Annotated in this window: 39 protein-coding genes (2 of these 39 cut by a window edge); 26 read left to right on the plus strand and 13 right to left on the minus strand. The window is 39.0% G+C overall.

What is annotated here, in order from left to right:
- Nucleotides 1-1,030, plus strand: the final stretch of a protein-coding gene (locus GSQ74_RS14980) for an alpha-galactosidase (protein ID WP_158994654.1). It extends 1,184 nt beyond the left edge of the window; the window shows 1,030 of its 2,214 coding nt (coding positions 1,185-2,214); its start codon lies beyond the left edge, outside the window; its stop codon occupies nt 1,028-1,030.
- A 30-nt stretch (nt 1,031-1,060) separates the two neighbouring features.
- Nucleotides 1,061-3,112: an alpha-galactosidase gene (locus GSQ74_RS14985; protein WP_158994656.1), complete on the plus strand. Its 2,052-nt coding sequence runs from the start codon at nt 1,061-1,063 to the stop codon at nt 3,110-3,112.
- A 172-nt stretch (nt 3,113-3,284) separates the two neighbouring features.
- On the opposite strand, the gene GSQ74_RS14990 is transcribed toward GSQ74_RS14985, so the two are convergent.
- On the minus strand, nt 3,285-4,055 hold the full coding sequence (locus tag GSQ74_RS14990; RefSeq protein WP_158994658.1) for a DeoR/GlpR family DNA-binding transcription regulator: 771 nt from the start codon (nt 4,053-4,055) through the stop codon (nt 3,285-3,287).
- 297 nt (nt 4,056-4,352) lie between these two features.
- Here GSQ74_RS14990 and GSQ74_RS14995 point away from each other — a divergent pair, with 297 nt between their 5' ends.
- From GSQ74_RS14995 to GSQ74_RS15010, 4 genes are read left to right on the plus strand one after another with little or no spacing between them, the layout of a single operon-like run.
- Nucleotides 4,353-5,945 carry a glycerol-3-phosphate dehydrogenase/oxidase gene (locus GSQ74_RS14995; protein WP_158994660.1) on the plus strand — a complete coding sequence of 531 codons (1,593 nt, stop codon included), beginning with the start codon at nt 4,353-4,355 and terminating at the stop codon, nt 5,943-5,945.
- Nucleotides 5,946-5,988: 43 nt separating this feature from the next.
- A complete protein-coding gene (gene glpK, locus GSQ74_RS15000) occupies nt 5,989-7,503 on the plus strand; it encodes a glycerol kinase GlpK (RefSeq protein WP_158994662.1) in 1,515 nt (504 codons plus the stop codon).
- 24 nt (nt 7,504-7,527) lie between these two features.
- Nucleotides 7,528-8,259 carry an MIP/aquaporin family protein gene (locus GSQ74_RS15005; protein WP_158994664.1) on the plus strand — a complete coding sequence of 244 codons (732 nt, stop codon included), beginning with the start codon at nt 7,528-7,530 and terminating at the stop codon, nt 8,257-8,259.
- Nucleotides 8,260-8,276: 17 nt separating this feature from the next.
- Nucleotides 8,277-9,053 carry a hypothetical protein gene (locus tag GSQ74_RS15010; protein ID WP_158994666.1) on the plus strand — a complete coding sequence of 259 codons (777 nt, stop codon included), beginning with the start codon at nt 8,277-8,279 and terminating at the stop codon, nt 9,051-9,053.
- Nucleotides 9,054-9,422: 369 nt separating this feature from the next.
- Here GSQ74_RS15010 and GSQ74_RS15015 read toward each other — a convergent pair whose 3' ends face one another.
- From GSQ74_RS15015 to GSQ74_RS15035, 5 genes are all read right to left on the minus strand, one after another.
- Entirely contained in the window at nt 9,423-11,981 is a 2,559-nt protein-coding gene (locus tag GSQ74_RS15015) for a phosphocholine-specific phospholipase C (RefSeq protein ID WP_158994668.1), read from the minus strand.
- Between the two features lie 45 nt (nt 11,982-12,026).
- Nucleotides 12,027-13,151, minus strand: coding sequence for a TIGR03364 family FAD-dependent oxidoreductase (locus GSQ74_RS15020; RefSeq protein ID WP_158994670.1), 1,125 nt, complete (start codon nt 13,149-13,151; stop codon nt 12,027-12,029).
- Nucleotides 13,148-14,449, minus strand: a complete 1,302-nt coding sequence (locus tag GSQ74_RS15025; protein WP_158994672.1) for a DUF5690 family protein — start codon at nt 14,447-14,449, stop codon at nt 13,148-13,150. The genes GSQ74_RS15020 and GSQ74_RS15025 overlap by 4 nt, the downstream gene beginning before the upstream one ends.
- A gap of 11 nt (nt 14,450-14,460) precedes the next feature.
- Nucleotides 14,461-15,144, minus strand: a complete 684-nt coding sequence (locus GSQ74_RS15030) for an HAD-IA family hydrolase (RefSeq protein ID WP_158994674.1) — start codon at nt 15,142-15,144, stop codon at nt 14,461-14,463.
- 115 nt (nt 15,145-15,259) lie between these two features.
- Nucleotides 15,260-15,838, minus strand: a complete 579-nt coding sequence (locus GSQ74_RS15035; RefSeq protein WP_158994676.1) for a helix-turn-helix domain-containing protein — start codon at nt 15,836-15,838, stop codon at nt 15,260-15,262.
- Between the two features lie 151 nt (nt 15,839-15,989).
- On the opposite strand from GSQ74_RS15035, the gene GSQ74_RS15040 reads away from it, so the two are divergent.
- From GSQ74_RS15040 to GSQ74_RS15050, 3 genes are all read left to right on the plus strand, one after another.
- A complete protein-coding gene (locus GSQ74_RS15040) occupies nt 15,990-16,565 on the plus strand; it encodes a phosphonate degradation HD-domain oxygenase (protein ID WP_158994678.1) in 576 nt (191 codons plus the stop codon).
- A 186-nt stretch (nt 16,566-16,751) separates the two neighbouring features.
- Entirely contained in the window at nt 16,752-20,036 is a 3,285-nt protein-coding gene (locus tag GSQ74_RS15045; RefSeq protein WP_158994680.1) for a SusC/RagA family TonB-linked outer membrane protein, read from the plus strand.
- 20 nt (nt 20,037-20,056) lie between these two features.
- Nucleotides 20,057-21,721, plus strand: coding sequence for a SusD/RagB family nutrient-binding outer membrane lipoprotein (locus GSQ74_RS15050; protein ID WP_158994682.1), 1,665 nt, complete (start codon nt 20,057-20,059; stop codon nt 21,719-21,721).
- Between the two features lie 287 nt (nt 21,722-22,008).
- Here the strand turns inward: GSQ74_RS15050 and GSQ74_RS15055 are convergent, their stop codons facing one another.
- The 7 genes from GSQ74_RS15055 to GSQ74_RS15085 form a co-directional block, all read right to left on the minus strand.
- Nucleotides 22,009-22,533, minus strand: coding sequence for a hypothetical protein (locus GSQ74_RS15055; RefSeq protein WP_158994684.1), 525 nt, complete (start codon nt 22,531-22,533; stop codon nt 22,009-22,011).
- Nucleotides 22,534-22,546: 13 nt separating this feature from the next.
- On the minus strand, nt 22,547-24,769 hold the full coding sequence (locus GSQ74_RS15060; RefSeq protein ID WP_158994686.1) for a peptidase domain-containing ABC transporter: 2,223 nt from the start codon (nt 24,767-24,769) through the stop codon (nt 22,547-22,549).
- 108 nt (nt 24,770-24,877) lie between these two features.
- A complete protein-coding gene (locus tag GSQ74_RS15065; protein WP_158994688.1) occupies nt 24,878-25,090 on the minus strand; it encodes a hypothetical protein in 213 nt (70 codons plus the stop codon).
- Nucleotides 25,091-25,151: 61 nt separating this feature from the next.
- A complete protein-coding gene (locus GSQ74_RS15070) occupies nt 25,152-26,744 on the minus strand; it encodes a vitamin K epoxide reductase family protein (protein ID WP_158994690.1) in 1,593 nt (530 codons plus the stop codon).
- Between the two features lie 42 nt (nt 26,745-26,786).
- Nucleotides 26,787-28,412 carry a DUF6734 family protein gene (locus GSQ74_RS15075; RefSeq protein WP_158994692.1) on the minus strand — a complete coding sequence of 542 codons (1,626 nt, stop codon included), beginning with the start codon at nt 28,410-28,412 and terminating at the stop codon, nt 26,787-26,789.
- Between the two features lie 126 nt (nt 28,413-28,538).
- Nucleotides 28,539-28,763: a hypothetical protein gene (locus GSQ74_RS15080; protein ID WP_158994694.1), complete on the minus strand. Its 225-nt coding sequence runs from the start codon at nt 28,761-28,763 to the stop codon at nt 28,539-28,541.
- A 99-nt stretch (nt 28,764-28,862) separates the two neighbouring features.
- Complete coding sequence (locus GSQ74_RS15085) at nt 28,863-29,105, minus strand: hypothetical protein (RefSeq protein ID WP_158994696.1); 243 nt, start codon at nt 29,103-29,105, stop codon at nt 28,863-28,865.
- 845 nt (nt 29,106-29,950) lie between these two features.
- Between GSQ74_RS15085 and GSQ74_RS15090 the strand changes: the two genes are divergently transcribed.
- The 17 genes from GSQ74_RS15090 to GSQ74_RS15170 all read left to right on the plus strand — a co-directional run.
- Nucleotides 29,951-30,529, plus strand: coding sequence for an RNA polymerase sigma factor (locus GSQ74_RS15090; RefSeq protein WP_158994698.1), 579 nt, complete (start codon nt 29,951-29,953; stop codon nt 30,527-30,529).
- A 91-nt stretch (nt 30,530-30,620) separates the two neighbouring features.
- Nucleotides 30,621-31,835, plus strand: a complete 1,215-nt coding sequence (locus tag GSQ74_RS15095; RefSeq protein WP_158994700.1) for a FecR family protein — start codon at nt 30,621-30,623, stop codon at nt 31,833-31,835.
- A 210-nt stretch (nt 31,836-32,045) separates the two neighbouring features.
- Nucleotides 32,046-35,384 (plus strand): TonB-dependent receptor, encoded by a 3,339-nt coding sequence (locus GSQ74_RS15100; protein ID WP_158994702.1) that lies wholly within the window; start codon nt 32,046-32,048, stop codon nt 35,382-35,384.
- Between the two features lie 24 nt (nt 35,385-35,408).
- Nucleotides 35,409-37,058, plus strand: a complete 1,650-nt coding sequence (locus tag GSQ74_RS15105; RefSeq protein WP_158994704.1) for a RagB/SusD family nutrient uptake outer membrane protein — start codon at nt 35,409-35,411, stop codon at nt 37,056-37,058.
- 21 nt (nt 37,059-37,079) lie between these two features.
- A complete protein-coding gene (locus GSQ74_RS15110) occupies nt 37,080-38,234 on the plus strand; it encodes a SusE domain-containing protein (protein WP_158994706.1) in 1,155 nt (384 codons plus the stop codon).
- Nucleotides 38,235-38,286: 52 nt separating this feature from the next.
- Nucleotides 38,287-39,459, plus strand: coding sequence for a glycoside hydrolase family 76 protein (locus GSQ74_RS15115; RefSeq protein WP_158994708.1), 1,173 nt, complete (start codon nt 38,287-38,289; stop codon nt 39,457-39,459).
- A gap of 50 nt (nt 39,460-39,509) precedes the next feature.
- A complete protein-coding gene (locus GSQ74_RS15120; protein WP_174236932.1) occupies nt 39,510-41,636 on the plus strand; it encodes a GH92 family glycosyl hydrolase in 2,127 nt (708 codons plus the stop codon).
- Between the two features lie 219 nt (nt 41,637-41,855).
- Nucleotides 41,856-42,599, plus strand: a complete 744-nt coding sequence (locus tag GSQ74_RS15125; RefSeq protein ID WP_158994710.1) for a DeoR/GlpR family DNA-binding transcription regulator — start codon at nt 41,856-41,858, stop codon at nt 42,597-42,599.
- 540 nt (nt 42,600-43,139) lie between these two features.
- A complete protein-coding gene (locus tag GSQ74_RS15130; RefSeq protein ID WP_158994712.1) occupies nt 43,140-44,195 on the plus strand; it encodes a glycosyl hydrolase family 18 protein in 1,056 nt (351 codons plus the stop codon).
- Between the two features lie 294 nt (nt 44,196-44,489).
- Entirely contained in the window at nt 44,490-45,680 is a 1,191-nt protein-coding gene (locus GSQ74_RS15135) for an anhydro-N-acetylmuramic acid kinase (protein ID WP_158994714.1), read from the plus strand.
- A 33-nt stretch (nt 45,681-45,713) separates the two neighbouring features.
- A complete protein-coding gene (locus tag GSQ74_RS15140; protein WP_158994716.1) occupies nt 45,714-48,716 on the plus strand; it encodes a SusC/RagA family TonB-linked outer membrane protein in 3,003 nt (1,000 codons plus the stop codon).
- Between the two features lie 18 nt (nt 48,717-48,734).
- Nucleotides 48,735-50,045, plus strand: a complete 1,311-nt coding sequence (locus GSQ74_RS15145) for a RagB/SusD family nutrient uptake outer membrane protein (protein WP_158994718.1) — start codon at nt 48,735-48,737, stop codon at nt 50,043-50,045.
- A 51-nt stretch (nt 50,046-50,096) separates the two neighbouring features.
- A complete protein-coding gene (locus GSQ74_RS15150) occupies nt 50,097-51,890 on the plus strand; it encodes a serine hydrolase (RefSeq protein WP_158994720.1) in 1,794 nt (597 codons plus the stop codon).
- 125 nt (nt 51,891-52,015) lie between these two features.
- Nucleotides 52,016-52,822 carry an N-acetylmuramic acid 6-phosphate etherase gene (gene murQ / locus GSQ74_RS15155; RefSeq protein WP_158994722.1) on the plus strand — a complete coding sequence of 269 codons (807 nt, stop codon included), beginning with the start codon at nt 52,016-52,018 and terminating at the stop codon, nt 52,820-52,822.
- Nucleotides 52,823-52,913: 91 nt separating this feature from the next.
- Nucleotides 52,914-54,041 carry a dipeptide epimerase gene (locus tag GSQ74_RS15160; protein ID WP_158994724.1) on the plus strand — a complete coding sequence of 376 codons (1,128 nt, stop codon included), beginning with the start codon at nt 52,914-52,916 and terminating at the stop codon, nt 54,039-54,041.
- Nucleotides 54,042-54,276: 235 nt separating this feature from the next.
- Complete coding sequence (locus GSQ74_RS15165) at nt 54,277-55,779, plus strand: sodium:solute symporter (RefSeq protein WP_158994726.1); 1,503 nt, start codon at nt 54,277-54,279, stop codon at nt 55,777-55,779.
- 41 nt (nt 55,780-55,820) lie between these two features.
- Nucleotides 55,821-57,671, plus strand: partial view of an FAD-binding and (Fe-S)-binding domain-containing protein gene (locus GSQ74_RS15170; RefSeq protein ID WP_158994728.1) — the 5' portion only. It continues 1,089 nt past the right edge of the window; only the first 1,851 of its 2,940 coding nucleotides appear in the window; the start codon lies at nt 55,821-55,823; its stop codon lies beyond the right edge, outside the window.

Raw genomic sequence — 57,671 nt, forward strand, 5'->3', positions numbered from 1 at the left:
CGCTGCGATTGCAAGGGAAGCTCAAAGTGATGGTGTAAAGTTTGGCGTTTGGATAGAGCCAGAAATGGTTAACCCTAAAAGTGATCTGTATGCCAAACACCCGGATTGGGTGATTAAGCAGCCGAAAAGAGAAGAGTATTATTTACGTAATCAGTTGGTGTTGGACCTGAGTAATGCACAGGTACAGGATTTTGTATATCATGTAATAGATTCTTTATTTATTAAAGACCCGGCGATGGCTTATATTAAATGGGATTGTAATTCGGTGATCTATAATGCTTATTCCGTCCATCTTCATCAAAATCAATCCCAGTTTTATGTAGAGTATGTAAGGGGGCTATATAAAGTGCTGCAAAGGATTAGGGCAAAGTATCCGGATGTGCCAATGATGTTATGCTCAGGCGGTGGTGGCCGGGTAGACTATGGTGCATTGCAATATTTTACTGAATTTTGGCCGAGTGATAATACTGATCCGGTTGAGCGGATATTTATGCAATGGGAATATTCCTATTTTTACCCTGCTATAGCAAGCGCAAACCACGTAACCGATTGGGGAAAACAGCCACTTAAATTTCGTGTGGATGTAGCCATGATGGGTAAACTGGGTTTTGACATTGTTATTGATAAACTAAGCGGTAATGATCTGAAATTTTGCCAAAATGCAGTTTCTACCTACAATGATATTAAGCCTATCATCTGGCAGGGCAACCAATACCGCTTATCAGACCCACGTACGGAAAGTGTAGCTTCGCTGATGTATGTAAATGCTGATAGGTCATCAGCAGTTATGCTAAATTACCTGGTCAATTACCGGTATGACGAAGGAAGTAAACGACCTATCCGGTTGAAGGGACTGGACAGCGCTAAAAAATATAAAATAACTGAGATTAACCTTTATCCCACATCTACATCTGTAATAAATAGTACAAGTGTTTATTCCGGTGATTTTTTGAGCACGGTCGGGTTTAATCCTGTTGTTAATTCAGACAGAACCAGTGTGGTGCTTAAAATTGATGCGGTAAAGGAGTAAAAAGTTCAGTCAATATTAAAATAGCTTACTATGTTTTTAAAACGATTTTTCCCAACCATGGCTATCTGCGTATTCGCAACGCAGGTGTTTGCAGGTATCGGTCATAAACAGTCTGCATCTGTGCCATCATCGGGCATCGTCAGTATCGGCTATGGTAGCCATGAGGTTATCCGCTATTCGCTGCAAACCGGCACGCTGGCAGTGTACCACCAGGGCAAACCGGTAATGTATAACATAGAGGCTATAGTAAAGGCGAACAACAAAACCTACTCCTCAAAAGATTATACCGAACGTAAATGTAGTTCATGGGACATCTCAGATGGTTTCGGAAAAGGTAAGAAGTATATGATCACGATGCGTAGTCCTGGTTTGCCGGTGATGACGCAGATATTCTATACTTATGCTGGTCGTGATTATTTCCTCACCAGTGTGTGGCTTGCTGGTAAAAAACTGTCCAGCAATTACATGGCACCGCTGCAGGGAGATTTTGCGCCGCTCACTGGCGATGTGCGCTCGCTTTTTGTGCCTTTTGATAATGATACTTTTATCAGCTACGAGTCCCGCGTGTTTCAGCCGTTGGCCGAGATTACCAGTGCCGAGGTGGGAACCGTTTTTAATAACGGGCAACGTAATGGTTTTGTATGGGGATCGGTGGAGCATGGAGTTTGGAAAACAGGGGTGAGGACGCAAGCTGGAAAGGCTGGCGGACAAATCACAGTATGGGGTGGCTATACCGATGAAAAAGTTAACCGCGATCCGATTGAACATGGCAAAATATCGGGTGATGTGATCAAATCGCCCCAAATATTTGCAGGCTATTTTGCGGATTGGCGCGACGGTATGGAGGATTATGGCAAAGCCAACCGCATTGCCGACCCTCCTTATGTGCATAACTGGACAAAAGCCACACCTGTAGGCTGGAACAGTTGGGGGGTAATGCAGGACAAGCTGACCTATGACAAAGCTGTTAAGGTAGTTGATTTTTTTGCCGACAGCCTGAAAGGTTTCCGATTGGGTGGTACCGCTTTTATCGATCTGGACTCGTATTGGGATCATATGGTAAAAGGGAGCGATTACAGTCAGTTGAAGCAATTTGCCAATTACTGTAAAGCAAAAGGTTTGCAACCTGGGGTTTACTGGGCGCCTTTTACCGACTGGGGCGACAAAGGAGTACCCGGAAGGAAGGTGGAGGGCAGCGACTATACTTATGGCGAATTATGGACAAAGGTAAACAACAGCTATCATGATCTTGACGGCGCGCGCGCCCTTGATCCTACCCATCCCGGCACGCTGCGGCGGATAGATTACTTTACCCGTATATTTAAAGATTGTGGATTTAAGATGATCAAGATCGACTTTTTGGGCCATGCCGCTATTGAAGCCAATCATTTTTACGATCCTACGGTAACCACCGGGATGCAGGCATACCGTAAGGGTATGGAATACCTTGTTAATAAATTAGGGAGTGATATGTTGATCTATGCCGCTATATCGCCAAGTATGGCCACCGGGCGGTACGTAAATAGCCGCCGTATTGCGTGCGATGCTTTTAAAACAATTGAACATACACGATATACCCTCAACAGTGTCACCTATGGCTGGTGGCAAACCCGGCTGTATAACTATATAGATGCCGACCATGTGGTTCTTGACCACCAAAGCGATGGTGAAAACCGGGCGCGGTTCCTGTCATCTATCATAACCGGAACTTTTATAACTGGTGATGATTTTTCTGAGTATGGTCAATGGTCGGTTAAAGCCAGGCAATGGTATCAGGATCCGGCCTTTCTGGCAATCGTAAAAAATGGCAAGGCTTTTATGCCGCTGGAAGGAAATATCGAAAAAGGGGCTTCCAATGGATTTTATCGGAAGATAGGTAATGCGCTTTACCTGGCACTTTTTAATTACGATCAAACCCCACTGAATCTTAAGGTAGATTTTAACCGCATAGGCCTATCTCCCAATCGCTCTTATGAGGTAACTAACCTCTTTACTCAAAAAAGCACAAAATATTCACAAGCTGTCAATGAACAATTAGGCGGGGCGGACGCTGTTCTGCTAAAGATTACTACAGCACACTAAAGCTGTTCACGAATGTTGTTTTAACTGATTAACATATTCAGTCAGAGTCTAATTTTATTTAGGAATGTGACTAAACCTTATGCTGATATTGATGGAAAATTTAAGGAGGTGGGGTTCACAATTGCCCGATCTTTTGATTTGAATAATGCAATTAGTGCGAAGGTTGGTTTTCCTATTTTTCTACCAGGGTAACATTAACGCCCTTATCTTCCAATAGCTTAATTGTGGATGGCGCTATACCGTTATCGGTTATAATATGTTGAATTTGTTCCAATCCGCATATTTTGCCCAGTCCGCGTTTGCCAAATTTTGAACTATCAGCCAGTACAACCGTAATTTGTGCCGCATCTATCATTTTCTGATTCAGGCGGGCCTCCATCAGGCTCGTAGTAGTAAGGCCCATTTCCAGGTCAATCCCATCTACCCCTAAAAAAAGCATGCTGCATGATACATCTGCCAGAATCTGCTCGGCATAAGGGCCCATAACCGATGATGAGTTTTGCCTTAACTGACCGCCAAGCTGCAATACATCTACATGCAGGTGACTGGATAATTCGAGTGCAACGTTCAGTGCCGAGGTAATTACCGTAAGGTGTTTCTCCGGGTTGATTGACCTTGCTAATGCCAGCATGGTGGTTCCCGATGCAATAATAATAGAATCGTTATGCCCGATCATTTTTGCAGCCGCCTTGGCTATCAGGTGTTTTTCATCGGCATGAAGCTGCTCTTTTTCGGCAACAGGTTTATCGTTTATATATGGGTTGGTTTTTGAGCCCCCGCCATGGGTGCGGAACAACAGGTTTTTATCTTCCAGCAATTTCAGGTCCTTACGAATGGTTACGTGCGAAACGTTCATTTCTTTGCTAAGGTCCTGCACATTGACAAAACCTGCATCCTGTAATTTTTTTAAAATATACTGATGTCTTTCGGTAATACTTTTCATGTGCTGCTGTAAAACGTGTTGTTGTTAATCCAAAAATACGAATAAGCCCAGTCTTTTCGACATATTTTTTTAAATAGATAAAAAAACGAAACTAAAAAAATGTTTCATATTATTATTTATTTGTTATGAAAGGTTTGTTTTAATTAAAATAATGAAACAAAATAGATTTTTTTATAAATTTTTAACAAAAATAGCTTTCTTTATATTTCGATATTGTTTCTTTATCTTTCGTTTTATAGATTTGATTGATCAAAACGAAATGATTGTTTCGTTTCGACTAAATATTTGAAAAAGATCATGGTAGCAATCGAAAGAAATAAAATAGTAGCTGCAATAGGCGATGCAGATAAAGTGTGGGATGTAATTGTTATTGGCGGTGGTGCCACCGGGCTAGGTACCGCGGTTGATGCTGCATCGCGCGGGTACCATACCCTTTTATTGGAACAGGCCGATTTTGCCAAAGGCACCTCAAGCCGTAGCACCAAGCTGGTACATGGCGGGGTGCGTTACCTTGCACAAGGCGATATTGCGCTGGTTAGAGAAGCCTTATATGAAAGAGGCCTGTTGCTTAAAAATGCGGCTCACCTGGTAAAAAACGAATCGTTTATTATCCCTAATTATGAATGGTGGGGTGGTGCTTTTTACACGATAGGCTTAACCATATATGATCTGTTGGCTGGAAAACTGGGTTTTGGCCGTGCCAAACATATCTCAAAAAAACAGGTGATCAGCAGGCTGGCTACTATCCAGCAAAAAAGTTTATATGGTGGGGTAGTTTACCACGATGGCCAGTTTGATGATGCCCGCCTTGCTGTAAACCTTGCCCAAACAGCTTTAGAGCAGGGGGCAACGGTACTTAACTATTTTAAGGTGGTTAACCTTCTTAAAAACAGTAATGGTAAAATTAGTGGCGTTACTACAACTGATATAGAGACCGGAATTAGCTATACGCTAAAAGGCAAAACCATCATTAATGCCACGGGGGTTTTTGTTGATGAAATTTTAAACATGGACAAGCCCGAAAGAAAGCCAATGGTGAGGCCAAGCCAGGGTGTGCACATAGTGCTTAATAGGTCTTTTATGCCTGGTGAAGATGCATTGATGATCCCTAAAACAGATGATGGCCGTGTGCTTTTCGCTGTTCCATGGCATGATAAGCTGGTGGTTGGTACTACCGATACCCCTATTGATGAACACAGCCTTGAACCAAAGGCATTGCCCGAAGAAATAGATTTTATTATGCGTACTGCTGCCAAATATTTAACTAAGGCACCTAACCGAAAAGATGTGTTGAGTGTATTTGCAGGTTTGCGCCCGCTGGCGGCTCCTGAAGATGGATCATCAAAAACCAAAGAAATTTCCCGCAGCCATAAACTGATTGTTTCTGATTCAGGGCTGATCACTATAACCGGGGGTAAATGGACAACCTACCGCCGCATGGGCGAGGATACCGTAGATAAAGCCATTGAAGTTGGCGGCCTAACCCCTTATTCAAATAAAACTAAAACATTGCAGATACATGGCAGTAAAACAGACGTTGACCGTAACGACCATTTATATGTTTACGGCAGCGACGAAGTGGCGCTACTTGCCTTAGGAAATGAAAACCCCGAATGGAAGGAAAAACTGCACCCACGCATGCCATACATAAAAGCCGAAGTAATATGGGGCGTAAGATATGAAATGGCCCGTAAGGTAGAAGATATTTTAGCCAGAAGGGTACGTGCCCTGTTTTTAGACGCCCGTGCTGCAATTGATATGGCGCCGGTAGTGGCTGGCCTGATGGCTATCGAACTGCATAAAGACGAAGCCTGGAAAGAAGAGCAGGTAAGCACCTTTATAAAAATGGCTCAGACCTATTTGTTAGAGCCATACCAACCAACAACCTGAACTAAACCTATTATATATTAAACCACGAATAAACGTTAAAATTATGGAAGAGTACATTTTAGCCCTCGATCAAGGCACCACAAGTAGCCGGGCCATTATTTTTGATCACGATGGAAAAATAAGATCTGTTGTGCAAAAGGAGTTTAAACAGATTTTCCCGCAATCCGGATGGGTTGAGCATGACCCGAATGAGATCTGGTCGACCCAGGCAGGGGTAGCCGCTGAAGCAACCGTTAAGATGGGAATTAACGGTACCAACATAAAAGCGATAGGCATCACCAATCAGCGCGAAACAACTATTGTTTGGGACAGAAATACCGGCGAGCCGGTTTATAACGCTATTGTTTGGCAAGACAGGCGCACCGCAGCTTTCTGCGATCAGTTAAAAAAAGATGGAAAAGAGGCTATGGTACGCTCCAAAACGGGGCTGGTAATTGATTCCTATTTTTCGGGAACAAAAATAAAGTGGATACTGGATAATGTAAAAGGCGCGCGCGATAGAGCAAATGCCGGTGAACTGGCCTTTGGAACCGTAGATAGCTGGCTGGTATGGAAATTTACCAGGGGCGCGGTACACGTTACCGATGTGACCAATGCGAGCCGTACCATGCTTTTTAACATCCGTACACAACAATGGGATGATGAATTACTGGCTATGCTTGATGTTCCGAAAAGCATGTTGCCTGAAGTAAAGCAATCGAGCGAAATTTACGGCGAAACAGCCACTACTATATTTGCCTCAAAAATACCAATAGCGGGTATAGCCGGCGATCAGTCTGCCGCGCTTTTTGGCCAAATGTGCATTGAAAAAGCCATGGTTAAAAATACCTACGGCACAGGTTGTTTTATGTTGATGAACATAGGTGATGAGTTTATTGAATCAAAAAATAACCTGCTAACTACTATTGCCTGGAAAATTAACGGAAAGATTCAGTATGCTTTTGAGGGAAGCATATTTATAGGCGGCGCTGTTGTACAATGGCTACGCGATGGTTTGGGTATTATCAAATCGTCATCAGAAGTTGAAGCTTTAGCCTTAAGCGTGCCGGATACGCAGGGGGTATATTTTGTACCGGCTTTTGCTGGTCTGGGCGCTCCCTATTGGAAACCGGATGTACGGGGAACTATTGTAGGTTTAAGCAGGGGGACCACATCGGGCCATATTGCCCGTGCGGCAACAGAGTCCATCGCTTACCAAACCATGGATGTTTTAAAGGCAATGGAAGCCGATGCGGGGATGGAAATAAAAGAATTGAGGGTTGATGGCGGCGCAACAGCAAATGACCTGTTGATGCAATTTCAATCAAACTTGCTTAACTGTAAGGTGATAAGGCCTGTTATAGTTGAAACTACGGCCCTGGGCGCGGCTTACCTGGCCGGGCTGGCAGTTGGATACTGGAAAAATGTTGAGGAGATTCAGCAGCTTTGGAAATCAGAAAAGGAATTTATTCCTAAAGAGGATCTGCCAAATATTAAAAAGGGAATCCTTGGATGGAAAAAAGCCATCCACGCTGCACAATCCTGGTGTGACGAAATTCCGGAAGAAGAATTGGTTTAGTGTTCAACTTTTAATTTTATTGAGATGTCTCCATTTATTGCAGAATTAATTGGCACTATGCTAATGATACTCTTAGGCGATGGCGTAGTAGCCAACGTAGTTTTGAAAGATACCAAAGGAAGTAACAGCGGCTGGATAGTTATTACCACCGCCTGGGGTTTGGCAGTTTTTGTAGGGGTTACAGTTGCCGGCCCTTATAGCGGTGCGCATTTAAACCCGGCCATAACCATAGGCTTGGCCATTGCAGGCAAATTTGCCTGGGCACAGGTATTGCCATATATAATTGCTCAGTTTTTAGGTGCTTTTATGGGCGCATTTTTAGTGTGGATAATGTATTATGATCATTTTAAACGCACTAATGACCCCGCTTCTATTTTGGCGGTTTTTTGTACCGGCCCGGCAGTTCGCAATTATATATCAAATATATCCAGCGAAATCATCGGCGCCTTTGTACTCATATTTACCGTTTTTTATATTACTGGGGCCGAGATAACACCAACTAAAACACCCATAGGGCTGGGTTCAGTTGGGGCGTTGCCGGTAGCTTTATTGGTATGGGTAATAGGATTATCATTAGGTGGTACAACCGGCTATGCTATTAACCCCGCGCGCGATTTGGGTCCGCGCATTATTCATGCCCTTTTACCAATGAAAAATAAAGGAGGTAGTGACTGGGCCTATTCGTGGATCCCTATTATAGGGCCACTTATTGGGGTAACCATAGCCGCTGTACTCTATCTCCAAATCCATGGATAAATAAAAAAAGAAACATCATGAAAAATATAAGGAAAGTTAGTCTATTGGCTATACTGGGGCTATGCCTTTGTCTTCATAGCTGGGCCCAGGATACTACAGCACGAAAAAAAGACACATTAAACGTTAAAAAGTATAACCCTTTTGATATTAATTTACAGGTACGTAACTTGTATATATGGCGTGGTTTCAGGGTTTCAAACAGCCCAATTGCCGATGCAGACTTCCATTACAGTACCCGCGACGGCAACTTTGCTGTTGGCCTTTGGGGCGGTGAAAGCTTTGACGGTGTGTACCGGGAGTTTGATTACTATGTAAGCTATAAAACATCGGGTTTTAACTTTTCGGTTTGGGATATTAATAATTTCACCAATTACCCCAATGCCAACCTGTTTAATTATAACCCGGCAAGCACCTCGCATTTTATTGATGTAACGGCGGGTTACCAGTTTGGCAATTCGTTCCCGTTAAGTATTAACTGGAGCACTATTGTGCAGGGGCGTGATACCTACACCAAAAGCAATGGCCAACTAGCCAATGCTTACTCCAATTATGTGGTGCTTGATTACCGCATCTGGAAGGAAGGCACTTCTGATCTGCATATTTTTGCCGGCGGTGGTTTTGCTTTTGGCCGTGACGAGAATTTTTATGGTTCGAAGCCTAATATTGTAAATACCGGGCTAACGCTTAATAAAGATTTAAAGATATTTAGCTATCATTTACCGCTCGCGGCTACAGCAATGGTTAGCCCTGAACATAAATATGGGGCTTTGCAACTTGTGTTCAATGTATTTTAGCTAGGAAACTTTAGCCAAGGTTCGAACCTTTTTTATGAAACGTGACATAAGTAATTGGTAGTAAATTGTGATAAGGATAAAAGAGAGCTAGATACTTTATATCTAGCTCTTTAAAATTAGCTGTAGGGGAAGAACCTCGAACCTTAGAGATTTGAAACGATTAGTGAACTTTTAGGTTTTTAAATTTTACCGGACAGTAATAGTTTGCAAGTTCATGGATCACTATGCTTGTAGATTGCATCTGCATTAAAAAAGCCACTCTACTTTCGTAAAGCGGCTTAGTAGCCCGTCGGAGAAACTTCTCGAACCTCTTTTAGTCGATTTACTGCTTTTGGCCGCGTCTTAAATTTAATTATACATTTTAATAATTTAGATAACTCTTCCCATAAACGGGTCGCTGTAAGTTGATTTGCCATTTTCAACCCGGCCCGCGTATCTTTTTTCAAATGATTCATGACCTGCAACTTTTATACTGAAGTCATACCAGTTAAAGTTTTTTTTCAGGTTCAAAACTATTTTTTCTTCACCTGAAGAAGGAATCAACTTGATAATAGCACTGCTTTTATAAGCATTATCATGTATTTCAACTTGCTGTGGTTTACCAGTCTTATTAACTAATGTTAAAAGTACATTGCCTGTTAGCTTGTTACTGGTAAGTTCATGCTGATACTCAACATGTATTTTTACCGCGGGATCGTTGGCATTACCTTTAAATTCACGATAAAAACCATTTGGCCCGTAAACTTTTAAATGGTAATGTTCATCAGCAAACTCATTAAGTGGCCAGGTATCGGCAAGCCTATCGCCGGCAGTTAAGCCATATGCCCAGGTACGAACGTTGCCGAATGTAGGTTTATCAGTATTTGCCTGTAGGTATTTGCCCGGGGCATACACGTTAAAAGGCGCACCTGTGGCTCGGCTGCCAAAAGCTTTATTCCCGGCCTTAAAATTTATTTCAAACGATTTTTTATCAGCATTTAATTCACCGTCAGCATATAGTTCATAGGGTAAAGCGCATGATGGTTTTATGCCTTTTTCCTGCTGCGGCATATACGGCGAAGAAACAGGGCTATGATTAATCTGTGTTATCTCCTCGGTGGTTAGTAATTTATAATCCGATGGCAGTTTTTTAAACTTAGCATTGGTTATATTTTCAACAAACGCGTCTTTTTTTACAAACTCTGGCTTTTCAATTTCGCTGCCATTATATGGCCTAAATACCGATGTAAGGTTCCCGCATATAGTCCTTCTCCAATCGCTTATGTTAGGCTCAATAACCTTCTTGCCTGTTTTTTTGCTTAAAAAATCTTCAAGGAATTGCAAGGTAGAAGTGTGGTCAAAAACCTCAGAATTCACCCAACCACCTTTACTCCACGGCGAGGCGATAACCATAGGTACCCGGAACCCCAATCCGATAGAGCTTTCGCGATCATATTTCTCCGGGAAATCTTTTCTTTCGTTTTCCTGGTCAACAGTTACAAATTCTACTCGGGTATCAATTCCATTGGATACTAAACCTGTTCCTTTTTTATGGGAATGCGGTGCTACAAAAGGTGGTACATGGTCAAAATAGCCATCGTTTTCATCGTAAGTAAGTATAAATATGGTCTTTTTCCAAACTTCAGGATCCTTGGTAAGGATACCCATCACTTCAGATACATACCAGGCACCATACCAAGCCGAGGCAGGGTGGTCACTAAAGTTTTCGGGCGCGGTAACCCATGATACAGTTGGCAATTTGCCATTATTTACATCATCCCTAAATTGGTATAAAACATCGCCTTTAGGTATTTGTACCTCGCGTTCTGTTCCGTTATCATCATACTTTAAAGTAATTAAGGTATGGTAGTCAGGATCGTTTTTATTAGTATCAAATGCTTTTAAATGAATGCTTTTTGCTCTCTCAGATAGGTTTGCGAACTCATCGGGTTTAGCGCTTGCTTTTTCTTTCTTAAAACCATCCAAGTATTGCTTCATCTCTTTCAACTGGATCTTGTAGTGGTCAATATGTGCATCATTCGGAGGTAAAGCGTCAATTTTCTTTTGCAGATCCTCGATCATTACAGGCAACTGAACTAAGCGCTTATCTAAAGCTTCAATATGTTTTTGGTGCAACCGGATATTGTATTGCTCAAAAAACTCTAATGGGTTATCCTGGAAGTTGGATAGCCAGGGGTCCTGTTCACCCTCAAAGCCTACGTCAATACTCATTTCATTTTGGTAGCATTTCCATGATATGCCGTGGTCCTCTAAACGTTCCGGGAAAGTAGTCCATTTTAAAGTGCCATAATCCATATCATCGTTCCACACATTTGCCCGTGAATTTTCATTTTGCTCTTCCCTTATGGTTCCCGTCCAATAAAAAAGCCTGTTAGGATTGGTACCTGTTAAAGCCGAGCAAAAGTTCTGATCGCAAACAGTAAATGCATCAGCGAGTGAGTAATAGAAAGGAATATCTGATCGGTTATGATAGCCTAATGTTAAAGGCATATCGCTGTACTCTTTAATACTATTCTTTTTTTGAATCAGCCACTGGTCAAATTTGCCATCATTACGGGAGTTTACCTGGTTAGCCCATGAGTGCGGTAACGAACTCATCCACGTAGCTTTTGTGTTATTGATATCCAGGTGAAAGGGGGCATAAGTTTCGCCTTTTTCGTTGGACTGCAACCAAACTTTATTTCCATTTGGCAGATCAATAGCACGGGGATCATTAAAACCCCTAACGCCTTTTAAAGTGCCGTAGCAATGGTCAAAAGAGCGGTTCTCCTGCATCAGGATAACAATATGCTCTGCGTCCAGATAAGTGCTGCCTTCGGGTGCATTTATAGCTAATGCTTTTTGTATAGAGGCCGGTAACATGCCAACAGCACTTGCCGCGCCGGTAAGTAATGCTGCTTTTTTCAGGAAATCTCTTCTGTTATCCATTGCTGATATTTAAAAAATGGGAATTTAATAAGATTTAATATCTTTTTATCTGGAGCCGATAAACTGTTCGCATAAACCAAACGACAAGGTCATGCCGTTACCGCCTACGCCATTAATAACAGTTACACCCGGTTCAATTTCTTTTATCAATTCTGTTTCACCATTCATCATTTTAGGGTAGATGCCATGCCATGATTGAAGCAGTGTCCAGTCCTTGAAGCTAGCGAAGGTGTGTAAGTAGTCTGTTATCAGAGTATTAATAAATTGTTTGTCAAAAGGATCATGTACCAGGCCATATTCATGCGAATCACCGATTGTCAGTTCGCCACTGCCATTTTGTGAAACCATAACATGTATACCCCACTTTAAATAAGTAGCATATTGCTCTTCATAGCGTTTGCGTAAAGCAGGCAAAGACGCGGCTGCTTGAAAACCGGGGTAATGTATCATGGATAAACCGCCGCATAATGATGGACCAATTCTCCATTCATCAGGCTGGGTTACTAAACGCATCATTTGCAGTTTGCATTTAGATATATCAAGGCTTAAAAATAATTCAGGATAAAGTGTTTCAAAATCCGCACCACTGCAAACAAAAATCTCATCTGCCTCCCATACCCTCTTCCCTGATAATACTTTTGGATAGCTAATGTCGCTGATGGCTGTATTCCAGTGAAATTCCACATCATATTTTGCCGCAAGATATTTTGCTACTTGCCCTACCGCCACTCTTGATTCTACGATCATTTCTTCCGCGCTCCACAAAGCACCTTTTAAACCATCCGGGTTAATAGCGGCCGATTTAAGCATAGCCCCCTGCGGATTAAGCAAACTGCAGTCACGGTATAGATGATTTACTTCAACATACTCTTTTATTACCTGCAATTCATCATCATGATAGGCGAGGTGTAAAGAGCCTACCTCATTATGCCATATGTTAGCTTCTGTACATATTTCTTTCCATATACTACGCGATAGCATTGCCCTATCAAATAACGGGCCTGTTGCCTGTCCAATGGGCCAAATCATTCCGAAATTACGGATCGATGCGCCTACAGCCTGTTCGTTGCGCTCAAACACGGTTACTTTATAACCACGTATAGCTAATGCCCTTGCTGTTGCCAGGCCCACAATGCCAGCACCGATAATTATTGCCGATTTTTGTTTCATAATATTGAAATATCAACGTTTTTGTATCCGTATTTTTGTTTACGGGCAATATGTAAAAAGTAAAGAAGGGACAGAATTGCACATGCACCACCTACAATAGCTACGGTCATTACGCTTTGCTGGAAAAACGTTCCCCAGCTAATATTTGGCCTGCCAATTTCTTTTATCAGTAAAATACTTACGCTGCCTAAATATCCCATAGAGTCAGCAACATAAATTAAAAAACCAACATTGCCTTTGTAGTGATATGATGCCAGCAGGCGCTCAAAAAACACGGCATTATACGGCACATAGCCAAAATATAAACCTAAGCCCGCCAGTGTCATCCACGTCATGGGGTCGATCAGTTTTAAGCTGAATAAAACTGTGCCAACGCCAATAATTATACAACCGCCAATTATCATAAAATGTATAATGCTAAAGGCTTTAAGATTTTGTTTTACAAGGATGAGTAAACTCATGGCAACTAATACCACTACCGAAATTATAGAATCGATCTGGGTAAATATGGCGTTGTTTTTAACGCCAAGGCTTGCCCATATTTCCACTTCAAAATTGTCTCTCACATCCCGCATGATAGTTAGCAAAACGTATATAATCAATGTTAAAATTATCCCCGGTAAAAACCGGATAAGAAAATCTTTACGTTCGGCGGCATCCATGGGCAGGCGCTTGGTCCTTAGTTGTATATCATCAGCTGTAGGCGGTGGTATTAATTCAAGGCAAAAAACAAACAGCAGTAATGGCAACACAAATAATGCACCGGTTAAAAATGGCATTTGAAATTCGCTGATGTGAAATGAACTCATTAGGGTACGTGCTATAGTTTTTACAAAGCCGGAAGCAAAAATGAGGCTGATAGACAATACAGCAGCCATAAATTCGGTTGATTTACGTCCTTCAAGATAACTAAAAACAAGCCCCCAAATAAGTCCCAATGGGAATCCATTTATAAATAGAAAAATGATATTGTATGGTGCCGGCACTATCGCGAAGCATAATAACGCCAGCCAGGCAATGCCTATTAATACCAATATACTTTTTGCCCGCTGGCCCGGTTTTAATTCCGCTATAAACTTTATTCCATAAAACTTACTTAAGGTGTAGCCTATTATTTGTGCAATTACCAGCCAAACTTTATAGTCGATATGAAAATATTGTTGCCCGGTAAATGTTCCGGCTGCATATGCTTTGCGAAAAGCATACATGCAGGTATAAGCGCCAAATGATGATAATGCAGCTAATACCGATACCAACCCATAAGGCCACCTGGTAACTTTCGCGCGCAGTTTTTCCATGTTTACGAGGATTATTCGTTAATAATGGTTAGCACTTCAGCTATATCATCAATAATATGGGTAGGCTGGTAGGGCTCGAGCGCTTCGCGGGTAAAGCTGCCTGTTGTTACTCCAATAACATATTTACAACCTGCATTTCTGCCTTCATTTATATCAACCTCGGTATCGCCAACCTTTGCAACTTCGCTACTATCAGTAATGCCGAACTCCTTCATCATTTTTTGGATCATGTACGGGTGTGGGCGGCCGCTCTCTACTTCGTCTGATGCAATAAGGTAATCGATAAGGCCTTTTTCCTGCCAATGCAACCGGTTAATAATAGTATCGGCAATAGCACGGGTAAAGCCAGTGTTAAGGCCAACTTTAATGCCTTGTTCATGTAGTTTTTTAAAAGTTTCTTCGGTGTGAGGAAAAACTTGTATCTCGGCCGAGTCCCTGTAAAACGATATCATGTGTTTAACAAAATCGCCGTGGATCTCATTGATCAGTTCTTCGGTTATTTTGCTTTGGTCCGGCGCGCTTTTTAATAGTATTTGTATGGCTTCAATTTTTTTGTAACCCATTACAAGAGCAACTTCATTAATTGGAACTTCGTAGCCATGATTCTTAAGCGTTTCTCTAAAAGCGTTCATAACACCAATTTCATCCTGAATTGTGGTGCCGGCAATATCAAAAACAACTAGTTTTATCGACATAATAAATTTAATAAATGTTCAGCAATACTAAACTTAGTTTATTAAAAATAAACTAAGTTAATATTAATAAACTATTAATATTATCAATGCAAATCAGGATAGAGAAAGCGTTGGGCTATTTTTTCTCTTCGAAAAAGTAGATCACCAAGATAGAAGCGGTTTCGGTGCCTAGGTTTTTTGGTGTATGTGGTAGCCTGCCGTCAAATAAAAGAGAGTCACCCTTTGAGAGATTGATGACCTGATCATCGAAATGGTAAGCGATTTCGCCGGATAATATATATTTATACTCAAATGCTTCAGTTTCTACCATTGGCCTGCTGGCATCAGGTTCAAGTTCAAGTATTACTATATCTACTGTGGACTGGGTAATAAACTGAGTAAACACGCGCTGGTAATGGAAGCCTGTGGCGTGTTCTTTTTCAAAATGCTCATATTCATTTTTCCGTTTTACTAATATAACCGACTGTTTGCTTTTGTTGTGTATATCCTTGAAAAAGACGTTCAAGTCTATATCAAGCGCTTTTATAATATCAATCAGCACAATAAGCGATGGTACAGTCCGACTGTTTTCTATTTGTGATATAAGCCCCTTACTTACATTGGCGCGTACTGCAAGTTCCTGCACGGTTATGTTTTTTTCGCGGCGTTTTTCTTTAATGTGGTTGCTTATCTGTATAATAATATCTTCTTCCATTATCGTATTATATGTTGCAAAGTAAATATTAGTTTTTTTGTACAAATATCTTATTTGTTAATAAATGTTAAACCATGTGTTGTTTTAATTAATGATGAAAATTTAACAATTAGCTAATTTGAATGCGCTTTTTTTGCTAAAATTCATTTCTATGCAACCGTCATCTAGTTTAGTCAGAGTAAACAAAATCTTTTCCCTGTATGAAAAATATGGCGATGAAGATTATATAGGCGAGCCCGTTTCGCAATTAGAGCATATGTCGCAGGCTGCTGCGCTAGCGCAAGCCGAGGGATATGATGACGAAGTAATATTGGCAGCATTTTTTCATGATATAGGCCATTTATGCGCAACAGATGGAGAAGCAGAAAGTATGGATGGCATGGGTAATGTTGATCATGAAAAACTAGGGGCAGATTATTTACTGCATTTTGGTTTTTCTGAAAGATTAGCATCTCTTGTAAAGAGCCATGTTGTGGCTAAACGCTATTTGACCTACAAATATCCAGAGTACTATAATAAATTGTCCCAGGCAAGTAAAACAACACTTGAGTTTCAAGGTGGTGTGATGAGTGCAGATGAAGCTATTGCTTTTGAGGCAAATCCTGATGCAGAACTAACTATTAAGTTAAGATTGTGGGATGACGCGGCTAAAGAAATGAATATACCGGTAAATAATATCCCATATTTAAAGTCGTTAGCTATCAATCATTTAGATAGCAATAATTAGCCTTTTTTTAATCAATAATAACTTATTGTAAGCCATTTGTAACGCTCCTGTTACCATAGTTCTATCGGCTTAACATCTTCTACATATAATCTTTAAGATAGGATAATATAAACTTAGTTTACTAATAATAAACAAAGTTTAGTATTGCTGCATGAATTATCCTTCTTCAAAATTAAAATTTAGCAGATGAAACAAAGTTACAAACTATTGCGAGCCGTTTTTACGGTGGTGTTATTCTGTATTACCCCATCACTCCTGTGGGCGCAAACAAAAATTTCGGGTACAGTAACCGACGATACCAAACAGCCCTTACCCGGCGTGACTGTAAAAGTAGCAGGTACTATTAAAGCCAGCACTACCGACGTTAACGGGCACTATTTATTATCAGCCAGCAAAGGGCAAAAACTATCCTTCACTTTTGTTGGCTTTGACAAGCAAGAGATTGTAGTTGGCGATGAACCTGTTATAGATGTTAACCTTAAAGGGAGCAGTAAAACATTAAATGAGGTGGTAGTAACCGCCCTGGGCGTTAAAAAAGAAGTGCGCCGGATAGGTTATGCTACGCAAACTGTACAAGGCAGCGATCTTACAACCGCGCGCGACCCTAACCCTATTACCGGCTTAACGGGTAAAGTCGCAGGTTTATCCGTAGGGGCATCGGCAGAATTACTTGGCGTGCCTAGTGTTTTAATGAGAGGAGATGCTGTTACGCTATATGTAATTGACGGTTTTCCGATCAATACGGATACGTTTAACCTTAGTCCCGATGATATTGAAACAATCACTGTATTAAAAGGACCCGCCGCAGCGGCTTTATATGGTAGCCGTGCGCAAAATGGTGCCATATTAATCACCACCAAAAAAGGTGATAAGAACAAGAAAGGCTTTACTGTTGAATTGAACAGTAGCACTGAAATAAATAAAGGTTTCCTTACTTTCCCTAAAACACAACACTCATACGGCCCGGGCGAAAACGAGTTTTACGAGTTTGTTGATGGTAAAGGTGGTGCACCGGGTGGTGTAGATAGTGATTATGATATCTGGGGCCCATATTTTGCAGGTCAGCTCATCCCACAATTTGATAGTCCTGTTGTTAATGGGGTCCGTCAAGGGACACCGTGGACGGCCCGCGGAGCTAACAATCTTTCTGATTTCCTGCAAACAGGTTTTCAAACCAACAATCAAGTTGCTTTATCAGCCAATGGTGATAATTACACAACCCGGTTTTCATTCTCACAGCAACATCAGCAAAGTTATATTCCTGACGAATACCTGGATATTGCTAATGTTAATCTATATGCTTCTTTTAATCCGAGCAAACGTTTTAAAATTGAAGCGAACGTTGATTACAATAGGCAAAGTACTGATAACTATCCCGATGTTACTTATGGCCCTAACAGCTTAATATACAATTTAGCTATTTGGACAGGGGCTGACTGGAGTGTTAATCAGCCAATAATTAAAGCTGTATGGCAGCCGGGCAAAGTAGGTGTACAATCAGAGTTTGAGGAATATACCAGGTATCAAAACCCATACTTCATGGTACAGGATTGGACACGCGGCCACTATAAAAATGATTTTGATGGATACTTATCAGGAAACTTTAAAATTGATGATCATCTTAATGTTACTTTAAAAAGCGCTATCGATACCTATAACTTATTACATACTGAAGATATGCCTTATTCTGCCCACCCCTATGGTCGTGAAGGCAATATGGGTGATTATCGTGAAGATCGCCGCGATTTGTTTGATAACAATACAGAGGCTTTATTAAACTACGATTATACCGTTAAAAAGTTCCTTAACCTGTCGGGTTTGGTAGGTGGGAACTTTCGCGATTTTTCTTACAACTCAAGCTGGGTATCAACCAACTATTTAAATGTACCCGGTGTTTATGCATTCAGTAACTCCGAGAACGCACTACAAGCCACAAGCTTTAGCTCGAATATGATGGTAGCGAGTGCTTTTTATTCATTAGATGCAAGCTTCGGTAAATACGCGACTATTTCGAGCACTGGCCGCGTTGACAAAACATCAGCATTCCAGGTGCCAACTACTTATTACTACCCAAGTTTATCTTTAGCGTCAGTAGTTTCTGATTATATTGAAATGCCGAAGTTTATTACTTTCCTAAAAGTAAGGGCATCCTATTCAAATGTACGTGCCGACGAAACAAGCCCAACCATAGGCCCTGCACCATTTAGCTCAATAACAGCTTTTGGAGGCAGCACTGGGCCGTCACTATATGACAATCCACTCGATTACGGCGCTACATATCTGTCGCCATACAATGGGCCAAACTATGCGCTAAATCCATCTTATTCTACAAGTAAACCTTACAATAACCAAACAGCGGGTTATTCCACTACCTCACTATATCAGTCAAATATTCAAACATCAACCCGTGTTAATTATGAAGAAGGATTTGATGCTAAATTTTTGCAAAACCGTTTAGGGTTAAGTGCAACAGCATTTCAATACATTGATGGACCTCAAATTTTAGCAAACCCTGTAGCAACTTCAACCGGTTACACAACTGAATATCTGAATGCTTTAAAAACCAGGAAAACCGGTCAGGAAATTTCTTTAAACGGTATACCGGTTAAGTCTACAGATTTTACCTGGAGTGTATTGGTTAACTGGTCGCGCTACCAGCAGTATTTTGAAAAGCTGCCTCCTGGGCAAACCTCATATGCTTACAACGGTGGATATGTAAGCGTTGGCGATCGTACAGATGAATTTTTTGGTACCGCATTTGTTCGCACTGCATCCGGCCAAATTATTAATAATGCCAACGGCACACCAATGGTTAATCCGGTAAATCAACTTTTGGGAAATGCTAATGCTGATTACAGCTGGACAATTGCCAATAACTTTACTTATAAGCAGTTCAATTTTGGTTTTCAGTTTGATGGGTCAGTTGGTGGGCATATGATAGATTATATGCACCTGAAAACTACTGTTGGTGGTTCAAATGCGATAACTGCTGAAGGTGCAATTGGTGCGGCGCGCTATCAGGACTGGTTAAACTATGGAAAAGCGGGCTATAATGGTACATATGTTGGCCCCGGGGTAGTAATATCTAACGGTGTTGCTCCTAATTACGATTCAAAAACAGGGCAAATACTTAATTACGGTAGTTTGCAGTTTGCACCAAACACGCAAACGGCGTTTATCCAGGGGTATGTTAGCTCATATTACAATGTTGATGAAGCTAACCTGATGAGTAAAAGCTATGCAGAACTTCGTGAGGTAACATTTGGCTATTCATTTCCCAAAAAATGGTTGGAGAAATCTTTCATATCTACAGCCTCAGCTTCTATATACGGTCGTAATTTATTATACTTCTATGCTAACAAGGAGTTTGAAGACGTGGATCTAAACCAATATAATGGCACTTCGGGTCAGTCTGTACTACAATCACCTACCATACGTAGCTATGGCATTAACTTCAAATTAACATTTTAATCAAAAGAGGATAAATGATCATGAAAAAGATATTAATAATTTATTTTCTGCCGGTAATAATCTTGCTGGCAGTAAGCAGCTGCAAAAAAAGTTTTATCGATGATACTACCAATAACAATTTACCCAACAGTGTATCTGCATCTTTGCTTTTAACAGGGGTACTAACCAATATGGTTGATTTGCCCGATGGTGCTTACAGCAGTAGTACACAAAGCAGTATGGTATATCCCAATGCATCAAATAAAGATGAAATATGGGGGCAGTATTACATTTATAACTATGATTATTATGGTAATAATACCTATGATTTTGATTCGGGTGCTGACTACTATTCTACATTAACAAACGTTTTGGCAATGGAAAGTAAAGCAACTGCTTCAGGCGGAGCCGCTGTTAATCCATACGAAGCAATGGGCAAATTTTTCAGAGCGTATTTTTTTAGTAAAATGAGTTTGGAAAGAGGGGATATCCCGATGACACAGGCTTTACAAGGCCTTACCAACCTTACCCCTGCGTATGATACTCAGAAAGCAGTAATGCTGCAATCATTGGCATGGTTAGAAAGTGCTAATTCTGATCTTACTCAACTAATTGCTAACCCAAGTGTGGGGGGAACTGGTTTAGGGGCAACATTAGGTGGCGATATATTTTATGGAAATAGTTTAACTCAATGGCAAAAAGTAGTAAATGCCTTCAGAATTAGATTGCTGATTGAATTAAGCAAGCAATCTGCTGATCCTGATTTAAATGTTCCGGCTCAATTTGCTTCGATTATTGGCAACCCTACTAAATATCCGTTAATGCAAAGCGCTACAGATAACCTTCAGTATACATTTATCTCAACAATTAACACTAATTACTATCCGCAATACCCTGATATTTTTGGTCAGAGTGGTTCAAGGCAAAACATGTCTCAAACTTATGTTGGCCTGCTTGATTTATTGCAGGATCCGAGGATTTTTGCTGTTGCAGAACCTTCACGTTACCAGGTTGATACATTGCATCAAAGCCCTACAGCATTTTCATCATTTGCAGGTGCAGATCCGGGATTAGATTTGGGTACAATGTATAGCAATGCAGGGCTGCAACGCTACTCATTTATCAATAGGAAACGGTATTACTCAACTTATACAGGAGAGCCAAGCATACAAATTGGTTACCCGGAGCTAATGTTTAATATTGCTGAAGGTATTAACCGCGGTTGGGCAAGTGGTAATGCCGAAACTTATTACATAGCAGGTATACAAGCCTCAATGGCATCTTACAGCATCCCGACTACCGGAACATATACTGCGTATTTTTATCATCCAGCGGCAAGCTCAACAACTGGTGTTGCCGATTTAACAAATTATGATACTTACAACATAAATGTTAACTGGAGTACTTATTATGCCCAGCTTAATGTACAATATGCAAGTGGCGCACTCGGGTTAAAACAAATTTTGCAGCAAAAGTATATTGCATTATTCCGTCACTCGGGCTTAGAAGCATATTTTAACTATCGTAGAACAGGGGTGCCTAATTTTACAACAGGGCCTGGTACTGATAATGGGCAGCGGATTGCTACAAGATTTCTTTATCCTTTAAGTGACAGAACCGGAAATACCGCAAATTACGAAAAGGCTTTAGTCAGCCAATACGGTGGTAACGATGATATAAACGGGGTTATGTGGCTCCTTAAATAAATTTATCGGTTGATTGTTTTTAACAAAAGCGGGGTTTAGCTCCAGTTATGGTCGGAAGATTTTTTCTTCCGACTTTTTTGTTTCGAAAGCTAGTCGGTTGTATTTGGTTTCATCTTATTTGTTAATTATCTTAATTTCTGATAATCAATAATATAATATTTAGGGGCCGCTGATTGCAAAGTTGTCTATGACTAGAGTTTTACATCGAACTAATAGAATAACTAAGCAATCCGCGTTTTTTACTTAACATAATATCGGATTTTTAATAAAGCTGAGCTGGCTAACTCCTATCTTTCAATTCCTTTTAACAAGTTATAGTAAAAGACTTCCAACACATTTTGATTAACTTTCATCGAAATCCGCAGGGATTTGTTTCTTGTAGCTAAATCAATTTCTTTTTGGTTTTGAATCATTACATGGCTAACTTTTACAATTAGAATTAAGCTATCAATACATTTGGTTTTATCGACACTGTTTATGATGCCCATAAAATTTGAGGAACCTGCATAAAGTAATTTATTTATACCTAATTGCACTGTTTCACCGATAGTAATTCTATTTGGAGTGTTCTTTGAAACCGCCATTTCTAAGTATAATTCATTACTCAAAGGGGTAACGATCTTAGATACTCTTTTTAATGAACACGTGATACCTGCAGTTTCAGGATAGCTAACAAAAGATAGTGCCCAGAAAAGTAGTGTCAAAGCAATCAATACGGTATATAGCGCCCATTTATTGAAAAAACCAGGTTTATTTGTTATTATTTCGATTACTGACCCTGAGCGGTCGGAATTATCTTCATTATATCTCATGGTATTAATTTTTTTAATTACCCAGTTCGAGCTGATTTTTTACTAACATATAATACTTGCCTTTTTTCTCAGTTAAATAATGGTGAGTTCCTTCTTCAACTATTGCACCTTCATCCAATACAATTATTTTGTCGGCATTTTTAACTGTACTTAGTCGGTGGGCAACAATAATTACTGTTTTACCTTTTAGAAATTCGGCAAGGTTTTCTACAATCACCTTTTCATTATTGGCATCCAAAGCATTGGTTGCTTCATCAAAGTAAATGTATTGCGGCGATTTATATATAGCGCGGGCAATAAGCAGGCGTTGCTTTTGCCCCTGGCTTAAGCCTATCCCCATGGCGCCTAATTGTGTATTAAACCCATTCGGTAATAACTGTATAAATGATAGGATGTTGGCGATTGTACAAGCTTCAATAAGTTTTTGGTCTTCTATCGGGTCATCATTAACTACAATATTACGGGCAATGCTATCATTAAAGATGTAGCCATCCTGTAATACCGACCCGCACTGTGTACGCCAAAATGATGGGCTCACATCACGAAAATCAATGTGTTTATAATCATTTTTAGAAGTTTGTAACTGAATATCACCCGAGTAATAATCATAAAATTTCAACAGCAGTTTAAGCAGTGTGGTTTTACCGCTGCCACTTGCCCCAACAATAGCAAGGGTTTGTCCCTTTTGTATATGAAGATCAATATTTTTTAAAACTGGGCTATTACCTGCCCCGGGATAGGTAAACGAAACGTTATTAAATACGATATCCGGATGTGCTGATATTGAATTAACGTAATTGATCTCGTCACTTTCCTCATCCTTCATCTGGTGGATCTCGTTCAATCGTTCCATGCTTATTTGGGCATCCTGCGCGCTTTGCATAAAGCCAATAAACTGATCGATAGGGCCGCTTAACTGGCCAATGATATATTGTATAGCCAGCATTGCACCTAAAGTTAATTTATCTTGTATTACGAGGCTGGCCACTAAAAATATGATGACAATATCCTTGCCCTGGTTTATAAGTATAGCGCCCGCCTGTTGAATTTGATTATAGGAAAGGGTTTTAAAATTTAGTTTAAATATATCTGCCTGTATATTTTCCCATTCCCAACGCTTTGACCTTTCGGCACTGTTTAACTTAATTTGCTGCATACCTTGTACCAGCTGCAATGTAGCGGCGTTTTCTTTTGCCGATATATGAAAAGTTTGATAGTTTATTTTTCTGCGGATGCCTAAAAAGAATTGCACCCATATCACATATAAAACACTGCCAGTTGCAAATACACCGAATAGCACGATATTATAAAACGCCAAGATCACGGCGAAGATCACAAAGTTAAAAACCGAGAACATTGTATTTAAGGCGTTGCCGGTTAAAAATTCCTGGATCTGCTTGTTGTCATTTAAACGTTGCAGGGTATCACCGGTTTGGTGACTGTCAAAATAAGCAATAGGCAGGCGTGTTAGTTTTATCCAAAAATCTGACAGGATAGAGAGGTTTACAATGATTGAAATGTGTAATAATAAGCGGCTTCGTATAAAATCAATTAATGTCCGACTAAAAACAAGCATTAACTGGGCAATTAATATTATGGTAATGAAATGCAGGTTTTTTGTATTGATGCCGGTATCAACAATGCTCTGGGTAAGAAAAGGAAATATTAACTGTAACAGCGAAGTGATAAATAATGCCAAAAACACCTGTGTGATTTGCCAGCGACTTTGCTGCAGATACTGGAATATTAATTTCCAGCTTAGCTTGTTTTCGTCTTCGTCGTTACTGTTATAAAAATCAGCTGATGGGTTTAATACCAGTGCTGTTCCTGCCGGGTTATTGTCTTTTTTGTTGCTTATCCAATGCTTTAAAAATTCTTTTTTTGTAAGGTAGATAATGCCTTTGGAAGGGTCGGCTATTTTTATACGTTCCCATAAACCGAAGAGGTCAGGAAAAGCAACTAATACTACAAAATGATATTGGTCCCAGTGTAAAACGCAGGGCAGGGGCACGGTTTCCAACTCCTCGAAGGTAAGCTGGGTGCCTTTGGATTTAAGCCCGATCTTATCAGCGGCCTCACTCAACCCCAGCATGGAAACCCCCTCTTTACTAAAACCCGCGGTTTGCCTTATACTGCCGGTATTATAGTGCTTGCCATAATATTTTGCCACCATGCGAAGGCAGGTAGGCCCGCAATCCATAGCATTGAGTTGTTTGTAAAAAGTAAATTTACCCACTTATATATTTATTATTGGCTTTGATGCATATATGCTACGATAAAAAAGCATAATCCAACCCCGAAATATAGGATTGGATTAAGGATAGTAATATTGTTACTCCTTTATTTATGCAGGTACTACACAAATAAAAGGTGCACCTACAGGGCACTCGCAAACGGTGTTATTGTTAAATCCGGTACATGCCATACCAATAAAGCCATCGTCGTAACAATATCCGCAAGATTGCGGATAGGGAGTGCTGCCACCTTTAATTTTTTTCATCTGGTCATTGCTTAGCATGCCTTTGATGTCATTGAAATTGATTCTTTTTTTTTCCATTGTTTAAAATTTAAATTGGTTAATTAATCTCCGTTGCGGGAAAGATCATTGTTCTTGATATTTAAAAAATGTGGATCAGATCATCTATCGTGTAAGTATCGGGCAGCAGGTGGCCATTGAAATAAAATGTGGGTGTGTGGTCAATGCCGGCTGACTTACACCAAGTTACCATCTTGGCGAATTCTTCTATTACATGATGCTCAGCAGCGGGATGGGCATTTTTGAACGGTTCAAACTTTAAATCTTTATTAGAGTACCATTCATCCAGTATCTCCTTCATTTGGATGGTGTCGTTTTCCCTATTGAGGGATAAAAAATGCTGTATTACTTCCCGTGTGCGGTCGCCTTCTAAATTTGATGAGTTGAAGATTATCTTAAAATCAACGTCTTCGTTCTTTTCAAGCAGGTGTTCTATTTTGCCATGCGCATCGGCACATGGGCCGCAATATGGGTTACAAACTTTTAACAACCGCTTGTCGGTTTGCTCATCCCGAATGTCAATCCCAATATTATCCCAACCCTCGGGTGCTTTTATTTGCTGTGATAATAATGCATTAAATATATCCGGGTTGTACAATAGCCTTTTGTACGCTGATTCATTCATTTCAGCATTGTTCGACTTAGTTAAAATGGGCTTGAGTGTATACCATGTAAGCGGCGGTAATAGCGGGCTAATCAAAATAGCGCAAATAAGAGTAGGGTTTACAGCCAGTACACTTAAATAATTGATGTGCAATAGAGACCAAATGAGGCCAAGCAAAAGCACACTTTGTATACCGAGGCACATTGGGCACCATTGTTTTACTACCTTGTATTGATAGTAAATACTAAAAGGGATATATAAGGCTGTTGCCAGCCCTGCAAGGCATAAAAGCGGGATCTTTTCTTCAAACAATACCGATGGGGATATTATGAATAGCAGGGAAGAGGCAAAGTAAAAAAAGCCAAGTTCACTCCAGCTTATGCCGATCAATTTGGATGCTTTGCTGCTTAATACGGCATCGCAGTTTGTTTTTGTGCCGCCGGTGCAAATATTTTTGATGAATGTGTTTGATTTATCAATATCATAAGCCAATAGTAAGGTGGTGATAGTAAGGCCTATCAGTTGTAAAATAACAAGTGTTGTAGCTGATAAAATTCGTTGGGTAGTAAATACCGAATTATAAAGTAGGCAGATAAGCAATATCGCCCCGCCGAAAATCAGCGCCTGTTTTTTTGTTTTTTTAACATCTTCTGCCTTTTTGTTTTTTTCATATTCCCATTCCCTGCTTTTTTCATCGGGTTGGGCCAGGAATATAACGCCATCCCAATCCTTTAAAAAAATGGCTTTAGTGGTTTTCATTTTTTTATCGCTCAGGTATCTGACGTCCTCATCGGTAAATTTAGTTACGGTAACAAAATCTTTTCCTGTTGATTGGTTATTCATAAAAGCAATAAATGGTACAGGCATTTCATGCAGCTGTTCTTTGTTAATTCTAAAGGCGCTGTTTTCTACTTTAAACTTATCGAACGTATTGCTCAGGCTGAACAGGCTCGGGTAGTAGGAGTTCTGTTTTAAAGTTTTAGTAAATGTACTTCCGGTAACAGGTATGTTTAGCTGCTTTAAATAATATGCTGCTATTTGGGCCAGGTTGGTATCAAAACTTAGTGCCATTGGTGCTTTATATAAGGTTTATGAGTTATGTACTATGGTTATTTATTGCGCCGTTTGGTTACCTGCAACTTTAATAGTTTTTGAATGTATTGCTGATTTTATTCTGCCTGTAATGAGCAATTCAAATTGGGCTGCCGAATCTTCCAGATCTGCAGGATCAAAATATGACTTTACTTCATTTAATAATTCAATTATGCTGGTGGGGTTTTTAAGGCATTGTAAAATCAATAGGTCCAGGTCATCCGCGTTAACTAATGAATACCCTGTATTATCACACTCGGGTATCACACAGGTATGATTTGCCGAGGGTTCTATATTTAGCGTAGGTTTTACATACTTCTCACTAAAAAAACTTTCGTATACTTCATACCAATTATATTTATGCTCTATAATTTCTAACAGGGAGTCGGCTATAAGCTTTGTATTGAAGCCGGTACAGGTGTCTTCAAATATTAGCTGATAATAAGGTGTGTGCTTAATGTCCCTGGCATACAGATATTCCTTTGAATAGCTAATAAACTTGTGATTGAGTATTTCATCAAGCTTCACTTCAAAAGCGTTTATGTCTTGTTTCAGCTCGGCAACGAAACTTTCATCATAAGGCACCCCGGCTGCGTTTAGCACTATAACATAAGCATTGGTTGCTATGTTGCTATTTGTAGCTGTTTGTTTTTCGGGAGCGGAGTTTAAAATATTGTTATGCTCGGGTTTGGTTTTTAATAGCTTGTATCTGTCGGTTAGTAAAGTTTCACAGGTTTCATTTACAAAATGGTAATAATTCTTTCTAAGCGGAATATTCCCTTTTTTAAATAATGAAACTATGCGGTAATAGTATTCCGGGTAATCAAGCTTTAAGCGATTGGCCATTTGTTCGCAACTAACCCGGTCTCTTTTAAAGGTGCCTAATAAGTGCAAATATTGTTTGTTATGTGGCACTTCACAAAATTCACCAAAGCCGGTGTACTGGTTGTCGCCAATAACTTCATCTAACATAACCGATACCTTTTTTTGGTGCTTTTTTACTAAAGCATAAAATAGGTACTGTTCAAAAAAAATATTGAACACATTTACGTCGATATTTGGCAAATGCCCTTCGCTTTTTTTAATAAATTCCAATGATTTTTTGGTGTAATCTTTAAAAAACGGAATATCATGGCCGCCGAAAATACCGGCGTTGTATGCATATATAGGGTTATACTTTTTCCTTGCCTCGATGATCTCAGGCGGAAAATACATTAAAGTTTTTTCCAGCTTTTGAAAATTGGTCTCATAATATTCGGTTGAAACCTCTAAGTTTTGCGAGATCAGTCCGGCGTTTAATAGCTGATCGTCAAATGATTTCCAAATAAATACATCACCGTCAACATGCAGAAAAGGGCGATCCTGACGCGAGTAGGTGTCTATCTTAGGTAAAGCCCATAGTTTAGGATGTATATTGTTGAGTTTGTCCAGATCACATATTAATTCGGTATAAGGCAGCTGTAATGTATCAATCAACATCCTGGCTGATACATTGTCGGCATATAGCGAAACATCCTTGTAATATTTTTTTAATTGTAGGCAACTAAGCGCCCAGCTCATTAAATTATATTCCGGGGCGTACCACCCGGCATTAAATTTAAGCAGGTTATCTTGTGTACAAGCCCATGAAGTTTGAATTATTTTCATAAAATGACCAGTTTGCGTATCTGTATAATGGCAAGATCTTTTCAATAATATTTTTGTTATCTGCCTAAACACAATTGATAAAAGCATCATGTACTTTTATATACATGATGCTTATTAGCAATGTTATTAAAGGCAACCGTTAGTGCCAAATTGTATGTAACCTGTTGCGAAACAAGCACAGGTACTTTCATAGGTGCCACATATGCCCGGTTCGGTGCGGCCGTTATCGAGATTTATAGTACACACAGTACCACACCCGGGGTCTCCTGCGCTGCCGCCTTTAATTGATTTCATTTGATCATTGCTTAACATCCCTTTAATGTTGCTGAAGTTGATTTTTTTCTTTTCCATTTTTTTTAGATTTAGTTAGTTGTTTACCAAAACCACGCCCTGGTAAATGAGGCTGCATGTGTTTATAAAGTACATGATACTTATTGCTTGTTAGCAATGCTATTGAGGGTGACAACCTGTTTGTGTTCCAAATTGCTGATAGCCAGGCGAAACGGATGAAAAACAAGCGCATTGGTTGTCCCAGGTACCGCATACTCCTCCTGTTTGTCCACCGCCGTTGAGATATACAGTACACGATGTACCACACCCAGGATCACCGGCGCTGCCGCCTTTAATTGATTTCATTTGATCTTTGCTTAACATCCCTTTGATGTCGCTGAAATTGATTTTCTTCTTTTCCATTTTTTAATTTTATTTGATTATTCACCAAAACCACGCCTTGGTAAATCAGGCTTCATGTGTTTTTAAAGTGCATGCTCCTTTACTCCCGCGAGAAGTGTTTTTAATACTGAAATGAGGCGTGTTATTTGTTGAGGTAAATAATGTAAACAGGATAAAAGCTAAACTTTATTACGCATTGGAAACGCGCAGCTTAGCATATACCATGGCTACAAAGGTTTGGCCTCTAATAAGTTATTATTGGAATTTTTCATACATTAAAATTAGGCTCAGTAAGAATCTGAATTGGTAACAGATCTCATACTCAAAGGAAGGTATGGAGATTTATACTATCAATACTTTTAAAGTTGAATATAGAAAATTTAGGAATATTTTATATTTTAACTTGTTGTATGTCAGTTGTTTGTTAACGTATTTTGAGAAGTTAAATATTGATATAATTTTTAAAGCGGTTGTCTTCGATATAAAAAACAAGGGAAATTACATAGGGTGGAATAACATGAAAAATACTTTTTTAAACGATTTTGGATTTTTTTCGATGGCCTAAAGGGAACTGAATACTTAAATCGTTGATTAAAGGATTTAAAGGCATTTTTTTAGAACAATAAGATTTAGCTAAATCTTAATTAAAATATCTAACACTTTTTTGGAGCTTAGTCGATGGTTTTAATTTGCTGATAGTCAAAAAGTCAATCACATACAAAAGAAAATGTTCTTACTTGAACATTTTCTTTTGTAGCCGCAGGGGAAGCTTTTTGAACCGGTTAAAACTAATATTGTGCAGAATACTATTGTATCTAAAATAATACTTACTACATTTATCTAATCAATTATAAATTTTACTAAAAGTGAATAGCGGTCATGTTAGCAGTAGTGACATCCAGCGATTGGTGTTGGGTGATGAGTACGCCTTTACCGTTGTATATGAACTTTATAGCGAAAAGATTTACAGGCTGGCATTTCGGTTTTTAAAGGATAAAGAACAAAGCGAAGAGATAGTACAGGAAACATTTATTAATCTTTGGCTAAGTCGCGAAAAGCTTGATCCTGATGGCAACTTGTGGCTTTACCTGTATGTTATTTCAAAACGATTATCATTAAATGCATTAAGAGAGGTTGGCAAATCGTCAAATTTGGTTGAAAATCTTTTACATCAAATAAGTGAGCTGCAAAATATCACCGAAGAGAAAATACTTGCACATGATTTGGAACTTTATGCTGAAAAGCTGATTGATAAACTGCCCAAACAACAACTTGTTTTTAAATTAAGCCGGGTAGACGGCCTTTCTCACAAAGAAATTGCCCAGCAACTTCACATATCGCCTAATACGGTAAAAAATCACATGGTTGATGCTTTAAAGACCTTGAAAGCTCAGCTTAAATATTCTGATTTTTTGTACCTCGCAGTCCTATTTATCCATTTTTAATTTTTTTTTATTTAGGGTAGTCCTACCCCCGTAGTTTTGGTGTTCTATAATTATAAACCACCCATCCGGGAATATTATAGACCAATAAAATATGGAAAAAGCAAAGCTTCAACGCTTATTGCATCAGTATTTAGATAATTCTATATCTGAAAAAGATTGTATCGAGCTACTAAATTATTTAGATAAAGCCGATATGCAAGAAATTTCAGATGAGGTTAATTTAGATATTACCGATTTGGATAAAGGGCCGGTTTTCAGTGGAGAGCAGGCGCAAGACATCTTAAACCGCATTCAGGCAGATATCCGTTTTAAAGAATCTGCTCCAATAAAATCATTACATAATCGCAATTTACCTAAACTTTACTTACGGCAGTGGCTTCAAATAGCCGCTGCTGTATTAATATTCTTTTTTGGGGGGAGCTTAGTATTCTTGTTGCATAAAAAACATGAAAGCTTTGATAGTAACAAATTAGCCCAGGCACCAAAGTCCATCATTGTTCCCGGCTCAACAAAAGCTTCGTTAATACTTGCTAATGGCAGTGTCGTATACCTTCAGAATGTAAACAATGGTTTATTGGCTAAAACAAACTTTGGTAACGTAGTTAAAACACGTAACGGACAGATTTTATATGATACGAGAGCTAATGTAAAAGCAAATGGTAAACAGGTTGGCTATAATACGCTAACAACACCAAGAGGTGGGGTATACCAGGTTGTTTTGCCGGATGGCACTAACGTATGGCTAAATGCAGCATCGTCAATTACTTACCCGATAGCTTTTACCGGTAATGAGAGGGATGTAAAATTAAATGGAGAAGCCTATTTTGAAGTAGCCAAGAATAAGAAGAAACCGTTTTATGTAAATATTAATGACGTAAGAGTAAGGGTACTGGGAACACATTTTAATATAGCGGCCTACAATGATGATGAAAATATTACCACAACCTTATTAGAAGGATCGGTTCAGGTTACGAAAAACAAATCATTGTCATTACTGAAACCTGGCCAGCAAGCCGAAATAAATAACTCTTCTGATAATATTGTAGTATCTGAAGCTAACATTAATAATGCAATAGCCTGGAAAAACGGCTATTTTATATTTGATGATGATGATATAGCCGGTATAATGCGAAAAGTATCGCGGTGGTATGACGTGGATATTGAATACCACGGCACATTTACCGATCAAAAATTTGGCGGTACCTATTATCGTTCAAAGAGCATAGATGAGCTATTACACCACCTTGAGAAAATAAGTAATATAAACTTTTCAATTACAGGAAGGAGGATAATCGTTATGAATTAACTATACGTTTTCTCCTTTAGCGATTGTCTGAAAAAAAAAGAGCCAGAAGCGTTCGTACCGCTCCTGGCCTAAGCCGAGGCTATATCAGATAATCAAAACCAATTGCAGCTAATACAATCAATTAATTAACCTAACATTCAAATGTATAAAAATTTTACTGATTTTATTTGCAGTAAGCAACCTTGCTGCATACATAAACCACTGCTTATAATGAAACTAACATTGGTTTTACTTATTGTAACCATTCTACAAGTATCGGCCACTACATACGCTCAAAAAGTAAGTTTAAATGTTAAAAAAGCTTCACTTGAAGAAGTTTTTGAGCAAATTCAAACACAAACCAGATACGATTTTCTGTATAAAGCAGAAGATCTGAAACTGGCAAAGCCGGTAACGCTGGATCTTAATAATTACTCGTTAAAAGAAGCGCTGGATATTTGTTTCAATAACCAGCCTTTAACTTATATTATTGAGAATACAACTATTCTTATTACCAAAAAGGTCATTCAACCTGTACAGGCAAATGCAGGCAGGGCTATTACCGGTAAGGTTACTGATTCCACAGGTGCCGCATTACCCGGCGTTACCGTGAAAGAAAAAAATACACAAAACGCCGTAGTAACCGACAGGGATGGTAATTACCACATCACAGTAGCCGACAATAACGCTATTCTTGTTTTTAGTTTTGTTGGTTTTAACAGCCGAGAAGTAGCGGTTGGCAGCGATGCCGCTATTAACATCCGTCTCCACGAAAATAACACGAACCTTAACGAGGTTGTTGTTGTTGGTTACGGTACCCAAACCAAAGCTAATATAAATGGCGCCATAAGTACTGTAGGGGCAAAAGATATTGGCGATAAGCCCGTTTTAAATGCTTTTCAGGCATTACAAGGCGAATCTCCCAACCTGATCATACAACAAAATACGCTTGACCCAGGTGCCAATGTTGTAGTTAACATCAGGGGTGTTGGTACAACCGGTAATAATGATCCATTGGTAGTAATTGATGGAATTGTAACACAAGCCAGTACCAGTTTAAATACCATTAACCCTAATGATATTGCAAGTGTTACTATTTTAAAGGATGCAGGTTCGGCAGCCATCTATGGTTCACGTGCTGCAAATGGTGTAATATTAGTTACTACCAAAAGCGGTAAGTTTAACCAAAAGCCTACTGTAAATTATGATGGTAGTTATGGCTTACAGGTACCGGATGTATTGGTACATAAAGTAAGCGCTTCTGATAATGCTTACTATAAAAACGAAGCCCTTGTTAATTCAGGTTTACCACCAGCTTATACACCCGAAAATATACAACAACTTGCTGCAGAAGGTACCGGCACCTGGGATATAAATCATTTGTTATACAACGCTCCGCTTCAATCGCAAAATATAAGTGTTACCGGTGGTGGCGAAACAAACTCATACTTCGTATCGGCAGGTTACCAAAACCAAATGAGTAACATTGTTGGTAACGGAGGTTCGGGTCCAGGTTATGGTTACCAGAAATACAACTTGCGTTTTAACCAAACCAGCGTAATTGGCAAGTTTAAGTTTAATGCCATACTTAATTATACCAAAACCCGCAATAAAACAAATACTTACGGCGATAATAACCTTTTTGCTGATGCTAACCGTGTACCTGCAAACTATAACTTTCAGGATGCGGCCGGCGATTATATTACCAACCCGGTATCATCACAGTATAATGTGCTTGGCGCGTTAAGAGAAGGCGGTTTTGGGCAGTCGGATAACGATGAGATTTTTGGTAATTTAAATGGCACATTAAGTATCACCAAAGACCTGAAATTAACGGCTGTGTTTGGCGGTACGCTGGATAACAATGGGAACTTTTATAATACCAAAGAAGTTGATTTTGTGCCTTCCGGTTCGTACGGTAATGATTTAAACGTTACTGATGGAAACAATAAGTCAGAATTATTCAATACGCAAATTTATGCTAACTACAATAAAACAATTGGCAATCATAACTTTGGGGCTACACTTGGTGTATCAAGCGAAAATTATACCGACAGAGGTTTTCAGATACAAACCAATTTTACTGATCCATTATTGGGAACCCCTACAACAGGTTCAATTGTTGAACCAAGCGGGCCAAACAATACGGGGTCATACAATAGTGTTGATATAGAATCGAATAGTTTGCTATCTGCATTCGGTCGCTTTAACTACGATTATAAACACCGGTACTTTTTAGATTTCGTTTTCCGCGAAGATGCTTCATCAAAATTTGCACCGGGTAAACGCGATGGTTTTTTCCCATCGGTAAATGCAGGGTGGTTGCTAACGGATGAATCGTTTATGCAACAATTTAGAAACACAGTCAACAGCCTTAAATTAAAAGCCTCATATGGTGTATTAGGTAACCAAAACGTTGGTAATTACCAATATCAAACTACTTACTTTAATTACGCTAGTGCTTATGGTTTTAATAATGTTCCGGTTGGTGGCGCGGGTACCAATCAATCTAACCCTGATTTAACATGGGAAAGAGCAGCCACGTTTAATGTTGGTTTAGATTTCAGCTTGTTTAATGATAAGCTTTCAGGCTCATTCAATTACTTTAATAAAGTAACCAGTGATATTTTACAGGTCCCGGTTGATATTCCTTCAATTTATGGAGCAACTCCGGCTGATGAGAATGTAGCTAAAGTTAGGGATGAAGGATGGGAGGCTGAAATAACTTACACTTTAAGAGGCCCGAAGGTAACCCAAAGCTTCAGTGCAAACATTGCTGACGACCAGAATACCTTGTTAAAGCTTACCGGCAACACAACACAGCAAATTGGTAACGAAGATGTGTTTCAACTAATACGTAAAGTAGGTTTGCCTATTACCGAATATTATGGTTATGAAACAAATGGTTTTTATCAAAACCAAGCGCAAATAAACAGTTACCCTAAACCAGTAGGAGCTGTGGTAGGTTTGGGCGATGTAAAGTTCAAAGATTTGAATGGAGATGGTGTAATTAACGCTTCAGATAGAACTGAGCTGGGAAACCCTTTTCCGCGTTATACTTTCGGATTTACTTATAGAATTTCTGTGTCAAATTTCGACATGACCTTATTTATACAAGGCGTAGGCAAAAGAACCGAGTTTTTACGTGGCGAGTTAGTTGAACCTTTCCAGGGTAATTACGGTGCTACACTGTACGAAAATCAAACCGACTTTTGGACACCGGAAAACACAAATGCCAAATACCCGCGCCTGGCTATTTCAGGTTCTGCTTCGCAAGAAAACAATTGGGGTAACGGATCAAACTTGTTTGCATTTAATGCGGCTTATGCCCGGTTGAAAAATGTAAACATTGGTTATACACTACCTAAGCAGGTATTGAAAGTTTTGGGCGTACAAAAACTTAGGGTGTTCCTGATCGGTCAAAACCTGGCAACGCTTACCAAGTTAAAGTTTGTAGACCCTGAAACATCAGAATTTGGTAACAATGTAGATGTGAATTCTACTTCTACCAGTGCCAGGGGATACTTACTTCCTGTATTCTATGGCGGCGGAGTTGATTTAACATTTTAACTATAACATTTAAAAGATATCAATATGAAACTTTTACAAAAGCTCTTCATTGTAATTATTGCGGCAACTGCAGTAGCCGGCTGTAAAAAGCTGAATATAGCACCAACAAATGACTTTTCAAGTTTAACTTTTTGGAAAGTTAATGCCAACGTTTACAATGCGCTATACAATAATTACCATTTAATTTATAATGATGCACTGTATTTTAACCCCGAAGCGGTATCAGACAATGCTTATGCCGCCAGTGGCGATCTTACTTCAATTTCAGCAGGTACAGCTACAGCTACCACGCAAAAATTTGCAAGTGATTGGGGTACTTATTATTCAGCAATCAAATCGTGCAATGAATTTTTAGCAAACATTGGTCAAAATACAACATTACCAAAAGATACCATCACCCGTCTAATAGCCGAAACACGCTTTATACGTGCATTTGAGCACTTTAACTTAACTAAATGGTATGGCGATGTACCGTTGGTAACAAATGATATTACACCGGATGAGGCTAAAGTAATTGCCCGTACGCCTAAAGCTGCCGTTGTTGCTTTTATTTTAAGTGAATTAAATGCTATAATACCAGATCTGCCTTCTAAAGACCAGCTTCCTGCCAGCCAAAATGGACGAATAACTAAAGGCGCAGCCTTAGCCCTTGAAGCAAGGGTATTATTATACCAGGGTAACAGAATGGCAGATGTGGTAACAGTTTGTGAACAGCTTATGAATAACCAATCGGTAAATGGTACCTATGCGTTAAACGCGAGTTATACCGATCTGTTTAGTGACAAAGTAGTTAATAAAACCAACAATGAAACCATATTATCAGTACAGTATGTACCAACGGTAATTACCTGGCAGGATTTTTGGGATTTTGCCCCACTATCAGTAGGGGGCCGTGTAAACTCCATGGCGCCAACACAAGAGTTGGTTGATGATTATGTTATGACGAATGGTGATGGCATTACCGATGCTGGATCAGGTTATGACAGCACCCATCCATATGCCAATCGCGATCCACGCTTAACAGCAACAATTGTTTATGACGGTTATCTATGGGATAGTGAGGGCGGTGCAAATGGCACAACTAAAACTATTTATATAAAACCGGGAAGTGATCCGTCCGATTCACCGACAAATCCTAATGGCCCTGACGAGTATGTTGGCGGTAGGCAAAGTTCTTCGCCTACAGGTTATTACTGGCGTAAATATTTTGACCCGAACGCGCAGGTTAATTATGTTTCGGGCTTAAACCTTCACTTATTCAGGTATGCGGAAATATTGCTTGATTATGCAGAGGCTGAGAATAGCCTGGGGCAGATGAATGCTACGATCTGGAACGGAACCATTGGTGCTTTGCGCGCAAGAGCAGGCTTTACCAGTGCCGCTGCATTAGCTTATCCAGCTACAGGCGATATGACCACCATCATCAGGCGTGAAAGAAGGGCCGAATTGGCTTTGGAAGGTTTAAGAACGGATGACATCAGAAGATGGCAAACCGCGCAAACCGTTATGAATGGTTATGCGCATGGTGCCCAGTTTTCTGGCGATGCAACTACTGATAATGGATTCATCAGGGCGCAAAAGAGGGAGTTTAATTCAGGTAGAGATTACTTATGGCCAATTCCGGCCAACGATGTTAGTCTTGACAAAAATTTAACTCAAAACCCGGGCTATTAAACATATCTAATAAACTAAAAAATGAGAAAGATAATTAAATTAAGCTTGGTTATAACCTTAGCTTTAATAGCATTTACATCTTGTAAAAAAGATACAAAATCACTTGATTTAACGGTGCCGCCGGTAACAACTATATTGGCGCCGGAAGATGGGGCCAGTTATAACTTAAACCCATCAACAGGGCCAAGCATTGTGTTTTCATGGGATGCCGCGCCAACTCCGGATGTTGTACTATATGAGGTAGCATTTGATAAACCAGGTGGCGACTTTAGTAAGCCAGTTTATAAAGTGCTTTCTGATGGTTTGGGGGTAAGTGCTCAGGCAACAATAAGCCAGGCAACATTAAATACAATTGCATCGCTGGCAGGTATAGCTGCATTAGGTACGGGAACACTTAAATGGGCCGTAATTGTTTCAAAAGCTACAAATGCCAGGGTAAGTACGGTAAGTCACACTATTCAACTTTCAAGGCCTGCGGGTTTTGCAGTAATTCCAAACGCGTTGTACCTTACCGGCAGCGCCACCGAACAGGGTACGGATATTACTAAAGCGATCCCGTTCAAAAAAATAGCACCAACAACAGCAGGCGGCGATGTTATTTTTGAGCTTTATACATCGCTAAAACCCGGTACCTACAGTTTGGTTGACAACAATAACGGGACGCCTAACGCATACTCGATAGAGAACAATACCACGGTTGTAGCAGGTGGCACTACCACCGTAACCGGTGCCCAAAATGTGTACAGGCTTACTATTGATTTGGGTAATGCCGCGGCAAAAATAACACAGATCGTTTCTGTTGGATTTTTCTCGGCGCCAAATAATGCGGTTGAATTTACCTTGCCTTATATAGGTAACAGCCAATGGGAAATAGATAACCAAACCATTGTTATCCCGCAAGAATCTTACGGATTAGATAGCAGGTATAAGTATAAATTTACAGAAGCCGACGCTTCAGGAAACCAGTCGGTAGAATGGTTTGGCAGTTTTAATTCAGACAATTCAGACCCATCAACAAGCACGCAGCTTTCTTACTATTATATGTTTTTGGTTGATAACTCACAATTCAATTTTTGCTTCAAGATTGATCCGAGTGCCAATAATAAACCATGTAATGTTAATGTAAACTACAGTACTACTATAACAAATTACACCAATTCCATTACTATACAATAAACATTATAGGGGTTGCAAATTATTGTAACCCCTATAATTTACCCCAATGCTTATGAAAACGAAATACCTTGATAACAGATTAGTGATGATTGTTTTATTTGCTGCTTTTGTGCTAAGTTCCTGTTCAAAAAGCCCGGCTACAACACCGGTTACACCTGTGCCACCGGTTACGCCGCCTGCAACCGTAACTTATAATTATGCATCGCTTAGCGATTCATTACAGGCAAGCACATATAATACATACATCTCGGTTGATCGTAATTATTATATTCAAAATAGTACCGGAACAACTACTTTTAATTATTGGCCACAGGCTCATGTGCTAAATATACTTGAAGATGGCTATTTAAGAACCCAAAACGCATTGTACACCCTGCGTATGAAGGCGCTGCTTACCGGCATCAAAATTGAAAATGGCGGTGCTTATCCAAATGAATTTTATGACGATATGGGCTGGCTGGCTAATGCAAGTATGAGAGGTTATGCTATAACAAGTGATACCGGGTATTTAAATGTTGCCAAAATATTGTATACTGAAATTCAAGGTGCTTCAAACACTATAGCAGGAGGAGGAATTGCATGGCAACGTACCCAGTTATATTATAAAAATACGCCTTCAACCGGTAACGCTATAATTTTAGCTGCCAAAATGTACGAATTACAAGGCAATGCCGCAGACCTTACTTTTGCAAAGAATTTATATTCGTGGGAGAAATCTACGTTGGTAAGCCCGGCAGGAGTAGTGTATGATGGTATCAACCAAAACCAGGACTTGCAGGTAAGTAAGGCCGTGTATACTTATAACCAGGGCTTGTTTATTGGTGCTGCTGTTGAGCTTTATAATGCAACGCAGGATCCCGCTTACATACAGGATGCTATACTTACTGCTAACAATGAGATTGCCGACCCGGATCTTGAATCGAATGGCATACTTAAAAGTGAGGGGCAGGGTGATGGTGGTTTGTTTAAAAGCATAGCGGTAAGATACCTGACAGACCTGGTAGAACTTACCGCTCTTGATGCCGCGAATCGTACTAAATACGCTGCCTTTTTACAAAAGAATGCGCAAACGCTTTATTATAAAGGTATAGGGCGGCCATCATTACTGGCAAGCCCGGATTGGACCTTACAACCATCGGGTAGTATTGATTTAACCACTCAGTTAAGCGGGGTTACCATGATTGAGGCCGCGGCACGGTTAAAAGCCGGGTCATTTATTCAATAATATCTATTTATTTTATTCAAAGTACTGCTTTAAAAAATCAGGATAATATTATGAAAAAGAGTATTGTAGCAGTTGTTTTATTGTTGCTGATAACCACTCATTTACAGGCTCAAAAAGCGCCAGTAAACTATGTAAATCCCTTATTAGGAACTGCAACTTTGTGGGATCCTAAGGATCTGGGTTTTGTACCAACACATCGTACCTGGGGTGCTGAAGTGTTTCCGGGTTCATCGCTTCCCAACGCAATGGTGCAGTTAAGCCCTGTTACCCAGTTTCATAGTGGCTCAGGATATCAATATGAGGGTACGGTAATATATGGGTTTATACATACCAGCAAAGGGCATTGGAATTTATGTAACATCCCTTTAATGCCAGCCACAGGGCAAATTGACGCAGATGATTATAAATCAAAGTTTAGCCATAAAAACGAATCGGCACATCCCGGTTATTACCAGGTTTATTTGGAGCGTTACCATATTAATGTCGAGCTAACATCCACATTGCGGTGCGCTTTTCATAAATATACCTTTAAGCCCGGCGAAAGCAAAAAGTTGATAGCGGACCTGTCATTATCAAATGAAAGAGTAAGGAGTTGGGATATACATCAGGAAAGTGCAAACGTTTTTACCGGCTTTCAGCAAGCAGGCGAAAAAATGTACTTCTACGCTGTAACCAATCATAAAATAAGTAAGATCGATTCACTAAAAAAGGGATCGAGGATAGTACCTGTAGTTAATTTTATTGATGAAAATAAGCCACTTGAAATTCAGATCGGATTTTCATTCGTAAGCATAAAAAACGCGAAAGAAAATTTAGAAAAAGAAATGCTGGGTAAAAGTTTTGACCAGGTTAGAAACGAGGCTACGCAAACATGGAATAACCTGTTGTCAAAAATTTCAGTTACCGGCGGAACAGAACGACAAAAAGGAATATTTTATTCATGCCTGTATCGTTCATTTCTTTGGCCTGCGCTACGTAGCGATGCCAACGGTGATTTTACTGACCTGAGAGGCAAAGTTGTAAATAAAGGCTTTAACTATTACACAGAGCCATCATTATGGGACGATTACAGAAATAAATTAATTTTATTGGGGCTGCTTTCGCCCAAGGTGACCAATGATGTAATTAAATCATTAATTGATAAAGGTGAGATAACAGGCTTTATGCCCACCTTTTTTCATGGTGATCATGCATCAGTTTTTATTACCGGTTCATACCTCAGAGGGTTGCGGGACTATGATGTAAATACAGCCTACAAGTTAATGCTAAAAAATGCAACTGTTGAAGGCACCCGTAAATACGTGGATGAATATAATACCAAAGGCTATATATCTGAGCTTGATGTTGCCAATCCCGTAACCGAAACCGTAACCAAGGCAGCGGTTACAAAAACATTAGAATATGCTTATGATGATTATGCAGTAGCGTTGTTGGCTCAGCAATTAAACGATACAGCTAATTATCGTATGTTGATGAAAAGAACCAAAAACTACAAAAATGTTTTTAACCCTGCAACAGGATTTATGGAAGGGCGACTTGCTAACGGTAATTGGGTGAAAAACTTCAATCCTTATTATCCTTATTACGAATATATGTATCGCGAAGCGAATGCCTGGCAATCGTCTTTTTTTGTTCCGCAGGATGTGCCGGGGTTAATAGGATTATATAAAAGCAAACACGCTTTCGAAACTAAACTGGATTCGCTCTTTACAATTCCATGGAAAGGTTACGAAGCTTATAATATTTCAGGTTTTATCGGGCAGTATTGCCAGGGTAACCAACCTGATCACAGCTATGCTTTTCTGTACTATTTTGTTGGCAAACAGGAAAAATCGCAGGTGTTGCTTGATAGTATTATGAATCATTTTTATGATTTGGGTAAAGAGCATCTATCATATGCAGGGATGGATGATGCGGGCGAAATGTCGTCGTGGTATGTATTTAATGCTATGGGCTTTTATCCTTTCTCTCCTGCCGACCCGAAATATATTGTTTCGGTGCCCTTATTTAATAAGGTAAAAATCCAACTAGATAACGGGAATATCTATACCGTTTCTAAAAAGAATTCTGGCAAAAAAATAACAAACTTATATTATGGCGGTAAGAAAATAGACGGCTATTTTATAACCGATAAAGATTTAAAAAAGGGGGAGCAATTAGTTATAATAACCAATTAATTGTAATATGGTATTGGATATGTAATTTGTTAGATATGCTAATCGTATAAACATCAAAACTAAACCATAATAGAGCAATACCACCCGAATATGGATTTGTAATAATATCTTTGGATGAAAGAGAATCTGTTAAACTGATAGCTTTGTTTTAATATTATACCAATTAATGTATTATTGCGCTAACGTTTTAACCAGCAGGTTCTTATATTCATACTATTTATGTTAAAAGAAGAAAGATTAAATTACATCATTAGTCAAATCAATATCCATAACAAAGTTCTTTCGGCTGACCTGAGCATTCAACTCAATGTTTCTGAGGATACAGTACGCAGAGATCTTATTGAGTTAACGGATAACGGCCAAATTATTAAGGTCCATGGAGGTGCAATTTCAAAATCTTTTCATTCCCCTTTATCTGAGAGGAATGTTTACAAAAAAGATGAAAAAAAGGAAATTGCCCGAAAAGCGATTGAACTTATTGAAGACGGCATGATCGTAATTGTGGGCGGCGGAACAACGATGATTGAATTAGCCCGCCTTATTCCTCCTCGTTTGCATTGTACATTTTTTACGATAAGCCCTATCGTTGCCATTGAGTTGGCTGAAAATCCAAATTTAAACGTCCATTTAATTGCAGGGAAGCTTTCATCCGAGTCTCAAATTATTGTTGGTGCACAAGTTATTCAACAACTTTCAGAAATACAGACAGACCTATGCCTTTTAGGTACCAATAGTGTTTCAATAAAAAACGGTGTGACCGACTCTGACTGGGAGGTTGTTCAAGTTAAAAAAGCAATGATTAAATGTGCGCATGAAACAGCTATTTTAAGTATTGCTGAAAAGTTAGATTCGATTCAAAAAATGAAAGTTTGTAATTTGAACGAATTAAAATACTTAGTGACCGATCTCAACCCAGATGATAAAATACTGAAAGATTATATATCAAAAATTAAAGTTATATAACATTTATTATTGAGTTTAATGCCATGTGTTAAAACTAGTTATAAGCAATATTTAATAGGTATATCTACTAAAAAGTAAATAACTCTTTTCCAATCTTTCATTTGGTCAACCTTGCAACTTATTTCAGACACTTAATAAAATAAGATATTAAGGATCATAACAAGTGTGAACACCTTTCGCATAGAATATTAAGCTAAGATTCGGTATAAAGTGGGTGCAATGTGATCCTTTTTATATAAAATGCGTTTTTTTGCAGTTTTTTTTAAAAAAATGCAAAAAGATGTTGTTTTGTAAAAATAAAGTTGTAGTATTACGTATTGATTACGATATATTGTTTCGTTTGAGTCTGAATAATCGATATAAAATAACCGTAGTGCTGTTTTTTGCGGCAATGTGTTGTTTTTTTAATAATTATCAAATCGGTACTAGTGGGGTTTTACCAGGTAAAATATTGGTGTTATAGAAGTGGGTAACAGCAAAATCAGCGGGGTATTTATGATGGCATTTACACCTGTACTAAATTCAAAATTAACAAGCTATATGAAGAAACAAATTTTTACTACTTTAATTATACTAATCTCAGCTTATAGTTTGCGGGCACAAGTGAAGTCGGAAAATTTGTTTTATATGACTGATAGTCCCGAATCCTTTGAGAGTTTTCGTAATAATGCTGCCCAAATATCTATTGTTTGCCCGCAGGTTTTTTTGATAAGTAAAGAAGGTGTTATATCTGGCACTGTTGATCATAGAGTTTTGGAGATTGCAAAAGCTAACAATGTTAAGGTTATGCCATTAATAGTAAACAGCGGCTTTAATTCTGTACTTCTTCATAACATTGTTTCCAATCCGGAAGCTCGTAAAAGAGCTATCGCGATGATGGTACTCTATGCGCATCAGTTTGGATTGGATGGTTGGCAATTTGATCTGGAAGGAGTAAATATTGAAGACCGGGATAACTTTACAAGTTTTTTTAAAGAAACTGCCGAGGCGTTGCATCATGAGAATCTGCAGCTGTCAGCTGCATTGGTTCATACTATAGAGAATGTGGGCGGCACAACAGCTTATCTTAGTTTTCTATATGAAGATTGGCGTGCGGGTTATTCCTTTAAAGATCTGGCAGAAGCTGGTGATTTTATTTCTATCATGACGTATGATGAGCACACCCATCGTACAACTCCGGGGCCGGTAGCGGGGGTTGACTGGATGGAGCGTATTGTTAAATATTTGCTTGCAGAAGGTGTTCCGCCGGAGAAGCTTTCGCTGGGAATACCTGATTATTCGGTACACTGGTTTACGGATTATACAGAAGAAAAAGGTGGTTTTTCCAACGGAAAGCAAATAGGTTACTCAACGGTGCAGTATTTGCTTGGGAAAAACGATGCCAAGCAAATTTGGAATGACAAGGCCGGTTGTAATTATGCAGTATGGGATAATGATGGTGTTTATGAATATGTATACATTGAAGATGCACAATCATTGAAACCTAAGCTGGATATATTAAAGAAATATAAGCTAAGAGGTATATCTGTATGGGTATTAGGTAGCGAGGACCCGGCCTTTTGGAACACATTAGCTAAAGAGACAAAAAGAAAATAATTATTATAAAAAGGGGGGAATGAAAATAAGCTTTAAATAAAGGAGGAAAAAGCTATTTCGGGGGGGCTTGCTGTTTATGTGGTCTTTTAGGTGTTAGTTTTATTGTTGTTCCTTGCTTTTTGTAAAATGCTTTGTTTGTTTGGCATTAGATGTGCGTTTTTTTGCAGCTATTGTTATTTTTTTGCATAATAATGTTTTAATTTTTGATTTAATAATATATTAGTGTATGTAACTATCTGATAATTGGTTTATTGTGTATGCGTTTATTTGCGGTATTTTATTAATTGTAAATTTATGAACTCAAATATTGAAAAAATTTGTTTAATCGCTAATAAACATTCAAGGCAAATCATTGGCTTAATGTCCGGTACCTCCTTCGATGGTTTAGATATTGCTTTGTGTGAGTTTACAGGAAGCGGTATTAAAACCACCATACAGTTAAAAAAATTTACGACTAAAGACTACTTACCAGAATTTAAGGAAGAGTTAAAATCCATTTTTGCAAAACCAATGGTTGATCTTGAAAAGGTAACCTTGCTTAATTCATTTATAGGTGGTTATTATGCCGAGTTAATAACTGAATGCCTTAGTGAATGGGGTATTAGTTATGCAGACGTTGATTTAATTGCAAGCCATGGCCAAACCATATTTCATTCACCCAAACATCAACGCCCGGCAGATAAATATGGCAATGCAACTTTGCAAATAGGCGATGGGGATCATTTAGCGGTAAAATCAAAAATAATAACGGTAAGTGATTTTAGGCAAAAACATATTGCAGCGGGAGGCGAGGGTGCGCCATTGGCAATTTACGGCGATTATATAATTTTTTCAGATCCGGTAGAAAACCGGATAATGTTAAACATTGGTGGTATTGCAAATTTTACCTATTTACCAGCAAATGGACCGGTGCAATTTTTTTGCACAGATGTTGGCCCTGGTAACACCATTATGGATCAATTTATCCAGGCTAAATTTCCAGGAAAATATTATGATAAAAATGCAGAGATCGGTTCACAAGGTAACGTTAGCGAAGCTTTATTAAATGCTTTGTTTGATCATCGCTTTTTTGATGCAAGCTTCCCTAAAACCACCGGGCCTGAACTGTTTAACCTTAACTTTTTAAATGATGCCATTGTGCGGTCGGCCCAAACTGACTTGTCTTCTAATGATATTGTAGCAACACTTGCCTGTTTTTCTGCCCAGGCTATTATCAGAGCGATATCAGCAACTATACCAAATCAGGATTTTGAAATATATATAAGTGGAGGCGGTATATATAATCCCCTTTTGATCATGTATTTAGAAAAATATTTTTCAAGAAAAATGAGATCAACATCAGATCTAAATATAAATCCGGATGCTAAGGAGGCCGTTTTATTTGCCTTGCTTGCAAATGAAGCTATTGCCGGAGGTACTATATATAATAACAAGTCATCGGGTTTGCCGCTGGTATCAATGGGGAAATTTAGTTTTCCTAATTAATTAAAATGAATTATTTATCAAACTAATTAATATATGAAACAAATCTTACAAAAACTAAAAAATGCAAGAGGTCTGTTGACATTTCTTGCTTTGCTGTGCATTGGGCAGGTGTCCTTTGCACAAAGCCATCAAACCATAAAGGGGGTTATAACAGATACCCGGGACAAGTCACTCATCCCTGGAGCGACGATTAGATTAAGTGGGACAAGCCTTGCAACCGCCTCTGACGTAAAGGGTGAGTTTAGCATTAGTGGAAACATAAAAAGTGGCACTTATTCCTTAGTTATATCCTTTACAGGCTACAAAACTATCACCAAAACTATTACACTTAATGAGGTGCCGGTAACTGTTAATGCAGAATTAACTACTGATGCACTAAATCTTAACGAAGTGGTAGTTACCGGAAATACTGTAGCTACTACAAAGAAGGAGTTAGGTAATGCTATTTCAACTGTAGGTGGGAAAGATCTGGTGCAGGGCCTTGCTACAGGTGTAGATCAGGCGTTAGAAGGGAAGGTTGCAGGTGCGCAAATTTCCCAAAACTCCGGTAACCCCGACGGTGGTATGAGTGTGCATTTAAGGGGCAACAGTACGATTGTTGGTTCAAGCGATCCATTATACATTGTTGACGGGGTGATTGTTAACAATAACTCAGATCAATTGATTGATTTGGGTGGTTATACAGAAAATAGGATTGTTGATATCAACCCGGCTGATATTGACCATGTGGAGATTATTAAAGGTGCCGCCGGCGCTGCCATTTACGGTTCAAGGGCAAGTAATGGTGTTGTACAAATTTTTACAAAAAAAGGTAAATCAGGTAAACCTGTTATTAGTATTTCGACGGATTTTAGGGATAATTCTTTGCGAAAAAAATTAGCTTACAATACCTATCCTTATGCCTTTGCCAACACAAATCCTCTGGATACTACCAGGGTACCCGTGCAACGTTATGATTTGCAAAAACTCATCTTTAGGAATGCTATTGGTACAGAAACCAATATATCTGTTTCCGGTGGCTCAGACAATTCACAGTACTATATTAGCGGGGGATTTTTGGACAATCAAGGTATTGTAAGGGGGACTGATTTTCAAAGAGGAACCGGCCGTGTGCGTATTGATCAGCGATTTAATAATTGGTTGAAATTATCTGTTGGATTCAATTATATTCTAGATGGCAGCCAGCAAATTCCCAATGGTGGTATCAATCAGCAATATGGGGCACTTACAGGATTTATTTTTGGGAACAACGATATCAACCCATATCCAAACCCTGTAACAGGCGTTTATCCCACACTTTCTCCTGCTGGCTTACAACGCACAAATCCATTGGAAGCTATCAATAAATTTGATTTCAATGAAAAAACGAGCCGGTTTATAGGCAATATCAATTTAACCGCAACACCAATTGAGAATCTTTCTATAGCATATACCCTGGGGTATGATAATTCTACAGAATTGGGAACCGGCTATATTCCGATAGGAAATACAACTCCTACCTATAATACAGGTTATTCAAGCAGGGCTGATAATCTTACTTTGTTGCTCAATAATGATCTAAACGTCTCGTATAAAGCTAAGATTAGCTCTTTGTTTGAATCAACAACTGCGGTTGGCGCAACAGCACAAACAGAACGGGGAAATGCAGATGTGGTGACAGGCACACAATTAAGCCCGGTTAGCCAGGTGTCATCAAGCGGTGCTACCATTACAACTTTAGAAACAGAGTCTGTTTTAAATATTGCAGGCTTTTATGCACAAGAAACCCTGGGCTTTGAACATAAGCTATACATAACAGGCGCTTTAAGAAATGATGTTGCTTCTTCTTTCGGTGTCAGCAACAGATGGCAGTATTACCCTAAATTGAGCGGCACTTATTTATTGTCTGAAGAAAATTTCTGGAAGAATTCATCATTAGCATCTATTATTCCTGATCTGAAAATAAGAGCATCATATGGGCAAAACGGTAACTTAACAGCTATTGGCCCTTATGATAGGTTTACTAATTATACAGCTGTTTCTTTACCTGGTCTGCCTGGTGTTGCGGCGCCATCTCAGCTGGGTAATACAAACGTTAAGCCAGAGCGGCAAACAGAAAAGGAAGTGGGCATGGATGCCAGTTTCCTGAATGGCCGATTAGGGTTTGAATTCTCTTATTATGAAAAATATGTAAAGGATCTGCTGTTACCAGTAAACTTACGCCCTTCCACAGGTTACTCAACCCAATATCAAAATATTGGTGATATGACCAATAAGGGTACAGAGTTATTGCTAAGAGGCATCCCGGTAGAAAGCTCAAGTTTTAAATGGGAATCGACCATTATATTTAATACGAACAGAAATGTTGTTACTAATATTCCTGGAGGCTTGGTAACTTTCGCTAATGGATTTGGCGAGGTGGCTGCAGTAAATGGTTATCCACTTGGTGTATTTTACTCAACCTATTTTGCCCGTAAACCTGATGGGGCGCTTTTATTGACTCCTGCAGGATTACCACAAGTCGAAAAATCAGGGCGTGATGCTAACGGACAACCTACAGGATCAACGTTAGATAAAGTTATTGGAGATCCAAACCCGAAATGGACAGGATCATTTACAAATGAATTTTCGGTTGGTAAAAACTTTTCATTCAGAATGCAATGGGATGCATCATACGGCGGTCAGATCTTTGATTTTACCCAACGTGTTGGCGACAGAGATATTTATGGCGGTTTAGCAGGATATATGCCTGAGTTAGAAGGTAAAGTTCCCAAAGGTACATCTGCTGCCCTATATGGTATCATGTCAAACTGGATACAGAACGGATCTTACGCTAAGTTGCGGGAGCTTTCTGCTACCTATAACATAAAGGTGAGCTTTCTCCCCAATGCACTACGTGCTTCTATATATGGAAGAAACCTGCTTTGTATTTCAAAATATCCGGGATGGGATCCTGAAACCAATGCTGCCGGTCAAAGTACTGCTGTACGTGGTTTTGATTTTGTGGAGGTGCCTATACCACGAACAATAGGATGTGGTTTAAGTACAACTTTTTAATAATTAAAATTTAACGTCATGAAAAGAAAAATAAATTATAAATATTTTGTTATCGCGGTGGTTTTAGTGATTTCATCATGTAAGATGGATCAGGTTAACCCTAATGCAGCCTCTGATGCGCAGGTTTTAACTACACGAGAGGGTATAATTGCTTTAAGTGTTGGTTTGAGGCAATATTATTCAACTACCGGCTTAAGCAACACTATGGTTTCTCCCAGTGTAACGGCACGCGAAATGAAGGGCGTTGCCACCTTTAGCAATGTAATAGAATTAGAAGAAGGAGGAGCAAATGTATCTACACCCAATGCGAATGTTTTAGCCTTATGGTCTTCCATGCAAGCCGAAATGGGCATGTGTGAAAACATTATTAACTACGCGCCAAAAGCTTCTGGTTTGGATGCAGGCACACTAAGCGGAATAATGGCACAAGCTTACCTGTTTAAAGCAACAGCCTTAACTGAACTGGCTATGGCTTTTGAAGAGGCTAATTTAAATACCAGCATAACAGCGCCGGTACAATTTGTTCCAAGGGCACAGGTTTTTGCTTATGCAATAAGCCTGCTTGATCTGGGGATTGCTGCGGTTAAAGCTAACCCGATATCTACAACATTTACGACATCAATTGCCGGGCCTGATTTTGATCTGGTAAATTCGCTTTATGCTTATGAGGCAAGGATCAACTTAATAGCAGGCGACAACCAAAAAGCATTGGATAATGCAAACCTGGTTGATTTAACTAAAACGTCAAAATTCGACTATTCAACGTTAAGTCCGAATCCTCTGTATACTGTTTATAACATAACTAAAAGCTATTTTCCAAGAGCTCATTTTGGTCTTGCTGATAGTTTATATTATCCTGGAGATAACCGGCTTAGTTTTTATTTTACCACGCCAAGTAATGTTATTAACGGAGATACTGTTGTAACGTATGCTGGTTTTGGAGCTTCACAAACTACTTCTATCCCGGTATATACGCCGGATGAAATCAGGCTGATCCAGGCAGAAGCAACGCTAAGGTTAAATGGGTCACTTACCACAGCATTAAACTTAATCAATGCCGTAAGGACACAAACATCCGGCGATCCATTTGGCGTAAACGCAGGTTTACCGGCTTATTCAGGGCCTGTAACGTATGCTGGTTTACTTGAAGAGGTTTATAAACAACGTTGTGCGGAGCTATATTGCAGCGGCTTAAAATGGGAAGATACCAGGAGGTTTAACCGGCCGGCCCCACCCGCAAATAGTACAGAGCGTAATCGTATATTTTACCCATATCCTAATCAGGAAAGGATAAATAACCCTAATACACCTGTCGATCCGGCGATTTAATAATTTACCAGGGAAAGGGACACCGCCTCTCCCTGGTAATACTTTTATATTATGAGAAAGTTACTTATTTTATTCTTTGGCTTAACTTATGGCGTTGTGCAGGCACAACACCATCTGGTTAATTTAAAGCAGCTCGAAAGAATTCAGGAAGCCGAAAGAAGCATTACGTTATTAAACAATAGTTCGGGCATTGTTCCTGTATTGAACCTTCCGGGACTCAATATAGCTAGTGTACATTTTAATTATGGTCAGATTGAAGTTTTTGACAGTATTGCAAATAAATATTGGAAAGTAACAGATCTGGATGGCGATACCGTTAAAACCGATTATGGTTTTAATGCCATTCACGATAAACTTAAATTATATAACCTGGTTATTTTTCAGTTATCCGCTTCAACTCATTATAACAGTTCTTTATTGAAGTTTATTAAAGATATAGCATCCACACGAAGTGTTTTGATTGTTTTAACCGGGAATGGGAAAAATTTATCATATTTAAGTGATATTAAATCGCCAATAATCTGGTATAAAGCTGATAACCAATTCGGTGCATCTTTGGCTGCACAACTTGTTTTTGGAGGTACCGGAACATCTAATCGCCTGGCCGAAAATTTTGGTAAGCCCTTTCTTAAAGGGTCAGGTTATACAACAAATAAAATTCGGCTTGGCTATGCTTTGCCCGAAGCGGTATCAGTAAATAGTGAAAACCTGGTAAGAATTGATTCCATTGTTAACGCCGGAATAGCCGCTCATGCAGCACCCGCTGTTGTTATTTTGTTAGCAAAGGATGGGCAGGTGATTTTTAGTAAAGCCTATGGGAAACATACCTATAATGGCAATGATACAACCGGGCTGAACGATATATTTGATATGGCTTCTGTAACTAAAGTTACAGCTACTATGCCTGCCATAATGCACCTATACGATACGCATGCTATTAGTCTTGATTCACCAATAAGCAAGTATGTTGCATTGTTACGAACTATTCCTGATAAAAAGGATATTAAAATTAAGGAAGCATTACTACATGAGGCAGGTTTTACGCCCTATATAAAATTTTACCAGGACTTAAAACCGGCTGATATGAGTACAGATTCGTCAGCAACGTATCCAACTAAAGTTGCCGATCATTATTACCTGCGTGCAAATTATTTTAATGAAGTAATGTGGCCTGTAACACTAGCCTCAAAGGTTGAAACCAGGGGTAAGTTTGTTTACAGTGATTTAAGTATGTATATGATGAAAGAGGTATTTGAAGAGGCCAGTCATCAAAAATTAAATGATTTTGTTCTAAATGAATTGTACTTGCCTTTAGGAATGCAGGCAACAGGATATTTGCCCCGCAACCGTTTCAATAAATCAAGAATTGTACCTACTACTGAAAACGATAACTGGTTTAGAAATATGCTTGTACAGGGATATGTAAATGATCCCGGTTCAGCAATGGCTGGTGGCGTTGAGGGCCATGCCGGTTTATTTGCTAATGCAAATGATTTGGCAATTTATTACCAAATGCTCCTAAACAAAGGCACCTACGGAGGGCATAAATATATTGACAGCACAACAGTAAAAATGTTTACAAGCCGAGAGTCTAAAACAACACAACGTGGGTATGGATTTGATAGGGTTGGTAAACGTGAACCCAATGATTTGCGGTCTGATGAGGCATTTGGCCACAGTGGTTACACAGGGACGTTTGTTTGGGTTGATCCTAAATACAATTTGGTTTATATATGTTTAACTAACAGGGTATATCCGGATGATGGTAAAACGTACGGAAATTCAAAGATAAATATTAGAGCACTTTGCCTGGATGCCTTTTATAAAGCTATTGTAAGCAAGTGATTTATAAATAAGATTTGCTATGAGCATAATTTAAGGGAAGGGACTTTATATTATTAAATGCGTATTTTTGCGTTAATTTTAAAAAACGTGCAAATAATAGCGCTTGGACATGTAATTATAATTTAATGGAATTAACAACAGAGAAAGATTCGGAGTACGAAAATCTTCATGAATTATCATTGGAAGAGATTTTAAACAATATTAATAAAGAAGATCAAAGTGTGCCTTTGGCAGTTAAGAAAAGCATCCCACAACTAGAGGCCTTAGCTAATAGCACTCATGAAAGAATGGCTGCAGGTGGACGCCTGTTTTATATAGGTGCCGGTACAAGCGGTAGGCTTGGTATTGTTGATGCATCCGAATGCCCACCAACGTTTGGCGTTTCTTATGATATGGTGATAGGGATTATTGCGGGTGGCGATAAGGCCATTAGAAGAGCAGTTGAAAATGCTGAGGATGATTTAAACCAGGCGTGGGCAGACTTACAAGATTTTAATGTTAATAGTAAGGATATTGTTGTAGGTATAGCGGCCTCAGGAACTACCCCCTATGTTTTGGGAGGGTTGAAAGCAGCAAATAAACATGGGATAATAACCGGATGTATTGTATGCAACGCAGGTGGCCCGATAGCTAAAGCAGCAAACTTTCCGGTTGAAGTTATTGTAGGGCCGGAGTTTTTAACCGGTTCAACACGCATGAAAGCAGGGACTGCACAAAAGTTAGTCCTTAATATGCTTACCACATCGGTAATGATTCGGCTTGGGAAAGTAAAAGGGAACAAAATGGTTGATATGCAGCTAACCAACAATAAATTACAAAAACGTGGTATTAAGATGATCGTAAAGGAAACCGGACTTGATGAACAAAAAGCCGAAGAGCTTTTAAATAAATATGGAAGCGTACGTAAAGCCATAGATGCGGGTAACCAATAAATCTGCTTTGGTGAAAGCAATAAGGCTTACCGGCTGATGCAGCCAATTGTAAGCGTTGAAGACGAGGTGTTTAGATAAACAAAAAATAAAAATGGATAACAGAAGGAAATTTATTAAAAACTCTGCAATAATTACTGGTTTAGCTGCGGTAGGTGGTACTTATTCAACTGTTTTAGCAGCAAATAGGAATAAAAATTCCGGAAAGTTGATTTTAAGGTATAAGCCTTATACCCTACAGTTAAAACATGTTTTTACCATATCCTCTAATTCACGCACTACAACGCCGGTTGTTCTCACAGAATTGGAATATAACGGCGTTATAGGTTATGGAGAGGCATCAATGCCCCCTTATTTAGGCGAATCACATGAAACAGTGCTTAAATTTTTAGCACAAGTTGATCTGACTAAGTTTGGTGATCCTTTTGATATGGAAGATATTTTAGACTATGTCGACCAGATTGCACCCCACAACCCGGCAGCAAAGGCCTCTGTTGATATTGCCCTGCATGACCTTGTTGGCAAAATAATGAATGAACCCTGGTATAAAATATGGGGATACAATGCCAGTAAAACACCCTACACTTCTTATACTATCGGAATTGATACTCCCGAGGTTGTTCGCCAGAAGGTGAAGGAAGCTGAACCTTATAAAATATTAAAAGTTAAACTGGGAAGGGAAACGGATAAATTAATGATTAACACTATAAGGGAAGTGACTGATAAGCCAATAACTGTAGATGTAAACCAGGGATGGAAAGATAAAAAATTTGCACTGGATATGGCTTTTTGGCTAAAAGAAAAGGGGATCATTTTTGTTGAACAACCGATGCCTAAAGAAATGCTTGATGAAACGGCATGGTTAACAGAACACAGCCCGCTACCAATTATGGCTGACGAAGCGGTTCAGCGGCTTGAGGATGTTTTAAAAGTGCATCAGGTTTATAGCGGGATCAATATAAAACTGATGAAATCTACCGGGATGCGGGAAGCTCATAAAATGCTTGAATTGGCACGGGCTTTAAATATGAAAGTGATGTTAGGTTGTATGACAGAAACATCCTGTGCAATTTCAGCGGCTTCTCAATTAGCGCCTATGGTAGATTGGGCAGATTTGGATGGCTCCTTGCTAATAAGCAATGATGTATACCAGGGAACCCAGGTTATTGATGGCAAAGTTACGCTTCATGATAGGCCCGGCATTGGGATAACTAAGGTTTAATTACACATAAAATATGATTTCACAGCCGAAAAGAAGGTATGCGGTTGTGGGATACAAAACACTATTGTTTAGAGTTAATAGTTGATTGGGTTGTTTAAATCCCCGCAGGAGCGGGGATTTTTTTAAGATATGAAAGAATAATTTTCAATCAGTTAACGAATTAAAAATTGCGGTTTTTTGCCTTTGTTTTAATAATGGCGTAAAAAAAGCATCATGTATTATTTATTTCAGCATTATGTCGCCACTCATACTTCTTTCATTTATTGTCATCTATTTTGCGTTGCTTGTAGGGATTGCCATTGTTACATCAAGGAAATCATCTGACAATGCCGGCTTTTTCCTGGCTAACCGAAATGCTAAATGGTACCTGATATCTTTTGGCATGATCGGGACTGCATTAAGTGGTGTTACATTTATATCAGTACCCGGAAAAGTTGGAGCTGCCAGCGGAGATCAGTTTTCTTACTTTCAGTTTATTTTAGGTAATGCAGTTGGCTTTATATTTATTGCATTGGTTTTACTGCCATTGTATTATAAATTAAAGTTAACATCTATATATAGTTTTATTGAAAAAACACTTGGCTATTGGAGTTATAAAACAGCCGCAGGCATATTTTTAATAAGCAGAACAATAGGCTCAGCGTTCAGGTTATACCTGGTTATTCTTGTCATGCAAAAATTCATATTTGATTTTTATCATGTGCCCTTTGTATTTACAGTTCTTATTTCGTTGATATTAATATGGCTTTACACATTTAAAGGAGGGTTAAAAACGATTATAATCACTGATAGTCTGCAAACTTTTTTTCTAGTATTATCTGTTTTCCTGTCAATCTATTTTATCTGCAAAAGCTTAGATTACACTGCTTTTAAAGCAATTAATGTTATTGCTGATAGCCATTATTCTAAAATTTTCTTCTTTTCAAACTTTGTAAAAAGCAAGTTTTACTTCGCCAAACAATTTGTGGGCGGTATATTTATTACAATAGCAATGGTTGGCCTTGATCAGGATTTGATGCAAAAAAACCTAAGTTGTAAAAACATCCGGGAGGCACAAAAGAACATGTTTAGTTTTGTAGCAGTATTTGTGGTTATTAACCTGTTTTTTTTAGGTGTAGGGGCATTGTTATACCTTTATGCAGCAAAAAATGGTATCACAGTTGCCAAAACAGACTACCTATATCCAACTATTGCGCTAAATTATTTAGGAACTGTGCCTGCAATTATATTTATGCTGGGCTTAACAGCGGCTACTTTTGCAACTACTGATTCGGCGTTGACGGCATTGACAACATCATTTTGTATTGACTTTTTAAACTACAATAAAAAATTAGGAAGGTCTGAAAAAAGCATGGTAAGGATGAGGCACATTACTCATGTGGCATTCTCCTTTTTGATGTTTTTAACAGTTATCATTTTTAATGCTTTGAATAATGACGCGGTAGTTAATGCCATTTTCAAGGTTGCATCTTACACATATGGCCCACTTTTAGGTTTATATTCATTCAGTTTATTTATCCGGAAACGTAAGGTTTATGATCAGCTTGTACCAATTTGTTGCATTGTGTCGCCTGCCGTTTGTTTTTATCTAAGTACACAATCAAAGGTATTATTAGGCGGCTATGTATTTGATAGCGAATTAATTTTAGTTAACGGCTTAATTACATTTTTTCTTTTGCTGGCTTTTAGTAAGAAAAAAGTAAACATTGATACTGTGGTATTAGCAGAACTGGTTTAAGGGGTAGTATTTACCTGCAAATATTAGATACAATAAGTTAAATGGATGTACATTTTCAAGCATTATTAAAATACTTCACCGGTGAAGTATTCTATGATAATTCGGTAAAACATTTGGCGGTTAAAGCGGCCTATGCAACAGATGCTTCAGTGTACCAGGAAATGCCTTTGGCTGTAGCGATGCCAAAAACTACTGAAGATATACAACACCTGATAGTTTTTGCTCAAAAACATACTTTAACAATGGTTCCGCGGGCTGCAGGCACTTCACTGGCCGGGCAGGTAGTTAGCCACGGAATAATTGTAGATATTTCCAAATACATGACATCTATATTGGAAATTAATGCTGAGGAAAAATGGGTAAGAGTTCAACCGGGTGTTATCCGTGATGAACTTAATGTCTATTTAAAACCTTTTGGCTTAATGTTCGGGCCCGAAACTTCAACTTCAAGCAGGGCAATGATTGGGGGGATGATTGGTAATAACTCGTGCGGCTTACATTCAATGATATGGAAAAACACAAGGGACAATCTTTTAGAGGTAAGAGTTCTGCTATCAGATGCCAGTGAAGTTGTGTTTGGTAATTTGGATCAAAAAGAGATACAAAATATACGATCCAAACCAGGCGTGGAAGGCCGTGTTTATGATCAAATCGTAAGTATGCTTGAAAGCGAAATCAATCAATCTATAATATCCGATAATTTCCCTAAGGAAAGTGTTACGCGTCGTAATAGCGGTTATGCATTAGATGCTCTTGTAAATCAACTAAATAATGCCAAACAATTAAACTTATGCAGTTTAATTGCAGGATCAGAGGGTACGCTTTGTTTCGTAACAGAAGCTAAACTAAAACTTATTGATTTGCCTCCCGCGGAAGTAGGAATGGTTGCTATTCATTGCAACTCACTACAGGAAGCCTTAGCGGCTAATCTTGTAGCAGTCCGATCGGGATGTGCTGCTGCTGAATTGGTGGATCATGTTATATTAGAAGAGGCTATCAATAATGCCGGACAAATAAAAAATCGTTTCTTTTTGATAGGGCAACCAAATAGTATACTAATGGTTGAGTTTTTTAGCGATACCAACGCCGGGCTGATTAAAAAATGTAATGATTTAATTGAAGAACTACAATCTAAAAATCTCGGGTATGCCTTTCCTATATTAACCGGTGAAGAAACCAAAAAAGCTTGGGATTTGCGGAAATCCGGGCTTGGTTTGCTCAGAAATTTAAAAGGTGATGTTCAGCCGGTAAATTTAATTGAAGATTGTGCAGTGGCCGTGGATGATTTACCAGCCTATATAAATGATTTAGATCTGTTATTGCGTAAGCACAATATTACTTATTCATTGTACGCACATGCTGGCGATGGGGAGTTGCATGTGGAACCAATGATAAATTTAAAATCGGTTTCCGGAAGGTTACTGTTTAAACAGATTCTTGAAGAAACAGCAACACTTGTAAAAAAGTATAAAGGCTCATTATCAGGAGAGCATGGTGATGGCAGGCTTAGGGGGCAATATATTAGTTATGTGATGGGTAACGAAGTATATGACCTGTTTAAGCAGGTTAAGAATATATTTGACCCTAATGGTGTTTTCAATAAAGGTAAAATTACTGATACGCCTGATATGCTCGAAAGTTTGCGTTATCAGAATGATGAAACGGTTATAAGACAGCCTTCAAAAACTTTTTTTGATTTTTCTGAACAGGAAAACATGTTGCGTTTAACCGAAAAATGCAGTGGTTCGGGAGATTGCCGAAAAACTGAGGTAACAGGGGGGACGATGTGCCCAAGCTATATGGCAACTCGCAACGAAAAAGACACCACCAGGGCAAGGGCTAATATTTTGCGCCAGTACTTAACTAATGAACCTGAAGTTTTAGGGCAAGGT

This window comes from Mucilaginibacter sp. L196 (genome assembly GCF_009765905.1).
Classification (GTDB): domain Bacteria; phylum Bacteroidota; class Bacteroidia; order Sphingobacteriales; family Sphingobacteriaceae; genus Mucilaginibacter.

Excerpts from the sequence above, each read along its gene's own strand:
- GSQ74_RS14985 (WP_158994656.1), top strand. The coding sequence starts at position 1,061 with ATGTTTTTAAAACGATTTTTCCCAACCATGGCTATCTGCGTATTCGCA.
- GSQ74_RS14990 (WP_158994658.1), bottom strand. The coding sequence starts at position 4,055 with ATGAAAAGTATTACCGAAAGACATCAGTATATTTTAAAAAAATTACAG.
- GSQ74_RS14995 (WP_158994660.1), top strand. The coding sequence starts at position 4,353 with ATGGTAGCAATCGAAAGAAATAAAATAGTAGCTGCAATAGGCGATGCA.
- glpK (WP_158994662.1), top strand. The coding sequence starts at position 5,989 with ATGGAAGAGTACATTTTAGCCCTCGATCAAGGCACCACAAGTAGCCGG.
- GSQ74_RS15005 (WP_158994664.1), top strand. The coding sequence starts at position 7,528 with ATGTCTCCATTTATTGCAGAATTAATTGGCACTATGCTAATGATACTC.
- GSQ74_RS15010 (WP_158994666.1), top strand. The coding sequence starts at position 8,277 with ATGAAAAATATAAGGAAAGTTAGTCTATTGGCTATACTGGGGCTATGC.
- GSQ74_RS15015 (WP_158994668.1), bottom strand. The coding sequence starts at position 11,981 with ATGGATAACAGAAGAGATTTCCTGAAAAAAGCAGCATTACTTACCGGC.
- GSQ74_RS15020 (WP_158994670.1), bottom strand. The coding sequence starts at position 13,151 with ATGAAACAAAAATCGGCAATAATTATCGGTGCTGGCATTGTGGGCCTG.
- GSQ74_RS15025 (WP_158994672.1), bottom strand. The coding sequence starts at position 14,449 with ATGGAAAAACTGCGCGCGAAAGTTACCAGGTGGCCTTATGGGTTGGTA.
- GSQ74_RS15030 (WP_158994674.1), bottom strand. The coding sequence starts at position 15,144 with ATGTCGATAAAACTAGTTGTTTTTGATATTGCCGGCACCACAATTCAG.
- GSQ74_RS15035 (WP_158994676.1), bottom strand. The coding sequence starts at position 15,838 with ATGGAAGAAGATATTATTATACAGATAAGCAACCACATTAAAGAAAAA.
- GSQ74_RS15040 (WP_158994678.1), top strand. The coding sequence starts at position 15,990 with ATGCAACCGTCATCTAGTTTAGTCAGAGTAAACAAAATCTTTTCCCTG.
- GSQ74_RS15045 (WP_158994680.1), top strand. The coding sequence starts at position 16,752 with ATGAAACAAAGTTACAAACTATTGCGAGCCGTTTTTACGGTGGTGTTA.
- GSQ74_RS15050 (WP_158994682.1), top strand. The coding sequence starts at position 20,057 with ATGAAAAAGATATTAATAATTTATTTTCTGCCGGTAATAATCTTGCTG.
- GSQ74_RS15055 (WP_158994684.1), bottom strand. The coding sequence starts at position 22,533 with ATGAGATATAATGAAGATAATTCCGACCGCTCAGGGTCAGTAATCGAA.
- GSQ74_RS15065 (WP_158994688.1), bottom strand. The coding sequence starts at position 25,090 with ATGGAAAAAAAAAGAATCAATTTCAATGACATCAAAGGCATGCTAAGC.
- GSQ74_RS15070 (WP_158994690.1), bottom strand. The coding sequence starts at position 26,744 with ATGGCACTAAGTTTTGATACCAACCTGGCCCAAATAGCAGCATATTAT.
- GSQ74_RS15075 (WP_158994692.1), bottom strand. The coding sequence starts at position 28,412 with ATGAAAATAATTCAAACTTCATGGGCTTGTACACAAGATAACCTGCTT.
- GSQ74_RS15080 (WP_158994694.1), bottom strand. The coding sequence starts at position 28,763 with ATGGAAAAGAAAAAAATCAACTTCAGCAACATTAAAGGGATGTTAAGC.
- GSQ74_RS15085 (WP_158994696.1), bottom strand. The coding sequence starts at position 29,105 with ATGGAAAAGAAGAAAATCAATTTCAGCGACATCAAAGGGATGTTAAGC.
- GSQ74_RS15095 (WP_158994700.1), top strand. The coding sequence starts at position 30,621 with ATGGAAAAAGCAAAGCTTCAACGCTTATTGCATCAGTATTTAGATAAT.
- GSQ74_RS15100 (WP_158994702.1), top strand. The coding sequence starts at position 32,046 with ATGAAACTAACATTGGTTTTACTTATTGTAACCATTCTACAAGTATCG.
- GSQ74_RS15105 (WP_158994704.1), top strand. The coding sequence starts at position 35,409 with ATGAAACTTTTACAAAAGCTCTTCATTGTAATTATTGCGGCAACTGCA.
- GSQ74_RS15110 (WP_158994706.1), top strand. The coding sequence starts at position 37,080 with ATGAGAAAGATAATTAAATTAAGCTTGGTTATAACCTTAGCTTTAATA.
- GSQ74_RS15115 (WP_158994708.1), top strand. The coding sequence starts at position 38,287 with ATGAAAACGAAATACCTTGATAACAGATTAGTGATGATTGTTTTATTT.
- GSQ74_RS15120 (WP_174236932.1), top strand. The coding sequence starts at position 39,510 with ATGAAAAAGAGTATTGTAGCAGTTGTTTTATTGTTGCTGATAACCACT.
- GSQ74_RS15125 (WP_158994710.1), top strand. The coding sequence starts at position 41,856 with ATGTTAAAAGAAGAAAGATTAAATTACATCATTAGTCAAATCAATATC.
- GSQ74_RS15130 (WP_158994712.1), top strand. The coding sequence starts at position 43,140 with ATGAAGAAACAAATTTTTACTACTTTAATTATACTAATCTCAGCTTAT.
- GSQ74_RS15135 (WP_158994714.1), top strand. The coding sequence starts at position 44,490 with ATGAACTCAAATATTGAAAAAATTTGTTTAATCGCTAATAAACATTCA.
- GSQ74_RS15140 (WP_158994716.1), top strand. The coding sequence starts at position 45,714 with ATGAAACAAATCTTACAAAAACTAAAAAATGCAAGAGGTCTGTTGACA.
- GSQ74_RS15145 (WP_158994718.1), top strand. The coding sequence starts at position 48,735 with ATGAAAAGAAAAATAAATTATAAATATTTTGTTATCGCGGTGGTTTTA.
- GSQ74_RS15150 (WP_158994720.1), top strand. The coding sequence starts at position 50,097 with ATGAGAAAGTTACTTATTTTATTCTTTGGCTTAACTTATGGCGTTGTG.
- murQ (WP_158994722.1), top strand. The coding sequence starts at position 52,016 with ATGGAATTAACAACAGAGAAAGATTCGGAGTACGAAAATCTTCATGAA.
- GSQ74_RS15160 (WP_158994724.1), top strand. The coding sequence starts at position 52,914 with ATGGATAACAGAAGGAAATTTATTAAAAACTCTGCAATAATTACTGGT.
- GSQ74_RS15165 (WP_158994726.1), top strand. The coding sequence starts at position 54,277 with ATGTCGCCACTCATACTTCTTTCATTTATTGTCATCTATTTTGCGTTG.